The sequence below is a fragment of the Streptomyces sp. NBC_00490 genome, assembly GCF_036013645.1.
GTDB classification, from domain to species: Bacteria; Actinomycetota; Actinomycetes; order Streptomycetales; family Streptomycetaceae; genus Streptomyces; species Streptomyces canus_F.
Window position 1 is genome coordinate 1 of record NZ_CP107870.1, and the last position, 56988, is coordinate 56988.

Consider the following 56988-nt stretch of genomic DNA (forward strand, 5'->3'; position numbering starts at 1 on the left):
GACGCGCCGCCGCTACGCGGCGGATCCCGCGCTCCGCGCGGGAAGGCGCGGAACTCCGTTCCGCGCTGGATCACTCCGTGATCCAGGATTCTGACCTTCGGTCAGAATCGTTCGGTACAAGCCTGCTCCGCAGTCTCGTACCGAACCTGACGCACCCTCCGGGCGCGTCAGAGGCAGCAGCAAGAGGAGCGGCCTGGCGGGTGGGGTCAGTTGAGGTGTGTGACGAGCATCCATGTCGCCATGGCCAGGAAGAGCACTCCCACAATCCGGGACATGGTGTATCCCGCCTTGGTGGGTTCGGTGGCGTCGTAGTCCTTCACGAACGGACGCTGGAGCGGACGGTTGGCCTTCCACAGCAACTGCGGCCTGAACACCTGAACGAGCCCCATGACTATGAAAAAGCACAGCACTACGACGAGCACTTCGCCCTCCTCACCTGAACTGCCGGCAGGCATGCCTTCCGTCAGATCCGGTGCCCCCGTTCAGAGCACGCACGCCGCGTGTGCAGGGGCGGGCGGTGGCGAGGGTGGCCCCGGGCTGCTCCCCTGCGTCGGGATCGGTCCGGCGTAACGAGGTGTCGGACACTCTCGGCCGCTTGCTGTGTGTCACTCTTCTAGTCGGCTTGAGTCTGGGATAATAGTCGGGTGCCTCTTCGCTTGAGGCAGGCGCGTGCAGGGGTCATCATTTTGGAAATTGGATGGGATCTGGGTTGAGACGGGATTCCCTCTGAATACGTCCGAGAATGCGAGGCATTGTGGCTCAGATGGAATTGCGTCCACATCAGGCTGAGGCTGTCGATAGCGTCGCCCGTATTCTCGGAACACCGCCTGGCGGCCGTATTCCGCCGGAAGGGCTGCGGACGCAGGTTATCGCTGCTACCGGCTCCGGGAAAAGCCTGATTGGCGCGGAGTCCGCGCGCCGTCTGTCCGCCCGTCGTGTGCTGGTGGTGGTGCCCACGTTGGATCTGCTGACGCAGATGGCCGGCGCGTGGCGTCGGGCGGGTCGGTCGGGCGCGATGATCGGGGTGTGCTCGCTGCGGGCCGAGGAGAGCCAGGGCCTGCCCTGCACGACCGATCCCGACGAGCTGCTGGCGTGGATGGAAGGGCTGGAGACCGTGACGGTCTTCGCGACCTACGCGTCGGTGGGTCTGCGGATCCTCCAGCGTGCCCACGTGGCCGGGCTGGGGGTGTGGAGCCTGATGGTGGTGGATGAGGCCCACCGGACCAGTGGTGATGGTCTGCGGCCGTGGGCGGCCGTGCACGACCAGGCGCAGCTTCCTGCGGAGCGCCGCCTGTACATGACGGCGACGCCGCGGGTGTGGGAGGCCGACGGCGTGGGTGAGCGGCCGCGGTTGGTGGCGTCGATGGAGGACGGTTCGCCGGTGTTCGGGCCGGTGGCGTACAAGCTGTCGTTGTCGGAGGCGATCGGGCGGGGCATCGTCGCGCCCTATCAGGTGTTGTGCCTCGACATCCGCGACCCGGATCTGTACGCGGCCTTGAGCAGTGAGGACACCGGCTCGGACGCGGTCCGCGGCGCGCGGCTGGCAGCTATCCAGGCGGGCCTGATGCAGGCTGCGGTCAAGGAGCGGTTTCGTCGGGTGTTGTCGTTCCACAGTCGGGTGGGTGAGGCGGAGGCGATGGCGGCCGCCGTGCCGGTGACGGCCCGCCGGCTCGCTGAGGACGAACCGGATACGTATCCGCCGGCTCGGCAGGTGTGGGCGGACTGGCTGTATGGCGAGCATGCCCCCGGCCACCGCCGCCAGGTGCTGGATGAATTCGCCTCTGATTTCCTCGGAGGGCCTGCGTTCGAAGGTGAGGATGTGCGGGCTGAATTGCGGGTCCTTTCCTCAGTTCGTGTTCTCGGAGAAGGTGTCGATACCGCTGAGTGTGATGCCGTGCTTTTTGCGGATGCGCGGGGTTCGATGGTCGATATCGTGCAGATGGTCGGACGGGCGCTGAGGTTGCATCCGGGGCGTGGGAAACTCGCCACGTTGATCGTTCCGGTATTCCTCGGACCGGACGAAGATCCGAATGAGTTGCTCACCTCAGAGGCTTACGGCACCCTCAGTCGGCTCCTCGGAGCTCTCCGGGCGCACGATGCTGTCACGATCGAGGCGCTTGCCGATCCCCGTCTGCGCAGCGGTAGTTGGGTGTCCGAGGACGGCGACAGCGAGGACCTGGCGGAGGACGCTGGTGAGGACGGCCAGGAGCAGGATCTTGTTCCGGCGGTCGGGGCTGCGGCGGCGGGGGTGCTGCGGTTCAGCGAGGAGCGGGACCCGGCCGTGCTGACGCAGTTCGTGCGGCTGCGGGTGATCGACCCCGAGGGTGCCTACTGGCTGCGCGGCATCGAGGCGGCCACGAGGTGGCTGCGCGAGACCGGTAACAGCGAGCTGCGCGTGCCGTACACGTACGTCACGCCGGAGGACTGGCCCGGCATCGGCGGGCATCCACTGGGGGTCTGGGTCGCAGATCAGCGCCGCTACTACGCAGCCGGGACCCTGGAGGCCAAGCGGGTCACCACGCTGGAGAACCTCGGCATGGTCTGGTCCGTACACGCCTCCGCCTGGGACGCCGGCCTCGCCGTCGCCCGCGACTACGCGACCGTACACGGCCACTTCCTCCCACCGACCTCCGCCATCTGGCAAGACATGGCGATCGGGATTTGGGCGAAAAACCAGCGCGCGGCCGCGAAGACGGCTCGGGCGAACGCCGCACGGCGCGCCGCTGGAGAGACCGGCATCTCCAGTGCCGGGGAGCTGTCACCGTCCCGGCTGGAGGCCCTGGAGGAGATCGATCCGGGGTGGTGCCCGGAGTGGGAGATCGGATGGCAACGCTGCTATCGGCTGCTCCTCCGCCACATCCAGGCCGGCGGCACGCTGCCTACCAAGACGGGCGAGCTGGTGGTCCAGGGCGAGGACCTCGCCGTATGGATCGCCGGACTGACCGCCGCGTGGGACACGCTGACGCCGGCCCAGCACTACCTCCTCGAGAGCCTCGGCGTCGACCCCGAACAGGGACCAGAGCTCCGGCCGGTACGGAAGTCCCAGGAAGAGCTGTGGGAACGCAACATGACCGCCGCACGACAGTTCCACGCCCGCGAAGGACACCTCCGCGTACCCCGCCAACACCGCGAAGATGTTGATGGCGAGTTGCTCGGGCTGGGGTCATTCGTCGCCAACGCCCGCAGAAGGGCCACCAAACTCAGCCCCGAACGCCGTGAAGCCCTCAACGCGCTGGGGATGCGCTGGTAGACGGTACGGGAGCAGCTCGTGGCGGGGGCACTACCCGGCCTCAAGACTCTCCGGTTCTTCACCCAACGACGCCAACCACCTGGCTGTCCTCTGGGTATTGGGGTGGTCCTCGCCCAGCACCCGACGCCGACGCTCCAGCGTCTCCTCCCCCAGCACACGCGCCTGCCTCACCCGACCCACATCCGCGAGGTCGACGGCCAGGTTGGACGCCGTGCGCAGCGTGTCCGGATGCTCCAAGCCCAGCACCCGACGCTGCACCTCCAACGTCTCCTCCCCCAACACCACCGCATCCCCCACCCGACCCACATCCGCCAACCAGATCGCCAGGTTGTACGCCATGTCCAGCGTGTCCGGATGCTCCAAACCCAGCACCCGACGCAGAACCTCCAACGTCTCCTCCCCCAACACCACCGCATCCCCCACCCGCCCCACATCCGCCAACCAGATCGCCAGGTTGTACGCCATGCGCAGCGTGTCCGGACGCTCCAAACCCAGCACCCGACGCAGAACCTCCAACGTCTCCTCCCCCAACACCACCGCATCCCCCACCCGACCCACAGCCGCCAACGCGGCGGCCAGTCCGCCCGCCGTGAGCAGCGTCTCCTCATGCTCCGGCCCGAACACCCGACGCAGAACCTCCAGCGTCCCCTTGCTCAAGGTCAGAGCCTCCTCGTACCGTCCCAGCGCCTGCAGTCGAATAGCGAGATTGTGGGCGCTGGTCAGGGTGTCAGGGTGGTCGTCGCCCAGCAGGCGCCGACGGCGTTGGAGAGTGGCGTCGTCCAGGGCGCGGGCGCGTTCGTGGTCCTGGGTGCCGTCGTAGGCGCGGGCAAGATTTGTGGCAGTCCACAAGGTGCCCTCGTGGTCCGGACCGAGTTGCCGGGACCATGCGTCGTGCAAGTGCTCCAATCGGTCCCGCGCGGCGTGGGCCTGGCCGCGGTCCATCAGATACCAGCAGGCGTTGCGCACGATGTCCCGTCCTGCCTCAGTGGTGATCAGTGCTGGGTCGGCGGCGAGGAGATGGGGCAGGAGTGCCTGCCAGCCGGGCCATGTCGAGGGCTCGCGGACGTCGCCGGGGTCGGCAACGGTCAGGAGGGCTTCGGCGTTGCGGGCTGCCTGCTGCAGTTGGTCGGGGGTGAGTTGGTCGCGCAGCAGGGTCTGGATTAGGCGGTGCACCTGCACGGTGCCGTCCTGGATCCGGGCCAGGCTGTGCCGGGATATCGCACGCAGGGCTTTACCCGCGGGCAGGCGACCAGCCAGAGTCTTGCGCAGGGGTGGGGATGCCCCGTCGGGGAGGGTTCCGGTGCAGGCGGTGGCGGGGAAGGGCTCGGGGGCCAGCAGGGCCAGGGCGGCCAGCAGGGCGGCTGAGCCGGGGTGTTCGGCTGTCAGGCGGGCGGTGGTCAGACGGACCTGCGCGGCCAGCGCGACGGGGTAATCGTGCGGCGGGTCCTCCTCCAGCACCGCAGCCGTGCTGCGTGCCAGCTCGGCTCTCAGGTCCGCAGCGGACAGGCCATGCATCGTCAGCAGGGCGGCCGCCTGGGCCAGCGCCAAAGGAAGGTCCTCCAGGGTCGCGGCGATGTGATCGGCGTCCGCGTCGGTGAGCACGGCGCCCTGGGCGTGCAGCAATGCCACCGATTCGATGCGGGAGAGGGTGTCGACGTCGAGGGGGAGGGCGTGGGCGTGCCAGTGCGGGTTGCGGGAAGTGATCAGCACATGCCCGGGGCCGCCGGGCAGGAACGGGGCGAGGGCGTCGGGGTCTTCGGCGTTGTCGAACACCAGCAGCCAGCGCGGGCGGGTGCGCAGGTGTCCCAGCAGTGCCTCTACCGCCGCGGCCGGGGACGTACCGACGGGTGCGGCGCCGGTCCGGGCGGCTAGTTGGGCGAGCTGGTCGGGGATGAGGGCTGGGTCTTCGGCCGGGATCCACCAGGCCAGTTCGTACTCGCCAGCGAACCGGTGGGCGTATTCGATGGCAAGTTGAGTCTTGCCTACTCCGCCGCGGCCGTGCAGCGCTTGGACAGCTACCCGGGTGTTCGCAGACAGTGCCTGGCGCAGCTGGACGAGGAGGATGTCGCGGCCGGTGAAGGAGGCGTTGCGAGCTGGCACATTCCATGTCCTTGGCAGGGATCCCGGCAGCCGCGGGCCACTCCCGCCACCCGCCCGGGCTCGCATCCCCTGCGGCCGCGGCGGCGGTGTGCCAGGACGGTTCGGGCCGGCCACCGCGCGCAGCAGAGCTTCGCGCGCGTCATGGTCGTCCAGGCCGAACAGAGCGGGGGCGAGCAGTGGGCGCAGGATGGGGGGCGGGGTGGTGTCGGCGATACGAACCGGGACGATCTTCTCCTGCACGGCCATCTTCGCGGTCCACTCCGGGGTGGTGAACCGCTCGAGCTCAAAGTAGGCCGGGGAGAACAACGCCAGCATCCGGCCCCGCTCCAGAGCGGCGTTCATCTTCAGGACGAAGTTGTCGCCCGCACCCCAGTCCCAGTAGTCCAGCTCCACCCGATGCCCCGCATCGGTCAGCTGCCAGGCGATCCACTCCGCCCACGCCCGATCCGCCCCCGCGTGACTGATGAACCAGACTGTGTCCGACGTGCCGTCAGACGCCCCCGTACCACTCATCCATGCCCCCGCACCGTGCCGCCGTACGTCACCAACCACCTTATGACCAGCGGCCCTTGACCGGCCCCGCGTTCACCAGCATCCATCCCAGGCATCGGGAGGGTTCGGGTACACGGTGCACGCCGTCGACGCCAACCCACAGCGATTCCGGCGCTCGGCCGACGGGAACGCTGATCGGCAGCGCGATGCTCCTGGTCGGCTTCCTCGTCATGATGATGGGTCAGCTCGCTGGTGGTCACCGGAAGGGTGGCGGCACACCGTAAGTCCCGTCCGAGTGATCCGGTTCGGATCTGGATGACAAGGGCACTGCAGCGGTGCCGAGGAAGACGTAGCCGCGCTTGTCATAGTGATCGCGTCGCTCGCGCTTCGCGGTGAAACAATCGAGCGAACTGAGCACGGTGCGCGGCCGAACGGAAGCGCTCATGGCGAAGGAGTCCAGCGGCGCCCTGCTGCCCCATGCCCGGTCTGCTGCGCCGGCTGCGGTCGACGCGAGCGCGGAGGCCCCGCCGACGCGCAACACGAAAAGGACGGCGCCCCGATCCCCCGAGGCGCACCCTCACCCGTCCCCGCCCTTCCCTTTCCCTTCCTTCTTGTCTCGTCGGGGGCGTGGGGGTGCGCAGAGGGGGATGTCGGGCTGCAGACCATGCCTGGTCAGGGGTGGTGAGCTGCGGATACACCGTCAGACCCCGTAGAGGCACGGACCGTTGTCGGCGGGGATATGGGCGGGGTCTACGACGCGGATGCGAGCTGGGTCGGGGGCGGGGTTATCGCATCATGAGCGTCGTGCTGGGCTGAGGGCGCCGGCCAGTTGGGCCTCGCCCCGGTCGGAGGCGGGCGATCGTAGGCGCCTGGAGCCCAGGGCTGACGGGTTGTTCGTCCGCCTGGTCACAGGTGAGAGAAGTCGCCTGCGTGGGGGGATCGCGGTGGTGATGATCTGAAGATGGCAGGACTCGGGGGACGCCGCCAGCGGCGTAAGTGGCAGGTGATCGGGGCTCTGGGCGTCCTGGCGATCGTGGTGAGCGCCGTGTACGTGGTTTGGCAGCTAATGCACGGTGGTCTGGGGCCGTCCGACACGGCTGGGCTGGTAGGCCTGCTCTTGGGCGTGGCCGGGCTGGTGGTCGCGGTGGTGGCGCTGCGCAAGCCCATCGAGGGCAACGACGCTGAACTCGCCCGCGGCTGGGCCGCCACGCTGGCCCGGCAGGTCGAGGAGGGCGAGAGCGGGGTGTGGCGGCAGCTGCTGGGCGACGACACCCGGCGCATCAACCTCACCTACAACCTCCACCCTGCTGCCGCCCGCCCTGCCGTGGCGCCGGCCGCCGGGCGTCTGACCACCGAAGGCTCGGGCCCGGTAACGCTGCCCGACATCGTCACCTACTACCGCTCCACCCAGCCGCTGCGCCTGGTCGTCACCGGCGCTGCTGGCGCGGGCAAGACCGTCCTGGCCCTGGAGCTGATGCTGGCCCTCCTCGACGGCCGAGCCGAGGACGCCCCTGTTCCGGTCCGTATCCCGCTGTCCCGGTGGGACACCGAACGCCAGTCCCTGCCCAAGCTGCTGCAGCAGCGGTTGATCGAGGCTTACGACTGGCCCGCCGACCTGGCGGCCGGCCTGGTCCGGCACGGCATGGTGCTGCCGGTCCTGGACGGCCTGGACGAAATGGACCCGCCAGCCCCCGACGGCTCCCCCGACCCCGCCGCACCCCGCGCCACCACCGCCGTCCAAGCTCTCAACACCTACCAGCAGGGCCGTGATGCCGGGCCCCTCATCCTGACCTGCCGCACCCACCACTACGACGCCCTGGCCGCGCACACCGAAGTCCTGGACGCCGCCCGCATCACCATCGCCCCCGTCGGCAACGTCGATGCCCAGGCCTACCTCACCGACCGTGCTCTCGGCACGGCCCGCTGGCAGCCCCTGCTCAACCACCTGGCCGCCCATCCCAGCGCGCTCCTGGCGACCGTGCTGTCCACCCCCTGGCGGCTCTGCCTGACCGCCACGGTCTACCACCGTGACGGCGACCCCGGCGAACTCCTTACCCTGCCCAATGCCGACACCCTGGACCGTCACCTCCTGGCCCGGTACATCCCCGCCGCCACCCGCACCGCCCCCAACCCCCGCGGCTACACGCCACAAGACGTCCACCGCTGGCTCCACCACCTCACCACCCACCTCGACCCCACCGGCACCCTCCCCACCACGACCCCACAGGGCGCGGAGGCCACCGACCTCGTCCTGCACGAACTATGGCCCCTCGCCGGACGCACCCGCGTCCGCACCACCGACGCCCTCCTGACCACCCTCGCCGTCCTCACCACCCTCCCCCTCGCCTGGACCGCCCCTCAACAGCTGACAGGCCTGCTCGTCGCCCTGATCAGTGTGTTTGCCGTCCTGGCCGGAGTGTTTGATATCACAACCGACAGCCCCAGGAGTGCAGCGAACCCGCTCAGGACCCCTCAAGGACGCAGGAAGCTCGCGGCCGGCCTCCTGGTCGGGCTCGCGGCCGGGCTCGCGGCCGGGCTCCTGGTCGGGCTCGCGACTGGGCTCGCGGCCGGGCTCGCAGTCGGGCTCGCATTCGGGCTCGCGCTCGGGCTCTCGCTCGGGCTCACGCGCGAGCCGGGCGCAAATCTCGGAGCCCGGGCCGTCATCAGGAGTGACGCCCTGGCCGGGCTCACCTTCGGGCTCACGTTCGGGCTCGCGGCCGGGCTCCTGCTCGGGCTCGCGGCCGGGCTCGCAGTCGGGCTTGCATTCGGGCTCGCGACCGGGCCCGTATTCGGGCTCGCGACCGGGCTCGTAATCGGCGCGCAGGCTTCGCGGCGGTATGCGGTGTTCCTTCTCTGCTCACGCCGCCGCCTGCCGTTCCGGCTCGCCCTGTTCCTCGACTGGGCCGTCACCGCAGGACTCCTCCGCTACAGCGGACCCGCCTACCAGTACCGTCACCGCGAACTCCAGCACTGGCTACGCCAACACCCCCACCCCCCAACCCTGCCCTGAACACAGGGAGCGTCGCGCTGTTGGCTCTGTGCGTGAGTACAGGAAGCTGAGGCGAGGTTGATGGGAGGTTCGGCCGGACGCAGGCGACGGGCGGCGTTCTCCTGGCGCTCCTTGTCGTGCTGCGCGTGCTCGCTGAGCGGGGCATCGCCTGGCCCCCGCCCAAGGGCTGGAAGAACGAGCTGACCGCACGCCGGCGATCCGCTGAGCACAGCGGCTGCGCCCCCGCAGCATCTGGCCGCGGCCCCGCCCGCGGACATCCTCGCCTTCGTCTGACACCCACGCGCTGCTGCGCGACTCCGAGGCTGGCCACCGGGTAGGGGTGACCGCCATCGGAGTGCCCGGCTCAGCTGCCGCCCAGCGTGCAGCCGCCGCGGGTACAGACCACCCAGGCCAGCAATTCGTTGTATGCGCCTAGCATCTTGATGGTGACCTGCTGGACGCCGCCCGAGATCGGGATCCGCAGCGGTCCGCTGAGGGTCGCGTTCTCATCCTCGTCCACCCATGCACTGCAGAGGGGGTAGCCCGTCGACATGCTGCCGTTCATCCCCTGGGCGCAGAGCTGGCGGGGGGTGCTTGCGGCGTGGAGGACGCCGGACACGCTGGCGGTGTATCCGTCGGTGAAGTTGATCGTTCCGGTGGCGGTGCTGTTGCCGTAGGAAAAGCCGAAGGGCATGGGCACGGGGGCGGCTTGCGCCGGCGCGGCGAAACCAATGGACGCCATCAAGGCCACCACCATCACCATCACCATCAAGAGCTTGCGCATGGCTCTTCCTCTCCTCGGACGAACACGGGCGCCCGGACAACCGGGTGGAACACCCGGTTGTCCGTCGGACGAAGCCAATCAGCAGCCCACAGACCCTGCCAGAGCGTGAAGCAGCCACGCGTTCAACAAAAGACCGAAATCCTCTACTCGCCCTTAAACAACCGGAATCGGCCGCAGGTGGGACTACGAACGTTCAAGAGCTGGTCCGGGGCGAGAACGGCGCCCAATCTCCCGAGGCGCACCCCACCCGCCCCCACCCTTCCCCTTCCTTCCTCGTCTCGTGTCGGGGGCGTGGGGGTGTGCAGAGGGGGATGTCGGGCTGCAGGCCACGCCTGCACGCTCCGCTACTAACGACGTGGTGAGCGATTGAGGTCGGGGCGTGCTGGCCTGGCGGGTTGACTGATGAGCGGTCACCGCATGGCGGAGCGGTCGGAGACCAGGCTAGCGATTGCCAGATGGGTCTCGTCGTAGTACTCGCGGTGGCCGATGTATCGCTGGAGGGGCCGCCACTGCTTGTGTTCGGCGTTGGCGTGCTCGACGCAGATCCGCTCAGAGGATTGGGCATGGCGGGCCTCTTCCCAAGCGGCCGTCTCCTGGGCCGGCGTATCCGTCTCCGGTTTCTTCGGCGGCGCCTGGACCTGGTCGGGAAATTCCTTGGCCAGTCCGCGGTATCCGGCATCGACCTTGGCCCTGACCTTGGGATATTTCTCGAACAGGTCGCAGATGCCTTCGGTTTTCAACGCTGTCTGGTCATGCATGCGGCCGGGCCGGACCGCTCCGGTCCACAGCGTGCTTCCGCTCTCGTCGGTAATCACGGTGGCCTTCTTGGTGTTCTGCCTGCGCTTGCCCGAGACGAAGGCGCGGCGACCGGGCTTGTTCACCTTGGGGCGCGGACCTGGACCTCGGTGCCATCGATCCGAAGCTCAACACCCTCGGCGGCGTACGCGAAGACGTCCGCCAGAGTGCGCAGCCGCAGCTCGGGCCTCCCAGGAACGGCGAAGCCGCGAGCTGCCAGCAAGGGGCGGATCTCGTGGACGGCACGGGTGACCGTGGAGCGGTCCACGCCGTAGAACGCCGCCAGGGCGGCGTGCGGGAGTTGGAAGCGCAGGATCACCAGGGTGGCGATCACCCGATCGGCGAACACCAACTCGTGGTTCGGTCCGGCGCCGGGCGCGCGCAGACGCTCGTGGCCTCGGCGTTCGTGGAGCCGCCCTGCTTCGGAGGCCATCCCGGGGTTGGCCAACTCGCTGATCAGTGCGCCGAGCCGACGCCGGGACAGACCGGTACAGACATGATGGGACAGGGCCGTGCGGGCCAGGGCTTGCGTCACACCAACACCCAACCCGCGCGGCCCTTACCACGTCACGTCCCACTCCTGTCGGCTTGCGCGGAAGGGGTCGATACTGTGATCGCATGACGTCTGACTCCGCCTCACCACCCGCGAACCTCGCCTTGATGCCCAGTGCGGAGTTCGCCTTCCCTGGCCCACTGCGCGACCAACTCGTCGCAGCGATCCTCGACGGTTCCAAGACCTCTACGACAGGGCTCGTCGTCGACTACGAGCATGAGGGAGAGTCCCTTCCGGAAGTCGGGAGCCGTTCGGTGGTCATCGACTCGGACGACCGTCCGGTCGCGGTCATTGAGGTGACCGACGTGCGCGTCGTCCCTCTGGCACAGGTGGACCTCGCCCACGTGGTGGACGAGGGGGAGGGGGACACCAGCGTGGCCGAATGGCGGGCGGGCCACGAGCGGTTCTGGCACAGCGAAGAGATGCGTGCGGCGTTGGAGGACCCCGAGTTCACCGTGGACGACGCGACGCTGGCGGTTCTGGAACGCTTCCGTCTCATCACCGACCTTCGCCTCGCCGATTGACCATTCTCCTATCGCTCACTACGTCGTAAGAGCCGGTTTCCCGCAGGTCAGGACGGCCTTAGGTGGGGAAGGGGTGCGGACGCCGCGGACGCCGACCGCGTCGGGATAGCTCTAGAGGCCACCCTCGCGCGGGGAGGGTGGCCTCTTCCTGATGTGAGACCAGGAGCTACTTGCCGCCAGTCAACGCCTTCAGGACGAGCGGAGCCGCCTTCTTGGCCCCCTTCGCCACTAGGACGGCCACCCCTCGCGCAGCCTTGTTGGCGAGGTTGCCGTTCTGGTGGCCGTTGACCGTCTGTCCCATGACGTCACCGATGTACCCGTTGGGATCACCCACGACTTACCCCTCTCAGGTGGAAACCTGCCTCCAGATAATGCTGTGGCTGCACGCCGATTAGCCGGTCGGTACGGGGGCGTATCGGAGTGCTCAAGGGCGGGCGGAAGCCCGTGGCCGCGCGCAAGTGGAACGGCGCCCATCGCAGCGCGAGCGCACGAGCTGCCAAGGGAGGTGCGGCGCCCGATCCCCCGAGGCGCACCCTCACCCGTCCCCGCCCTTCCCTTTCCCTTCCTTCTTGTCTCGTCGGGGGCGTGGGGGTGTGCAGAGGGGGATGTCGGGCTGCAGACCACGCCTGGACAGGGGTGGTGAGCTGCGGATACACCGTCAGACCCGGTAACGGCGCAGACAGTTGTCGGCGGGGTTGTGGGCGGGGTGGGTGGTACGGGTTGTGGGCGTGGTCTGGGGCGGGGTTATCGCATCGTGATGCTGGTCGGGCCTTGGTGGTCGGGGTTTCGGTACGGGGTGGCTGGTGGCGTGGAGGTGCGAGCGGTGCCGGGAAGGCGGCACCGCGGCATGGACGCGGAGGGCGCGCTGATGCGGGATGTGGATGCGGGCGGTGGCGACCGGTTGGCTTTGGCGGTGTTGGCGCAGTACCGGATGGCGACGACCGAGCAGATGCACCTGTTGATCGCGCCGGATGTGCGGATCGAGCAGACCCGGCGCCGGCTGGCCAAGCTGCGGGCTGAGGGCCTGGTCGACCGGATCACGTTGCCGCAGGCGGGTCGGACGCGGGTGTGGTTCGCCACCCACTACGGCGCCGATGTGGCCGCTGAGTGGCCGGAGCTGCGGGAGTGGCAGCCCGCGAAGTTGGGTGCGGACCGTACCGCGGCCCGGCTGCGGGTCGGGCACGCGCTGACCGTCACCGAGACCGGATTGGCGTTCGTCCAGGACGCCCGTCGCCACGGAGATGTGTGCCCGCCGTTGGACTGGATCCCCGAGGTCTACCACTCCCTCGGCAGCGCCGAAGCCGTCATCCCCGACGCGCTGCTGTACTACCGGCGCAGCCTGCGCGACGGCGAAGGCTGGTCGCTGCTGCGGGCGTTCGTGGAGGTCGACCGGGCCACCATGGGCCCTGAGCGCCTGGCCGCGAAACTCCTCGCCTACGAACGGCTGTACCGGTACGTACCGGTGACCGTCGGCCGGCCTCGAGGAGCCGCGTACCAGGTGCCGTCGGAAGACTGGCGGCGACGGTATCCGATCTTCCCGCGGCTGCTGTTCGTCCTGGACGGCACCGGACCCACCGGCGTCACCAACCGCGTCAACACCCTGCGCTCCGGCGCGGAGCTCACCAAAGCCGACTTCCTGGCCACCGTACCCATCCTGGTCGCCCCCCTCACCGACATCCTCCACGACGGACCCTCCGCACCCATCTGGCGACCCGTCACCACCCCCGCGGAACAGGTCACCTGGACGTACCGGCGGGGTGACTGACCACCCCACCCACCGCCCCTTCCTTGCCGTCATCCCGGCGAGTGACAAGGAGCCGAAGGAGCCGCCGCTGAGGCCACGTCACCGCTACGGTGCGGAGCAGGAGCCGAGGCAGCCATCCCGCGGAACCGCTGCCCCGTGCCACCCCAACGCCGCGCGGAGGGTCATCAATATCCGCGGTACAGAACGGCCCCTGCCGACGACAGTTGGTGGGGGCCGTCCCGTGCATCGAAGGCTTCAGCTGACGCGACGGGGTCCGCGGCTGTGGGCCCCGTCGCGTCAGCAGCCGAAGAGGAGCAGCGTGGGTTCGGTGTGGTCAGGAGGTGAGGACCGGGGGCGTACCACGGCTCCCACCACCCCGACCATAGGCCAGACCACGACTCCTGCGACCCCGACCACAGGCCAGACCATGCAGGTCAGCGGCCTGCGCAATCACCGCGACCGAAACGCTGCGCAACCGGCACGCCTCAGGACCGGCCGCCCGTCACCCGCCTCCGGCCTGACCTCCACCACCCCGACCACGACCGTGCTCCACCCCGACCGAAACCCCGACCACAGACCAGACCATGCAGGTCAGCGCCCTGCGCAATCGCCGCGACCGAAAGGCTGCGCAACCGGCCGGGCCAATGCGCAGCGACCCAAGCCAGCCACCACTGCGCAGCCTGCCCACCACCCCCATCGTCACCCCGGCTGCGCAATGGGCCGGGACAGTCTGCGCAGTGGTCGCAGCCGCGGCTGCGCAGCCGTCACAGCCGATGCGCAGCCGCCGCGGTGTCGATTGCGCAGGTCCGGCCCGGCCGATTGCGCAGCCGGATGTGAGGCAGCTGCCCGGGCCGGGAGCATGCCGCACCGCCCTCCCCCGCGTCTGACGCAGTGCGCGGGCAAGAAGACGCTGGTCACCGCCGGTGTCGGGTTTTCGCCTGCTGGCTGTGAGCTGCGGATTCCCGGGCACGCCGGCCTTCGTCACCTCGAAGGGACGGCCGCCGCTGTGCGGTCAGTCCAGGATGCCGAGGTCGGTGTCGGGGCGGCAGTGCGGGCACGGGTCCACGCCGTCCGTGAGCGCCCGTACCGCCTGCTCGCGCGCGGTGCCTTTGGCCCCGACCAAGCCGTGAAGCCGACCTCCTAGTGCCGGTGCCACACCAGCGTGTAGCGCCAAAACAGTCGTCGGTGCAGCCGTGCACCGGGTAGCGCCTGGCGGGCGTCGCGAACGACGTCTGCAAAGGTCATGGTCGCCGGTCGGGTCGGGGCGGTCATTGAGGCTGGTCGCGGGGCCTTGCGGCCCTTGTTCTTGATCCAGGCCATGGCGACGTTCGCCGGAATGGCCACGGCGTCGATCAGGTAATCGCTGCGACGCGGGTGATAGACGCCGACGACGACCAGGGTTCCGCCGGACGCCAGGTGATGGCGGAAGCAGGTGAGGGCGTCGCTGAATGGCATGTGGTGGATGGTGGCGACACAGGTGATGACGTCGTAGGGGCCAGGCGGCACCTCCTTCAATGCGTCTCCGACAGTGAAGGTCACCGGGGCGGCGGGGTCTGTAAGCCCCCGCGCGCGATCGACGATCGTGGGATCGACGTCGATACCGTGCACTGCTGCGGCCCGTGAGGCCAGGAGTCTGGCGAGGTCACCGCTGCCTGATCCGACGTCCAGGGCCCTGTTGAAACGTCTGGGGAGCTGGCGCAGCATCCACCGGTGGTAGTGGGCGTTATGGTCCCAGGGGTGGGTGGCATGGAACTGCTCAAGTGCTCGCAGGATGCGACGCAGCAATGTCGTCATGGCGTGAGTCCATCAGCCCTTCGGTCGCCCGCGAAGCACCACCCGTTGCCGCAGGCCCCAAGGCGACCACCAGCACGGTACGCCCGGCCGGCAGCTCGCCTGCCTGCCCTCCCAGCGGGGCAACCGGACGTCCGGAGCCGCATGGTCTCGGTACCTCACGTGTTGGTCCACAGACCGACACGGCCGCCCCTCGCCTAGCGCACCTGTCGCGGAGGCCCGACCACGACCGTCTCACCCCCGACCAGGAACCCGACCACGCAGGTCAACGCCTGCGCAGCCGAGCGGAAGGCTGCGCAATCGGCCGGCCTCGACCTGCACGCAGGGCCCGACCACGACGTGTTCCACCCCGACCGAAACCCCGACCGCAGGCCCGACCGCAGGACAGACCACGACTCCTGCGACCCAGACCACAGAGCAGACCATGCAGGTCAGCGCCCTGCACAGTCGATGCGCTATAGCTGCGCAACCGACCGGCCATTGCGCACTATGAACCGCCCCGGGTTCGGTAGAGATCTCAGGGTGTGGTTGTTTGCCGGGGGACGAACCGTTCGGCCCCCGGCGCTTCCTGCGTTACTTCTTCGGCTGGCTCTGCTGGCGCCGCAGCTTACGGATGCGGTCCTGCTCTGCGAACAGTCGCCGGTTCTCCTCCACCAACGAGGACCACTTCGGCTTGGCCGCCCGTTCCTGCGGCTTCGCCGCCCGGCACTCCGCCGTGACGCCTGCGCCTTCTTCTCACAGTCCGGGTGCACCGGCTTGGTCCCTGCTCCCGGCTCACCCACACCTTGCCCTCGATCGGATCGGCGCACATCGCGCACACGGCCATGCCCCGTCGCTGCGGGGCCGTCGTCGTCTTCCGTGCCGCCGTCGCCGCCCGGGTCTCCGTCGATCCGTCGGCCTAGGTCACGTCACCGGCGACGCCGGCGACACGGTGTAGGAGCGCAGGTCGACCGGAGTCGCCCGGTGCTGCTGCCCTTTCCTGCCCCCGCGCACGGGGATTTTGCTGGTCATGAGCGGAAGCGTAGAGCGCTGGGCACCCGGTCTGGAGCAGGGGACGACATGCTGGTGGGCGGGGCCGGTTGGTCCTGCTCACCGGCATGAGAAAGCTCAGCGAAGCTGTGGAGGCTTCCGGGGCGGTGGAACAGCCGGAAGAATCTCCCACAACGGACGCCTGCCCCGGGCCCACTGCTCCAGCACCCGCCGGTCGACCAGGTGCAGGCGCTGCTGCCGGGCGAAGTCGCGGGCAGGCCCGGAGATCCTCCCGTTGGTCACCATCACGACTACGTCGCCGCCGTGCACCGGCCGACCGGTGCCGTTGAGTGTCTGCAGCTCCGGAGTCCCGACAGCCGAGCCGTCCAGCCCCCTCCTGCGGTGTTTGCACTGGATCACCCACAGCCGCCCGAGCGGATCGTGTCCCTTCACATCGGCACCGAGGTCGCCCCGGCCACCACAACGCAGCGCGTCGCGGGAACCGTCCCGAGCCAGCAGGTCACGTACGGCGTTTTCGAAGGCGCTGTGGTGCATGGCATCCAGCTGGCCGAGCGAGTAGGTCAGACCCTCGACCCGCAGCTGCGCGGACCGCATCTGGTCAAACTGCCGGTAGATCCAGCCCGCGAGGGCGAGAAGCGCCAGCAGGCCGAGTAGGACCAGGAGCCACCAGTGCGCCCACACCCACTGTCCGACCTTGACCAGCACCAACCCGACAACCACGAGCCCGCCTAAGGCGATGAGCAGATCGTCGTCGCTCTTGCGCCGCCGCCGACGAGGACTCACCGCAAGTCCTCCGCCGCCACGGTGGACAGCGCCCCGCGCACATCCCGGCCTGTGTGATCGACGTCTTCGTATCCCCTGTTCCCGAGCACGTTTCCCCCTCGTCTACAGCTCCCCGCCCCCTTCATGACAGCACCCGGCACTGACAGTCGGCCCGCCGTCGGGATCACCCGTCTGAAAATCGCTGGCTGCTGCCCAACGGCTGCGCACAGTCGAGGAGTTGGCCACCCTGGATTGTCAGTGCCGGTGGTTACCGTCGAATGTTGCGCCGAGGAATACCCGGCCCCGCCTGGGGGGCATTGCCCCCTTTCACCCCGAGGACCGCCCGTGACCTACGTACGCCCCCACCACCGCCGCGACGGTACCTACGTCAAAGGCCACAACCGCCGCACCCGACCGCGCACCGCACAGCCCCGTACGGCACCCCGACGCGCCACCCAACGGCCCCGCCCGGCCCCCGCGGGACCAACGACCTACATACGGCCCCACTACCGCCGCGACGGCACCCGCGTGCGCGGGCATCACCGGTCCATCAGCCCGCGCACCATCGCCGTGGCAGCAGGCACCGGGGGCGGAGGACTGCTGCTGCTCCTGTTGCTGCTGGCCTTGGTCGGCGGACCGGGAACCAACAGCAAAGCCCCGGCCGGCACCACGCCGTCGCAGTCGGCATCGGTCCCGGCCACGCACCATCGGTAGGACTCGCCCTGCACAGAGAGCAGCCATAGCCAGGACGGCGGGCAGCACACCGCCCGGGGACCTGTGCTGTTTGCAGGTCAGCTCGCGCGTTCGTAGCGGACGATGGCTTGCGCCCCGTCCTTCTCCAGATGCTTGACCCACTCGGTACCCAGCCAGACCAGCACATCCTGCTCCGAGTAGTGGCCCGGCCCGGCAAGCTCCGGGGTCATCGTCGTCAGGTACTGCTCTTCCTTCGGGCTGCGCTGGTCGAGGGTCGCCACGGCGAGGCAGTGGTGGTTTTGTCCGAGTCCAGGACGAGCAGCAACACCTTGCACCACCGGCCAATTGAGCCCGGGTCCAGTTCCTTGATCAGCCAGCACCGCCACGACGCCACCCGGTACGTGCGGATGTCCTGCGGCCCAGGGGCCGCGCGCAGTACATGGAGGGACTCTTCCAGGTGGAGGCGGGGCCGCTTGAATGGCAGGTTCAGGGCTACCTCAACCGGGCCGACAGCCGCTCCCTCACAGTGGTGACGCAGTGCGGGGGCGGGACGCCACGACGCTCACAAAGGGCGTCCGCAGCCATTCGAGCTGGCTGCGGGTACTTTTGCCGACTCCAGCCCGCCCGCTCCCCGGCATCTGAGGGCCCCTTCGTCATCCGCCACGCCTATTGGCTGCGGTCCCACGGGATCGGGTACGACACGGTCGGCGTCGGCCGCGGGGCGGGCTTGTCCCAGCCCGGGAAGTGCACCGGGTACACCCCGGTCTGCTGCGGCCGGGGTAACCGGTCCCCCGGCCCGGCGTCGCCGGCCGCGCCGCTGCTATTGCCGTAGCCGACGGCCACCAGGGCGATCACCGCAAAGATGGTCAACTCTCGCCGCGCTCCAGGGTGCCAGCGCGAGTGCGCTCGTACCTTCGTGCCGTCCGCCCGCTCGTACTCCCTTACCTGTACCACGGCGTGCTTCCCCTCCACTGGACATCGCGCCGCACCGGCGCAACGGCCATGAAAGCAACCGCCACTGACAACGGGTGACCTTTTGATCACGTTCGGGGATCACGCATGCGGTCGGGCCGGTGCAACGGATGGCGTCCCTTGAAGTGGTGTAGCCGGGCTTGGCCGCGGAACGCGCGGGTGTCTGCCCGGGGCGTGCATCCGCTGGCGGTGCATGCTCCCTGAACAAGGGCAGGCCATCGCGTAAGTCTCCCTGGTGAACGGGCAGTTCAACCGGAGGAGCATGCGATGGCCTTGTCCCAGTCTGAGCTGATGCGGCTGCTGGAGTCACTACGTCGGGCAGATGGAGTTGAAGCAATCAGGGTGGTGTGCGAGCGCATCCTGCAGGAGCTCATCGAGGCCGAGGCCACCGAGGTGATCGGTGCCGCCCCGCACGAACACACCGACAAGCGCACGACCTGGCGCAACGGACACCGCGACCGCCTGCTGACCACGCACGTCGGCGACCTCGATCTGAAGATTCCCAAGGTGCGGACCGGGTCGTTCTTCCCCTCCCTGCTGGAGCGGCGCCGGCGCATCGACCGGGCGTTGTTCGCCGTGGTGATGGAGGCATACGTGCACGGAGTCTCGACCCGCTCGGTCGACGACCTGGTCAAAGCACTCGGTGCGGACTCCGGGATCTCCAAGTCCGAGGTCTCGCGGATCTGCGGCGAACTCGACGAGGAACTGACCGCGTTCAAGGAACGGCCGCTGGACCACACCGTCTTCCCCTACGTCTTCCTCGACGCCACCTACTGCAAGGCCAGGGTCAATCACCGGCTCGCCTCGCAGGCCGTGGTCATCGCCACCGGGATCTCCGCCACCGGACACCGCGAGATCCTCGGCGTGATGGTCGGCGACAGCGAATCGAAGCCGTTCTGGACGAAGTTCCTGCGCTCGCTTCGGGCCCGCGGCCTGGAGAACGTCCAGCTGGTGATCTCCGACAGCCACAGCGGGCTGGTGGCCGCGATCCGCACCGTCTTCCTCGGCGGCCTGGCAACGCTGCCGCGTCCACTTCGTCCGGGACGTCTTCGCAGTGATCGAAAAGGGCTCGGGAGAGATGGTCACGGCCACCATCCGCACCATCTTCGCGCAGACCACCGCCGAACAGGTCCGCACCCAGCTGGACGTGGTCGCCGACATGCTCGGACGGCAGTACCCCGACAGCAGTTCCCGCAGGTCAAGAAGATGCTGCTGGATGCCGCAACAGACATCACGGCGTTCGCGGACTTCCCGTCGGCGCACTGGAAGAAGATCTGGTCGACCAACCCGCTGGAACGGCTGAACCGGGAGATCAAACGACGGGCCGACGTCGTCCAGGTCTTCCCCAACCCCGCAGCCCTGGACCGGCTCGCCGCTGCGGTCCTGGCCGAACTCCACGACGAATGGCAGGTCTTCGACCGCCGCTACCTCTCCGAAGCCCCCATGGCCGAGCTCTTCACCACCCAACGGGACATGACCCCGCGCTGTTGAGCCCTGGGCAAGCTTTCCGGAGCGGCGGCTCCATGAGGAGGTAAGGCTGCGTCGGTGTTTCTGCCGTTGTGGTCGGCTCCTCAGTTTCCAGCAGAGCTATGGCGGTCCCGGGGTGGTCCGCCAACTGCTCGGTTCCACAACCACACGCTCCCGTCGCTGCAGCCGACCGCCAGCAGCAGCCCATCCGGGGAGAACGCAACCGACTCGACGGCTCGGCCAGGGCCCGTGGGCAACTCCCCCATCAGCTGCTGAGTGGCCAGGTCCCACAGCCACACGCGTCCGTCGCTATCGGTGCCGGGTAGCAGCTGGCCTTTACCGCCAGCTAGAAGCTGCCCGACCGCGCCTCCGCTGGCCAGCAGGCCGCTGGAGGGAGAGAACGCTACTGCGCAGACAGATCCGCTGCTATGGGTGAGCGGATCACCGATCGGCACCTGGTCCACCGGATCCCACAACCAGACTCGGCTGCTTCCGTCACTGGTGGCCAGCAGACTGCCGTCCGGAGCGAAGGCCAACGCTCCCACGGCCATATGACGGCCCGTGGACAACTGGCCCACCTGCTCTTGGGTAGCCGGATCCCACAACCACACCCGCCCAGCGCCGTCGTTGCTGTGCCCGCCGCCGGCCAGCAATTGCCCATCCGGGCGGAACGCCAGCACTTGTACGAAGTTACTTTCGCTCGAGAGGGGTTCGCCAACCGGCTCGCCGGTCACCGGGTCCCAGAGCCGTACGTGTCCGAAGCCCTCGCTGGCAGCGAGCAGCTGACTGTCCGGAGAGAAGGTCGCGCCCCAGCTCAGGTTGATAGTGCCGGTGGGGGGGGCACCGACCGGTTTACCAGTAATCGGGTCCCACAGCCGCACCCGTCGATCCTCGTCGCTGGCGGCCAGTACCCGGCCATCCGGAGAGAACCCCACGCAGCGATCAGTGTCACTGGTCAGAGGTCCGCCGTTCGACCGCCCTGTAGCCGGGTCCCACAACCGCACCCATCCATAGCGATCACAGGCAGCCAGCAGCCGGGCATCCGAGGAGAACGCCACCCATTGGATCCCGGCATGGCCCGTCTGAGGGGTACTGATCTGCAGGAAACGGCGGACCTTCCCCTGCTTTTGTGCCTGGTCGACGAACCAGTGGGCGTAACCCTTCGCCGTCTCGTACTCCTCCAGCCGGGCCCGCCACTCCTGCTCGGCCTCGGCCACAATCGCCGCAGCTTGCAGGCGTGCCTGGAGCAGCACCTGCTCGGCCTCAAAGGCGAGTTCGGCCTGCCGATCGGCTTTCGCCTGGGCTTGCTCGACGAGCCGGAGCGCGTCAGCGCGCGCGTCCCAGTAGGCATTCTGACGGGCCGCCTCCACCTCCTGCTCAGCATGAGCTGCGATCGCAGCGGCCTCGGCCCATGCCCGTTTCAGAATGTTTCTGGCCTGCTCCTCGTCAGGAGGGTGTTGGCCTTGAGCGTGACCAGCGTGCTCTTGTTGCTCGGTGTCGATGATGGCGGCCAGAAGCCGGTCACGGCGCTCCCACTCGGCCTCCTGGCGGGTCTCGTGCAGGACATCGTCCGCGGTGTATGTCGCTTCGGCGCGCAGCAGGTCGGCCGTTCGTTCGGCGCGGGCAAGAAGCAATCGGGCGTCATTCTCGGTCTGCTGGCGCTGCGTGGTGGCTTCGTCAGCCAGCTGTGCCTGGAGCCGATCGTGTGCTTGCCGAGCCGCTTGGTGGGCCTGGGCCCGTATGGCCTGGGCATCTGCCTCGGCTGCGGCAAGGACCTGTTCGCTGCGCTCTTTCGCATCGCGCAGCAAGTCCTCCCCCAGCACCGTTGCCCGGGCCTTGGCTAGCGCCTCCCTTATCTCGCCGGGTACTGCGGTAGAGGCGTCATCGGTGGGCTGAAGCCTCTGCTGTCCGGTTTGAGCCTGCAGCTGTTTGCGGAACTCGGTGTCCATCCCCTGCAGGCGCATCAGGTCCTGCCAGCGTCTTTCCCACTGCCCCCAGAGCTGCTTGTAGTCGCCCACCGCAGGCCAGGCCAGGACGAGTTGCTTGATCAGCGCGGACAGGAACTCGTGCTTGGGGACCCTCTTGCCGTTGAGGATTTCGGACAACGTGGCCGCGTTCAGACGCCACTTGCCGTTCTTCTGCTCCGCAGCGAACTTGGCCGCCGCAGCGACCAACGCACTCTGCTTCGGCTTCCCACACTGAATGTGCAAGTCACGAAGATCCCGCGCGAACTCGTCGCGGGCGGTCTTGAAGCGGGTGGCCGGGTCATCCGGTCCGGCCGCTAGCGATTCCTGCGGCACTTATCCCCCGGACGGTCGCGCGCTGGAACACGAAGTGTAGCGATGCCCCGCGAAGAAATACGAAGGAATCACAGCATCGGGATTCTTCAACCACATTCCATGATCATCACAATCTGATCTGCAGTTTTCCGCTCCTACGAGTTCGCCCCCGACTCCTGGAAGACGCCCTGCAGATGCGGTGCGATGAACACAGAACGCATCCCTGCCCCGGCCGCCCGGGACACACCAGGGAGCTAAGCAAGAGGGGCACCACGCCATGAGCAAGCAGAAGACCACCACTACAGCCGCAACCGCAGCACCCTGGCAGCTGCACTTGGGCCGCAAGGGACTCGACGTCCGCGCCGGACACCACCTCAGCCTGAGTGTCTCGCTGCCAATCCTCGCCTGGGGCACCAGCGTCAGCGGCCTGCTCAGCACCGCCGGCCACTGGATCCAGTTCCTGCCGTAATGCCCCACCAACACCAGCCAGCCCCACAGCGGGTGACGACCACTAGGTCGGCACCCGCCTCCTCTGTACACCCAGTCCCCACCGCACCCCGCCGCCCACCCAAACCGCCGCGCCCATCCACCAGACCGCAACCGTGTCGGAATCCGGTGCAGGTTCACGAGCAGCCCGATCTGACGCTGAGTCTGACATGCACTCGAAGTACGCGAGCACCTCCGGCGGATGGAATTGGCCTCGGCAGGAAGGTGGCTTGTCGGGCGCGGCTACGGCGCGTCCCAGTGCGTGAGCGACTCTCGAATGCTGATCTGGTTCAGCGCGTTTGAGTGAAGGAAAGCAGCACCAGTGTGACGACCACGAGCGCGGCAAAGAGCAACAGTCGGGCTCGTGGCTCGAACTGCGGTGAGGGCGGCCCGGACGGCCCCGGGAAATGAGGCGTTTTGGGCCGCGGCGGAGGCGCAGTGGCAGCAACACGCCTGCGACCCGTCGCGGTCGGTGAAAGCAGTACCCGGTCGGCTGCCCGTCCCGACGCTTCGACTGCGGCTTCCAAAGGCGCCAACCACTCGCTAATCCGCGGTCGCGCTTCGAGGCGGTCCCTCGCGGTCGCTGTGGCCAGGCGCCCCAGTTTTGGCGATACCTCAGACAGAGCCTGAGGATCGCGGGTGTTCTGGTCTCCGGCGAACAACCGCATGGCGAGGAGCGTGAACTTGTACGAGTCAGAGGCCCGGGTGAGCGGGTCTTCACCGCTGGGGACCTCCCAGCCCGGCGTCTCAAGCGGAGGCAGGAGATGAGCCCCTTGGACACCCATCGAGTCGCAGTCGATCAGGAAGCAGCTAATCGGGCCAGCCAGCGAGAAGAGAACGTTCTTGGGCGACAGGTCCCCGACGACGACGCCGAGCTCGTGGAGGCGCACAAGGAGTCGACCCAGGTCGAGCAAGAGACAAAGTCGGGCTGTGCGATCCACGGTAATTCCGAGGCGCCGCTCATACACGGGACCATTCAGCAGGAATTCCACGCCTGCCGGGGCTGCCTTGGGCCCACGGATGTCCAAGGTGTAGTGCGAGGGGATCTCCGACATGAGGAATCCGGAGACGACCCCGGGCGTCTGGTACACGGCTGCCAGTGGCCAAGCTAGGCGCTCACGCATGAGTTCGGTGTCTGCCGTGCTCAGAGTGTCAGGGAACGCGATGAAGCGACGCAGAATCGCCTCGTCGACCTGCTCCCGGGCTCCTGGGAGGTAGCGCTTGAAGACGAGCTTTCCAGTGAATCCAACAGGCGGCTGACGTAGCCGCGAGACCGTTCCTACGGCGCCCCTGCCCAGATCGACTCCGATGTCGAGGGCGCCCAGCTGGACAACGGGCAGTACGACACTCACGGTTGGTCCCGCCCCCGCCCTTGGGCCCAGATCGCGAGCATCGTGCGGTCGTCGTCGTACAACTCCCGGGAGAAGTCAAGGAGATAGGCGAAGTCATGCGCGTTCGGCGGGGTGGCGAGGTGTTCGGCAAAGAAATCGCCCACAAGATTTCTGCTGTCCGCGAGGGCATCGGCGAATCCGTCGGTGGCTACTACGAGAGCCGCCTCCCAGGGAATGAGCACCCTCAAGGTGGCCACCTCGGCCGGGACCCGCGGAAGCGCAACCACCTCAGTGCGGACGAGTTCGTGCGGCCCGTCACTGTTGAAAAGTTTCGTGAAACGACCCTTCTCGAGCATCCACGCCGAGGAGTCACCGACCTGGGCGAGCGTGATTTCCAGACCGCCTGACGCCGGGCACGCGGTTCCCGCGATCAGGGTAGCGGCCAGCATCTGCTCTGCCGCCGCAGGATCCGGCTCCGAGACGCCCAGCATCTTCGCCGCGTGCTCCACCAACTGCCAGGAGACGATGCGTGCCAGGTGGCCCCAGTCGACAACGGTTCCCTCAAATGCAATCTGCCGCAGCGCTTCGTCGACCGCGCTGCGGCAGGCCAACGCGGCCCCCACGTGCGCATCGGAGGCCTCGGAGACTCCATCGGCAACCGCGAAGGCCAGGGTGTCGTGGTCTGCGTCGTAGAAGGCGGCGACGTCGTCCTCACGTGGCCGCCCTTGGTGGCGGTGGGCGGGGCCGCGTGTCGAGGCCAGACGCAGCGTCATCCGATCGGTCGACCAGCCGTCGTAAATGGTGTCCGGGCGGTACGAACTCCTGGTCGGCGGTCGTGGCTCGAAGTCCATGCCGGGCTGGCCCAGCACTAGAGGCCGACGCGGTACAAGTGAGGGCTCCTCGATGTGTTCACTGGATTCGGGCCGCATCAGATCACATCAATTGCCACAGTGAAGCCTTCAGGCTTCTCGACGACCAGTTGCGGTGCATCTGCCGACAGCGAGAGCCCCGAGGCGATCACGCTGCGGGTAAGGGCCGCACTGAATCTAGCCACAGCCTCGCCGACGTCCACCCCACGATCCACGATGAAGGCGAAGTTCGGTGATGTCGCCACCACACCGAGGACATGTGGATCGGCGTCCCCTATACCGCAGGCGATGATGTTCGGAGCAGCCGGCGTGATAGTGCGATCGACGAGGCGTCGATGGGCTGAAACCCAGTCGTCGGTTCCGTTCGGTAGGCCGTCTGTCAGCATGAAGACGGCTGGCCGGTGAATCAAATAGCCGTCCGATTTGAGCTCTATCACGTCTCTGGGAATACGCTGGGCGAGGTCGTCGAAGAGCATGGCGAAGTTGGTACTGCCCCGAGCTTCCAATCGAGCCGAGAGATCTGACGTGCGTAGGTCCTCCAGGTGGCTCCGTTCGACAACGTCGTCCGAGAACCCGAGCAGTGAAAAGCGAATTTTGGCAGCCGCCATCGGCTCACTCAGCAAAATTTCCGTAAGACGCCGGATCCCGTCGTTCAGCTCTTCCAGGTGCGGCGCCATCGACCCTGACTCGTCTACAACGAGGTAAATGGGCAACACGCTGCCGCGTGTCTCGATCATGACTGTGCTTTCCCTTCCACTGACTTCCGAGGCCTCGATGGTTCCGAGTTGGACCCCTGCTCCTCTGACCGTAGTATCCCGTCCACAGGAAGGCTTCCACTCAACGCCCGCCCCGCTAGAAACACACTTCCCATTAATCCGCCCATCCCGATTCCACTCGCGCAGCCGAGCAACAGACCGTCCACAAGATGCGTTGCGCTAGCGCCCACGACGATGGTTCCCGCGGCTAGACCGACCAGTCCGCCGAGCCCCGTCAGTCCTGGAGTACGGTGCCAGAAAGGTTCCGGGCCGTGATGCCGGGCAATGCCAGCCATGACCTCCCCAGTGAAGAGCCCTACGGTGATTCCCGCGACAGCTCCCCCCAGAACCGAATTCCCCAGCGCATGGTTGGCCACGAGAGCGCCTACTACGCCTCCGGCTAGCAGACCGCATGTTGAATAGAGGAAAAGAACTAGACTCAGCTGCACCCGGAATGACAATCTGGCGGAAGTGAGCCCATTAAACTGGCCGTCTGCAGAATCAGCTGCCTCAGGTCTCTGCTCGATTTCCTCCTCGAGACTCGATCCTTCGACCTCTTGCTCAGCCGCCGCTATCGATCTGGCAAAAGCGATCTCGTCCTGGGCCGCTCGCCACGCGGCTGCCACAGCCTGTTCTGACTCGGCGTCGCGAACTGCTGTGGAAGTGGCCGCTCGTGCTTTTTCTGCTTCCCTCGCCTCTTCGGACAGTTTATTTCCAGGGACACTGTTCCCCTGATAGAGGGCGTACAGCCGCTTAATCAGGAAATCGACGTCATGATCGATGGATATCGACTGCTTTGCCAAGCAGCGGATAAGAATGTCCCACCGACTCCACCGTGGATTATCCTTGCCATTGAGCATTCGCCCAATAGTGGATCGGCTCAATGCCTTGTCATTGCGTTCGATGAACTCTTCCAGCTGGCGATAAGACGGGCTACCCGCCTCTTGGTAAAGACGGTTGACCTCCCCGACGAGGTCCGGAACCGGAGCTCGCGGTGACGCAAGCGGACGCCCCGCGGCACTCGTCTGCTCCACCGCGCCCCCTCAGGCAATGGATCCACCTGACGCTTTGAGACACTGTCTCACTCTGTCTCAACTGGGCTTGATCCGCTTTGACGGACATCCGAGATCAGGGGTTCTGCCCCGGGAGGATGTCCATCATGGAGAGCATGGGGAAGAAGAAGCCACGCCCTCGCCGCTCGTTCACGCCGGAGTTCAAGGCCGAGATCGTCGAGCTGTGCCGGCGCGGTGACCGCTCGGTCGGTCAGATCGCCAGGGACTTCGACCTGACCGAGACGGCGGTGCGGCTGTGGGTCAGCCAGGCCGAGGTCGACGCGGGCGAGCGCGACGGTCTGACCAGCAGCGAACGCGAGGAACTGGCCGCGCTGCGGCGGGAGAACCGCCGACTGCGCGAGGACGTCGAGGTCCTCAAGCGTGCGACGGCTTTCTTCGCGAAGGAGACCCGGTGACGGTGCACCCGTTCATCGAGGCGGAAAAGCATGGTGGTCACAGCGTCAAGCGTGCGTGTGAACTGCTGCAGGTCTCCCGAACCGCCTTCTACGCCCGCCGCACCGCCAAGCCGGGACCGCGGGCGGTCCGGGACGCCGAGCTGACCGAGAAGATCACGGAAGTCCATGAGCGGTCCCGTGGAACCTACGGTGTCCCGCGGGTCCATGCCGCCCTGCAACGACAGGGCGAGGACTGCGGACGGCGCCGCGTCGCGAGACTGATGCGCGATGCCGGGCTTGTGGGCCGCCACCGCAGACGACGACGGCTGACGACGATCCCCGACCCGCGGGCCGCCTCCAGGCCCGACCTCATCGTCCGCAACTTCGCTCCCGACCCGGACGGCCTCGACACCCGCTGGTGCGGTGACATCACCTACGTCGCCACTGACGAGGGCTGGCTGTATCTGGCCACCGTCATCGACATCGCCTCCCGTCGCGTGGTCGGCTGGTCCACCGCCGACCACCTGCGGACCGAGCTGGTCGCCGACGCCCTCACGGCGGCCTGCCGCGAGCGTCGCCCCGCCCGGCCGGTGATCTTTCACTCGGATCGCGGCTGTCAGTACACCAGTCAGCAATTCGCCACGCTGGCACGAGAGTTCGGCATCCGCCTGTCCGTCGGCCGCACGGGTCAGTGCTGGGACAACGCGCTCGCCGAGTCGTTCTTCGCCACCATCAAACGGGAGTTGCTCGACACGAGCCCCTGGCCCAGCCGGGCTGCCGCCCGCACCGCCATCTTCGACTTCATCGAAGGCTGGTACAACTTGCACCGACTGCACAGCAGCCTCGGTTACCGCAGTCCCGCCGAATACGAGACCGCGCTCGCAGCCTGACCACCACACCGATGGTGTCCGTCAAAGCGGAACAAGCTCAAACTTAGTGTCAAGTCGTGCCGTCACGTGGCTGTACGTCAATTCCCGTCTGGTTCCGCCCCGTTGCGTCAAGCACTTCGAGAACGCCACAGGCTGGTGAGGAGGAAGTGACCACCTCCCGGACCAGATAGGACCTTGCCATCATGAGTACCCAGACCTTGCTCCTCCTCGCGATCATCGCCGTAATGACCGGCTACGCCGCGTTCGCCAGCCCGGCCCTGGGCGGTGCCATCACAGTGGCGATCGCCGTTGTTGGCGTCCTGTACATGATCCTCAAGGACGATCAGGATGGGAAAAACTGAGGCAGTCACCTTGCTGTCCAGGCTTGTTGGCCACTCCGTGCCTGTACACAGCCCCGGTGAAGTTGACCCGTCGGCACCCACCGCGGACGTCGACACCCCACCCCTAGCACTCAGTTTTCGCATCCCGACCGAACGCCCGCTCCCGGCCCACCGTAGAAACCACCACCGCCACACCCCAGAACGCGGTCGGCCTCGCCACCCACACCGACACGCCGACCACACCTACTGCGGCCCCCGCTGCCGCTCCCTCCGCTCAACTGAACCTGCATGCCCTGCACCGACCCGGACCACACTTCGACGCCCGCAAAGCCGGCGCCCCGTACCGAAACCCAGCTGGCCACCCGCGTCCGCATCAACATCCCCGGCAGCCCCATCCCACCCGTCGTCATCCGCAAACCCGCACCCGGCCGTTCCGTGGGCACCGGCAAATCCCTTGCTCCTCCTTATAGACACCTCCACTCACGAAACAGCCGAAACCACTGCACAACCTCACCCTCGCCGGGTGACGGAGAAACGGCAGTTCATCCAGCACGTCAAAGATCATTTACGGGACAACGCTTACTGGCTCTAACAAAAGCGGTTTGATCAAGTGACTGTCTGCTTGATCGCTCGTTGAAGTGAGCATGGGGAAGCGTCAGTCGCGACCGTGGATCGTGTCGGATGAACTGTGGGCGCTCGTCGAGCCGTTGCTGCCCGAGCCGCCCCCGAAGCAGGTCGAGGGCAGACCTCGAGTGCCCGACCGGCAAGCCCTGTGCGGGATCCTGTTCGTCCTGCACACCGGCATCCAATGGGAGTACCTGCCCCAAGAGCTGGGCTTCGGCTCGGGTATGACGTGCTGGAGGCGCCTGGCGGCCCGGAACGAGGCCGGCGTCTGGGACCAGCTGCACCAAGTGCTGCTGAACAAGCTGCGCTCGAAGAACCAGCTGGACTGGTCGCGGGCGGTGATCGATTCCTCCCACGTTCGGGCCGCACGCAGGGGCCCAAAAGCGGGCCCAGCCCGGTCGACCGCGCACGTCCGGGCAGCAAGCACCACATCATCACCGACGGCCAGGGGATCCCGCTCGCGGTGTCTTTAACCGGCGGAAACCGCAACGATGTCACCCAACTGCTGCCCCTGTTGGACAAGATCCCGGCAGTGGCCGGCGTCGTCGGGCGGCCGCGCAGACGGCCGGACATGCTCTTCGCCGACCGCGGCTACGACCACGACAAGTACCGACGGCTCCTGCGGCAGCGCGGCATCAGGCCCGCGATCGCCGAGCGTGGCCAGCCGCACGGGACGGGACTGGGCACCTTCCGCTGGGTCGTTGAGCGGACGATCTCCTGGCTGCATGGCTTCCGCCGCTTACGGATCCGCTGGGAACGACGCGACGATATCCACGAGGCCTTCCTCGAACTTGCCGTCTGCCTGATCACCCACCGGCACGTCCAGAGGCTTTGTTAGGGCCAGTTAGCCAGGAAAGGCATGACTGATTCCTCCTCTCACCCGAACGAGCTGACCTTCTCCTACCGAGGGGGACATTTCACCCTTCTTGATCTCCGCGATGAGCCGAGGGTGGGCTTCCCGGGCGGTGGCGATGAACTGCACGTTCTCGTCCGGGCATTCGTCAGCGGGGTCGACGTAGCGAGGGCGCTGGACCAGAATCGCGGCCACGGTCTCGCGATGGCCGAGCTTCCAGAGGGGCCGGGTCCGTCATGCTCCTGCCGCGCGTCATGAGTACCTCGAGTGTCTCGTTGAGATATTCGCGGAACACCCCGCCTTCCTCCGGGGGCAGCATCGAGGGCACCGCGTGAGCGAGTTGGGCGTGGCCCAGGTAGACGGTGTATGCGAGCAGTCCGCGGCGGCGGGCTTCCGGTTCGGGGAAGCCGAGGTCGGTGAAGAGCTGGGCGAGGTATGCCACCCTGCGCTCGGTCACCCGGCGCAGGGCCGCTGCGACCTGGGGTTGCGTCGCGGTGGCGAGCAGCGCGACCTCGAGCGGGTTGGTCGTGGCCGACGTGATGGCTTCGGCGAAGAGCAGACGGATCCGCTTCCTGGGGTCTGGTTCCGCCTCGACCTCGCTGATGGTGCCCTCGGTGTTGATCTGTGCCCAGCGGTCGAGAGCGGCCTCGATGAGCGCGTCACGGTTGGCGAAGTGCCAGTAGAAGCTGCCCTTGGTGGTGCCGAGCCGGGCCGCCAGGGGCTCCACGGCGACGGCCGCGATACCGCCCTCACCGATCGCGGTGAGCGCGGCGTCCGCCCAGTCCTGGGCGGTCAACCGGGGCTTCCTGTCCTGTCGTTGCTGCCGTGGCGCCATGACCGTACGCTACCGTATGGTCAACCATACGGTAGCGTACGGAGGTAGGGAATGACTGCGGTACGCAATGTCCACGAGCGGGTGATCGACGCCCCCGCGGCGGCCGTCGGCGCCCTGCTCGACCGCCTCTCCGCCGCCGACGACCCGATCTTCCCGACACCGGCCTGGCCGCGTATGTGCCTCGACGGACCGCTCGCCGTGGGCGCGGACGGCGGGCACGGCCGGATCCGCTACCACGTCACGGCGTACGAACCCGGGCGTCGCGTCCACTTCGACACCCCGTCGGGCGGCGGCCTCGACGGATACCACGAGCTGACGGTCGCGCCGCTCGGCGCCGAACGCTGCCGCGTACGCCATGTCCTCGAGTGCGAAGCGCGCGGCCTCCTCCGGCTCCAGTGGGCCTGCGTCATACGGCACATACACGACACAATGATCGAGGAGATCTTCGACAACATCGAGCGCGCGGCGGCCCACGGTGTTGCCCGCCCCATGCGCTGGTCACCGTGGGTGCGGCTGCTCCACCGGCTCGGCTGGGCCCGGCCCCAAGCCACCGCCACACCGGCGGCAGCCCAGCTGATCCGCACCTCTCTCAACCGCACCGACTACGAGGACGCGTACCGGATGGAACTCCTGCCGGGCCTGCCGCGTGACCCAGCGGCCTGGACGGGCATTCTGCGCGACGCATTCCCGGTCCTCGCCCAAGCGGACGGAGAGCTGCTCCTGAACGTGAACACGGCGGGTCTGACGGCCCGCGCCTCGATCCTCATCGATGAGCGTTACGTCACCCTCAGCACGGCCGTGAAGGTCGACGGCCTGCGCGCGCGCCTTTACTGGGGTGCGGTCAAGCGCGTACACCCCTTCATGGCCCGCACCATGCTCCGGCGTACACACCGCAGGTTGGCCCTCGCAGCGCCGAGCGCCGGAGAACGGAGCCGGGCCGTCTCGCTCAGAGCGTCTGCCACTGGATCATCGGATGCGGGGTGAGCGGCTGCGAACGTACCAAGGGCCTGGGTGGCTGCTTGCGCTCGACGGGTACGACGGCCTACCGCCAGTCGTTCATCTTCGACTGGCTCGGCAACCGCGCCACGATGACCGAGCACGACACAGCGGACGCCGCAAAGAAACGTCACGTTCACATACGGCTACGGCAAGACAGCGAGTCGTATCGCTGCCGAGCGCTACCTGTGCCAGGCCGCCCGGCTTCCGCTGTTCTGGCAGTTCGTGGGTTTCGGTGATCCCGACGACAACGAGTTCGCGTTCCTGCGCAGGCTCGACGCCCTGGCCGTCCCGGGTGCCCGCGTCGTCGACAACGCGGGGTTCTTCCTGCCGCCCGCGATCCTCAAGCCGTTGACGATCAACTGCTGTACGACCGGCTGCTGAACGAGTTCCCCACGTGGCTGACCGATGCCCGCGCTGCCGGAGTCATTCCTTGACGCTCCTCGGATGAAGGCCTTCAGAACTCCGGCGGGTCAGCCGTAGTTGAGGGACCGGAGGGACTGGCATCTCGGATGGGTGTAGCCCCGCGACCGTGTTGGAGGACGCGACGGAGTGGGCGACGAGGATGAGGGCTGTCCACGGTGCTCGCGGCCTAATCAACTCTCCGCGGTGTGGCAGCCGTCAGCAGAGCTGCGGTCGCTTCCGCTGTCTCGGCGAGGACGTAGCGTCGGACGCCCCTCAGGTGCGGCGGCGGGCAGGGCAACCCTGTGGGTGGGTGGTGAGTCTACTGAGCGGTCACGTTGTGATCGGAGCCACGAGGAGAGACATCATCAACGCCATACGCAAGACCCTGACCGCCACCGCCGTCGTCGGTGCCGTCCTCGCGGGTTCCGCCGCCTGTGGAACGGTGGAGCAGCTGTCTGCCGGCAGGAAACTCGAGCAGGCCTTCGAGAAGCTCGGCAAGAAGAACACGCTCTCCTTCGAGATCGACCTGAACACCAACGCCGCGTCCTTGAAGGCGCTGGACGCCGCGTCCGACCCCGAACCCGGTGAGGAGATCCCGGACGAGGTTGCCGAGTTGCTCAGCGACGCGAAGATCACCGTGACCGTGCAGTCGAGGAAGGCGCTCGACAAGTCCGGCGAGAAGGACCTCGTCGGCACGGCCATGAAGGTCGGCACCGCGGACGGCAACCTTGTCGAGTACCGGGTGATCGGCGACTACACCTACCTCCGTGCCGACACGGATGTCCTGGGCAAGACGATGGGCAGCCCCTTGCCGGACGCCGACGAACTGCCCCCGGAGGCCGGGGCGATGAAGGACGTCCTTGAGGGCAAGTGGGTCAAGTTCAACACCCAGGAGATGAACAAGGCCGCCGCCGAGGGTCAGGAAGCCGAGGGTGGTCCCGCGCCGTCCCTCAGCGCCAAGACGCAGAAGAAGCTCGTCAAGGCCCTCCGTGAAGTCGTCGCCCGTGAGGTGGAGTTCAAGACGACCGGTGACGGGGGCGATACCGAGCACGTCACCGCCACGGCCCCCTTCCGCACGCTGGTCACCGAACTGTTCGGCGAGATCCGGCCCCTGGTGAAGGACCTGCCGACGGGCATGGAACTGCCGACGGACAAGGACCTGAAGGACGCTCCCAACGCCAAGGTGACAGCCGACTTCACACTCAAGAACGGCGAGCTGGCCCAGGTGGACCTCGACCTCGCCAAGCTGGCCGAGAACGCCAAGGTGAAGAAGCTCGGCCTGACATTGCGGATGCGCGAGGGCACCAAGCCCACCGCTCCGGCCGGAGCCACAACGCTCGACCTCGCCGACCTCATGAACGGCTTCTTCGGCGGTCCGGCGATGACCGATGCCGAGTTCGAAACGAGCGATCTCGCCTACGAGGGCGCCCTGTAAAGCCGGGTTCCGATCACGCGTGAGACGCGGCGGGCCGTCCTTTTCCGTCCCCCGTGACGGAAAAGGACGGCCCCCGTCTCTTGCGCCGGACGCCCCGTCAGTACAGCTTGTTGACCGCCGTGGTCGTGGTCTTCTTGAAGGCGGTCACGGGAGCGCCCTTGAAGTCGCCCATCTGTCCCCACTGCAGGACGGTGACGGTCCTGCCGTCCCGCCCGACGGACAGCAGGTCGACGTCGTTCGCGCCCCAGGATGTCTCGGTGTGCAGGCCACGGACGTGGGCGCCCTCCTCGACCTTCAGCTTGCCGTAGTCCCGGCTCTCGGCCTCGATGTCGGGCGAGGCCTTCTCGATGCGGTCGGCGCAGGTGCGGATCAGGTCGTCGTAGTGCTTCGCCAGGGCCTTGGCCTGGGCGGCCGTGCCCGTCACCACGGTCAACTGCACGGCACCGGTGTCCAGATCGGTCCTGAACGTGCGGTGCCGGTAGTCGTAGTCGAGCACGCCTTCCGTGCTCACGCACGTGCCGAGTTCCTCCGGGAACCCTTCGGTGACCGGCCCGGCCGTCCACGACGACGTCGGGTGCGGCGGCAGCTGGGACGCCGACAGGAACTTCGGGACGGTCGCCTTCGGCGCGGCACCAGCCGGTGCCGCAAGGACCGTGCCCGCCGCGACAGCGGCAATGGCGAGTGCGGTCAGAGCGCTCGTGCGGATACGCATGGACATGAGTGTTCCCCCGTGAATGAGTTGCGTGGACGTGGATACCGCGGCAAGTCCGGCTGGTCGGTCCGGACCCGGTCGGCGCGACACCAAGAGCATCACCGGTCACAGCCGCCGGCCGCAACAACCGACAGCCGATCGCACACCATGGAACCATCCCAGCCCCTCTGACCTGCACAGACATGCAGTACCTGGGACACCTTCCCCGGCCGGGCGAGGGTCGTACGAGGGGGGGCGGAAGCCTGCGCCGGCACACGCCGACACCAACGACACCGCTCGGGACGGCAGAGCGGCCGTTCTTCACGCTTCGAGGTGTCGGACAACGTCGCGCGAAGAAGCGGCCGCTGGTGATGAAACAAGATCAGCGGGTTGGCTGTACGGCCGAGGCTGAACAGCAGGGCTAGTTGTAGTGCGGCCTGAGGTGCAGCGAGTTGATGGGACCCAGGTCGAGGTACTCGCCGTGACCGGCAGCGATCGACGACGTGCAGTCGTTCGCGTTGTAACTGAGGCACAGCTCGACCACCGCGCCGTCGTACTGGTTGTTCAGCACCCAGTGGTCGCCCACCTGGTTGCTGAGGTTGTGGGCGCCGTAGGTCCAGTAGATGTGGCTCGGAGACACGGCCGGATTCTGGTTCTGCGGGTAGATGCAGACTGCGCCGTACGGGCAACCTGCCCAGACGGCGGCCGGCTTGGCCTGTGCGGTGCCCGTCGCGACGACGACGGCGGTCACGCCGGCGAAGGCCAATGCGGCGGCGCGCCTCAGCTTGGTGCGCATGGAAGGTGAGTCCTCAGCTGTGAGATTGGGGTGATCACCGCAGACCCTACGGAGCGGGTGGCGGGGCAGGTCCTGACACATGTCAGGGCCCGGTGGGCAGCGCGACTGCGTACGTTCGCGGGGCACCACCGAGACCACCGAGACCAGGGGGAATGCCGTGGACAGAGTGCGAAGATCTTGGGGCACGGGGAGAACGGGGCGGGGTGAGCGGCCATGGGGGCGCCGGGTGCGGCTGCTGCTGGCCGCACTCGTGACGGTGGTGAGTCTCGGCCTGCCCGTCGCCTCGGCCACTCCGGCGGCCGCCGCCACGGGGTGCGCGCCGCTCCAGTCCGGTGCGAGCCAGGCAGCACAGGCAGCCGTCCAGGTCGCGTGCCGTTACGTCGGGCGGCAGTACGCCTGGGGTGGCGGTCACGCGCAGGGCATGCCCGGTCCCAGCCAGGGCATCTACGACCGCTGGTACCCGGAAACCGCCGCGGATCCGACGTACTGGAGCTTCGACTGCATCGGCCTGGTGCGCTGGGCCTGGTACAAGGCGACCGGCCGGGACCTCATCACCGAGCGCACGACGCAGGCGACCTTCGCCGCGCCCGGGTACGCGCACACGAAGCTCCTCAAGTCCCAGGGGTCCGCCGTCCTGCTTCCCGGGGACATCATGTACTTCGGCGCCGAGGGCGCCGGGCCCACGCACGTCGCGCTCTACCTCGGCAACGGAATGATGGTCGAGGCGCCCGAATCCGGCGCGAAGATCCAGGTCAACACCATCGACGCCCGCTGGGACCGCTACCAGGGCGCGTTCCGTCCGCACGCCGACGCCGTGCAGATGGTCTGGACGTGGGACGGTCGCGGTTCGTACCACAAGACGTGGGGCCAGCCCAATCTGCGGCAGGATTCGAACACCGGCAGCCAGATCAACTTCACCAACGGCAACGGCATCTCCGTGGAGGTGCGGGTGCTGTGCCAGCGGGTGGGCGAGCGGGCCACGGTCGACGGCATGGTGAACAACGTCTGGTCGTATCTGCCGGACTACCACAGCTGGATCAGCAATCTCTTCGTCCAGGGGCCGGCGCTGCTCAAGGACGTACCGTCCTGCGGCGACTTCCCACCGATTGGCGGAACTCTGGCCGGCGCGGAGAACAACACGTCCTGCGGCGACGGTACGCAGCCCGACTCCGCGGGTGCCTGGACGGCCAAGTCGACCACCGTCTTCGGCCGTACCGTGGAGCTCCGCTACAACGGCACCACCGAGTGCGCCTGGGGCCGCATCACCGGGGGCACGGTCGGCGACGAGATCTGGGTGGACCGCAGTGCCGACGGAGGAAACACCTGGCAGCCGATGCTGGGCTACACCACCGTCACCTCGGGCAACGACGCGTACACCACCCAGTGGAACGACTCCGGGCTCCTGATGCGCGCCTGCGGCACCAACGGCCGGGGCGGCAGCATCGAATGCACCGGCTGGTTCTGACCGACAGCACTTACCGTACGGCCGGATGATCACGGCGTTGCCGCCCTGGTCATCCGCCGTACCGGCTCCCGTCACGTGGGAGGTGCACATCTCTGTTCCCGACCCGGGCGAACACGGTGGCGATGATCCCTTCGCGGACGGTCACGGTGGCTACATGTTCTCGTTCCCGAGTGCGCGCAGCAGCACCCCGTCGAGATCGACAGCCACCGTCCGTCCGTATCGGGTGCTTTACCGTCGGCCAACTGCCAGACACGCTCGCGTGCTTCAGCCTGCGCGGCGCGGCCCCCAGCGCCTTCTCCGCGGAGTCGGCGAAGATGTCGATCGGGCGGGAGACCGTCGGGTCGAAGGCGACCGGTCCAACCGTGATCCACCCTGCGTCGTCGCCGCCTGCCGCTCACCCCGAACGAAGCAGCGAATCGGACTTCAGGCCTCATACCGACCGCTCAGCGCAGTTGCTCGGCCAGTCCGACGATGATGCCCTCCGGGCCGCGGATGTAGCAGAGCAGATAGCTGTCCTCGAACCGGGCCATCTCGCCGACGAGTTCGGCGCCATGAGGGCTCAGGCGGGCCACGGTGTCCTCGATGTCGTCGACGGCGAACATGACGCGGTGCGTGCCCAGAATGTTGTGCGGCCGGTTGCGCGGCCCGGCGCTGATCACCGCGGGGCTGCGGTACTTCGCCAGCTCGAGCCGACTGTGACCGTCCGGGGTCCGGACCATCGCGATGTCACAGCGGACGCCGTCGAGGCCGGTGCACTGGTCGGCGACAAGGCCCTTGACCTCCGCCCTGCCCTCCAGCTCCATACCGAGTTCCACGAAGAACGCGATGGCCGCTTCCATGTCCTCGACGACAATGCCGACGTTGTCCATCCGCTGGATCGCCATGCTGATCACTCCTCCTTCCTCAAGCGGCCGCCGGTGGCCGCTGATGTCCCTGGGACGGAGCCGATAGCGCGTTCTCGACATGGCAGACCGCCGAACTCCGAAGTATCTGGATCCCGCCTCGGCACCGCCACGACAGACCCGCGAGCCAGGCGCCACCGCCAAGGGCGAGTGCGGCGCAGGTGGCTGCTCCCATGAAGACGATCAGCCACAGCGTGCCGTCCCCGGCTAGGCTCGCTTATGTGGGGCTCCGCCTTGTCACCGGTCTGCCCCATGAATTCGGCAGGAAGACGAAGACATGAGCGGAGAGGCGTTGGGCGCCACCGGAGCGTCTCGCTGGGCGCCGGCCCCGGAACAGTTGCCCGACGACTTGGCTGAACTCGGCGGCCCCACCGAGGGCACTGCCTCCCTCCCGCTCCACCTGGCGTGGTCGGGGCTGCACACATTTGATCTCAGTGATGAGAAACTGCTGCTCGCCATGTACCGGATCGTCCTCCTGAATGGCAAACATGAGGATTACGTCCGCTACCTCGACGCCGCGCAGCTGATCGCGCACTGGCCAGTGCTGCGCAAAATGCTGGGCCGCGGTGCACGCACCGTGTGGGAGGCCCGCTTCGCGCCCCTGCGGTTGGCGGCCGCCGCGTGAAACTGCCCAACCTGCCTGACCATCACCGCCGTCTGCTGGCAGACGCGCTGACCGCTGGGCAGCCTTTCAGGCTTGCGCTGAGGGAGGCTACGCCGTCCAGGCTCACGGCATCGTTCACCGGCCAAGCCGGGACCTCGACGACAACGAGTTCGCGTTCCTACGCAAGCTCGACACCCTGGCCGTCCCGGCTACCCGCGTCGTCGACAACGCGGGCTTCTTCCACGTCGGCCGCGATCCTCAGGCCGTTGACGATCAACTGCTGTACGACCGGCTGCTGAACGAGTTCCCCACGTGGCTGACCGGCACTCGCGCTGTCGGCGTCATTCCATGACGCTCCTCGGCTCAAGACCTCCAGACCCCGGCCGACCAGCCGTAGTTGAGGGACTGAAGGGACTGCCATCTCGGATGTTTGGCGCATAGCCATGGTCGTCGTCCCCGCGGCGACGGCGGCTCTTCCTCACCCTCGGCCGTCTCCGCACGGACGGGTCAAGCGAAACCGGGATCTCCGGGTCCACCGCTTGAGGAGATGCGCCGGGCATACCGACGACATCGCCAGGTTCCCGGATGGGAGGGCGAATTCTGCCATGTGGCATGTCATGTTGTGGACGGCCGCCATAGCATGGTGGGCATGCTGTCATAAAGCAGGGTGTCGGTCCGCTACCGCTGGTTCGAGCAGGTGGGTGCGAGCCGCGCCGTGGCCCGGAGGAACGACGGATTGGGGGCGTTTCTGTGGCGCGTCAGGACAACCCGATGTTTCTTCGGCAGAGGTTGCGAGAGCGACTGAAGAAGGCGCGTGAGACAGCAGGAATGACCCAGATAGAGGTGGCCCGATACTTCGACTGGTCGCCATCGAAAGTCATTCGCATCGAGAACGGAAAGATCGCGGTCAGCGTGGCGGACACACGGGGCTTGGTAGCGCGCTACGGGTTGGACACGGAGGAGAGCCAGGAGCTGGTCGAACTGGCCAAGGCAGCCCGACGGCCGTCGTGGTACGCCGCCTATAAGGAGATCATGACGCCTGCGCTCGAGACGTTTGTCGCATACGAGGAAGTCGCCCGGGTCGTGCGAAATTACGAACGCAACGTGATACCCGGCCTGCTACAGACCGAAGAATACGCCCGCGCTCTCCTCAAGGGACTGCAGAACGACGGAGACCTCAGAGCGCTGGAGTTACGGGTGGACTTACGTATGCAACGCCAAAGGGTCCTCGTCGATGATGAAGCAGAATTCTTCTTCATCATCGACGAGGCAGTACTGCGGCGCATGATCGGCGGCGAGGCCATTATGCGCCAACAGTTCGAAGCGCTACTCAGCGTGAACGAGAAGCCCAACGTGACGATCCTCTACGTGCCATTCTCGGTCGGGGTCTACCCATCCTTCCGCAGGCCCTATCAGCTCTTCGAGATCGAGCCGGGTGGTGGCGACCTCATCGTCTACCTGGAAAGCCCGGCCGGCGAGACGCTGATCAGCGAGCGGGCCGCTTCACCCAAGGCCGTAGAGCCGGCAGACTATCTGGACGCATTCAGCAATATAGAAGAAAGCGACGATTCCAAGCCGATAAACGAAGAGGTTCTCTTCGGTCCCATATCGGCCGGATCTGCGAACAGTTAAGTACGCGGCACAGGACGATTTCGCACGCTGCCAACGAACTGGATCCACGCGGAACCGCTGAACGTCAAAAATCCCAGTCCGGGGTCTTTCGAGTCCCGCACCATCGATCTATGACCCATGACCACTTCGATGCAGGCACCGGACTCACTGTGTGAGCTCTTGCGCCATGGGTTTTCGGGCTCGACCACGTATTCCTCCGTGCTCAGTCATGACTGGGGGGGGAATTATGATCCATCCCTGCTGCCCCGGGCAAACTCCGCGCTTAGGAGCGTGCCGTAGCGCAGACGCTACCGCCTCGGGGCCTCGCGTGACCGAGGGCCGGACGGACGTGTCGCGCCGGGCGGGGCGGGGCCCGACGCGACATCGGCTGCCCCTATCCAGCAGCAAGTACGTCCAGACCCGCCAGAACGGGCACAGCACAAATAGGCGTAGACCATAACGCCAACGGCAGCGTGAGACCACGCGGTAGACACCACGATGTAATGCGATCAGCGAATACTCCATCAGCCGGTTTGCCACGTGGCATTCTCGGGGAAGCTAGCGAGTGAAGGTGGCCGCCGGCGTGGCGAGGTGAAGCCGCTGGCGGACGAGAGAAGCATAGGTGGGTACTCCTGTGGCAGCAGGGCACCTTTGTTACATGTACAGCAAATGACCCCGGATGTTGCCTCCGGGGTCATTTGTGTTGTGCAGCGAATCAATTTCCTCACTGCAGTTCATGAATCACCAAGACGCTCTTTCGGGGAGCGAACAAGTGTCCCGAAATGCGCCCCCCAGTGCTTCTGCACGCAGGGTTGAAGAGATTTACGCACCGCACAAATGGAAAAGAAAAGAATATGCCGGCTGCCACCGGTGCTTCTCTCTCCACCGGGAGGACTTGATTCCTCCCTCACCCTCACGGAGGCGCCATGAGCGCTCACCCATCATCTCTGCCACCACCGCGAGAAACCGAACCTGACGAGGCCGCCCGCACGGGACAACTGACCTGGCCTGTAGCGGTTGTCGCGCTTCTCATCGCCGTCAGCTCACTCACCTGCGCCGTGCTGATCATCGCGCTGGCACCCCACCAGCCTGAAGCCAGCGCGGCGGCAGCAGGCGTCATCGCCAGCACGGGCATCACCGCCACCGTCAGCGTGATGCACAAGCCCTGATGTGACGGATCTGCGGGGGCAGGTCAACCCTGTCACCCAAAGCTGCACCAGAGCCGTATGCCGTTGTCGCCGGTCTCGACAGCCGGTCACGCGAAACGCTCGGCTGGGGGGTCCCGGCCGAGCGTTTGTGCGAGGTGCTCGCGTTCTGGTCAGCTCATCGCGATGTGGCAGGCGTTAGCAGGATCGGGTGTCCGGGAGCACGTTGTCCGGGTAGTCGATGTAGTAACTGGCCATCCAGCCGTCGAAGTTGGGCGTGATGATGTAGACCCAGTACGGGTTGCCGCCCACTGTCTGGCTGCCGACCATCTGGCACCAGACCTCGAAGGAGTCGCCCGGGTTCACCTGGCCGCGGATGTTCGGGCAGTTGGTGGTGGACGGTGACATGCCGCAGGTGGTGAGGCTGGCGTTGTTGTGGCGCACGTTCACGTTCGTGGCCCAGGTAGTGAAGGTGCGCTGGATGGAGACGTCGCCTTCGCTCTTGGCTGCGATCGCGGGCCGGGGGCCGGACGGCGCGGAGGCGTTGGCAGACGGTGCTGTCGCGAGCACTGCCGTCAGCGCCAGGAACAAGCCGAGTACGGCTTTACGCATCAAGAACTCCTTGTCGAGGGGGGAACAGGGCCACCTGATGAAGCCCTTCCGCTGCCGATCAGTGCCGGTCAGTGCGGGTCAGCGCTGGTCACGGGGACCGGATGCGGATGAAGGCGTGGCGCAGCAGGCGGTGGTCGGTCGGCAGTCCGGGAGGTTGTCGATCGAGTGGGGGTGTGGCGTGCCGTCGTCGTGCGTGGTGGCCATCCTCGGGCCCGTGCAGGTGCCGTCCACGCTGTCTTGCGCCGTTGGGGTGCGCGGATGCATGGCGCTCCTTGCGGCCGGGATGACAGGGGCGTTTGTGCGAAACGGTAGGAGGGTGCGGGCGGGAAGGGTCCTGACAGATGTCAGGGGTCTCGGGCATGGGCACGCGCAGTTGCTCGAGGTCGGCGCGGCGTAGCTGTTCGGGAACGCAAAAAGGCTCCCGCTTCGCCGGGAGATCCGGCGCAGCGGGAGCCTTGGACGCAGGTGGGGTCAGGCGGCCTGCACGCCTTCGAAGATCAGGATCCTGCCCTTGGTGTTGCGGACGCGCAGGGGGACGATCTCCTGGTAGGCGGGAGAGTCGTACCAGCGCTGGGCCGCTTCGGCGTCCGGGAACTCGATGACGCCGGTGAAGGCCTTGCTCTCGCCCTCCAGGATCTGCCAGGGGGCGCCGCGGACCAGGTAGCGGCCGCCGTGGGGCTCGATGGTGGAGACCAGTTTGGCGCTGTAGGTGGCGACCATCTGTGGGTCGCCGTCGCCGTTGAGTTCGGCTTCGGCTATGACGTAGGCAGTCATTCGTGTCCTTCTTCGTCTGTCGTCAGTGTGGTGGCCTACGCGAACGCGCCCGGCCCACCAGCTGCTGCTGGTGGGCCGGGCGCGTTCGGCTGTGTGGGAGCGGAGAGGGTTAGGAGCGGGTGGAGAGCGGGGCCGGGGCGGGTGCGGCGGAGGCCGTGCCGGTGACCCGGTGCGTGATCGCGGAGACGGACAGGAGGGCGAAGGCGACCAGTGCGGCGACCGTGCGTACCGCGTGGGACGTCTGCCACTTGTCCCTCACGTCGGCCCAGTCGGACGGCGGGGACGTGACCGTCCAGTCCTTCTGGTCCGCGTTGATCGGGAGGTTCACCGCGATCGTCAGGATCAGGATCAGGAGGAGCAGGGCCAGGGCTGCCAGGGGGAGGTAGAGGTCTTTCCCCTTTGCCTTCCAGGCGCCGAAGACCAGGATCGCTGTGGCGATGATCGTGGGGATCAGGGTGGCGGAGGCCAGGGTGTCCAGGTTGTCGAGTTCTACCTGGCGGACCTGGGCGTAGACCTTGGCGTCGTAGTCGCGCAGGGAGGTCTCCAGGACCATGACGCAGACCAGGAAGCCCGTGAAGACTCCGCCGAAGATCAGGCCGATCCAGCGGGCGATCGAGAACAGCGGACCTTGCTTCATTCACAACTCCAGGGCGGCTGCGGGGTGGTGGGGCGCTCAGTCACTCACTCCGCCAGCCTTCCACAGACGTGGTCGAGTCCTGGTCGAGTTTTCAGGCGGCTTCCGCCTTGGCTTGCGGGGCCTCGCCCGACTGCCAGACCAGGTCGAAGACGAAGCGGTGGATGCGCCAGCCGTGCGGGGTGCGGCGGGCTTCGGCCTCGTAGTGGCCGCCGATGGTGAAGTCCGCCGCCGGCTCGTCGGCCCGGCGGACGTGGACCGCCATCAGGTGGGCGGCCACGCGGGCCTCGTCGCCGTCCAGCTCGACGGTGTGGTTGGCGCTGATGTGGTGGGTGCGGGCGAAGGTCGTACGGGCCATCTGCTGGAAGCCGACCAGGCCTTCCAGGCCCTTGAACTCGCCGAAGGGGAACGACAGATGGACGTCCTCGGTGAAGATCTTGTCGAGCCAGGCGTCGCTGCCGCGGTCCTTGTCGAGGTGGTGGACGTAGCGGTCGCAGAGCTGGGTGAGCTCCAGGCGGTCGTTGAGGAGCCGCAGTTGGCCGTAGAGGGTTTCCAAGCCGGCCTCGTCCTGCGTTATAGACATCTTCGAGCCCTTCTCTAGTGAGGCGTGCGGGTCAGGCCGCTCGCTGGAACTGGATGCTGCGCCAGGCTCGGGGCTGGAACGGGGTGGGCTGCTGGCGGTGCCAGCGGGCCGCGGTGGGTGGTCGGCGGCCCTCCGTGGTGGCATGGGGCGGGGCGCTCATCAGGCGCTGGTGCAGGACGGCTATCACTGCGGCCAGCTCTTCCGGGGTCGGGTTGCCTCGCTCGATCTTCAGCTCGAGAGGTGACATCGGTGGCCTTTCACTGGGGTGGCGTGCCGTGCTTACGGCGGGGCAGGGACGCGTCCTTCGCAGCGAGCATCCTCAGGGCACTGATGAGTGACAAGCGGGTGTCCGCCGGGTCGATGACGTCGTCCACCAAGCCGCGCTCCGCCGCGTAATAGGGGTGGACCAGGTTCCGCTTGTACTCGTCGATCTTCTGGGCGCGCGTCTCCTCCGGGTTGTCGGACTCCGCTATCTCCCGGCGGAAGACCACGTTCGCGGCGCCTTCCGCACCCATCACCGCTATCTCGTTCGTCGGCCAGGCCAACGCCACGTCGGCGCCGATCGAGCGGGAGTCCATGACGATGTACGCGCCGCCGTACGCCTTGCGGAGCACCACCGAGACGCGGGGGACGGTGGCGTTGCAGTAGGCGTACAGGAGTTTGGCGCCGCGGCGGATGATGCCCTCGTGTTCCTGGTCGACGCCGGGCAGGAAGCCGGGGACGTCGACGAGGGTGACCAGGGGGATGTTGAAGGCGTCGCAGAACTGGACGAAGCGTGCGCCCTTCTCGCTGGCCTTGATGTCCAGGACGCCGGCCATGGCGGCGGGCTGGTTGGCGACGATGCCGACCGTGCGGCCGTCCAGGCGGGCGAAGGCGCACACGATGTTGGGGGCCCAGGCCGCGTGGACCTCCATGTACTCGCCGTCGTCGACCAGTTCCTCGATGACGGTGCGGATGTCGTAGGAGCGGTTGCCGTCCGCGGGGACCGTGTCCAGGAGGGCGGGGCAGCTGCGGTCGGCGGGGTCCTCGGTGAGGGTCTCCGGGGGGAGTTCCCGGTTGTTGGACGGCAGCATCGAGACCAGGTAGCGGACCTCGGCGATGCAGGTCTCCTCGTCGTCGTAGACGAAGTGCGCCACGCCGGAGGTGGCGGCGTGGACGTCTGCGCCGCCCAGGCCGTTCTGGGAGATCTCCTCGCCCGTCACCGCCTTGACGACGTCGGGGCCCGTGATGAACATCTGGGAGATCTCGCGGACCGTGAAGACGAAGTCCGTCAGGGCGGGTGAGTAGGCGGCGCCGCCCGCGCACGGGCCGAGCATCACGGAGATCTGCGGGATGACGCCGGACGCCAGGGTGTTGCGGCGGAAGATGCCGCCGTAGCCGGCCAGCGCCGAGACGCCTTCCTGGATGCGGGCGCCCGCGCCGTCGTTCAGGGAGATCAGGGGGGCGCCGGCCGCGATGGCCATGTCCATGATCTTGTGGATCTTGGTGGCGTGGGCCTCGCCCAGCGCGCCGCCGAAGATCCGGAAGTCATGGGCGTAGACGAAGACCGTGCGGCCGTCGACCGTGCCCCAGCCGGTGATGACTCCGTCGGTGTAGGGCCGCTTGTCCTCCAGGCCGAAACCGGTGGCCCGGTGCCGGCGCAGGGCCTCGATCTCGGTGAAACTGCCCTTGTCGAGGAGGAGCGCGATGCGTTCGTGGGCCGTCAGCTTGCCCTTGGCGTGCTGACGTTCGGTGGCGGCGGGATCGGGGCCCGCGAGGATACGGTCCTTGATCTCCTTCAGTTCCAGCGTCGCCGCGGTGGACGGTGTGGTGTGCATGGCCATCACTCCCAGGTGGGGCAGACCTGCCGCTCGGCGGCGATCCGTTCGGTGGCGTCGTCGGTGTAGAGGCACTCGGTCGGCAGCCGGCGGGCGAGGATGTCGGGCCCGGCAGTGCCGGCGGGGGCCGCGATGGCGACGGCGGCCACGTGCGCGGGACAGCTCGGCATGTTCTCGACGCGCCAGCCCCTCGGGCGGGCGGGAGCGTCCGGGCCGGTGCGCTCGCCCAGGTAGTCCGAGTTCAGTTCGCGGCCCAGACCGGTGCCCAGGCCCTTGAAGTAGGCCTCCTTGCGGGTCCACAACCGGCCGAAGGCCAGGGGCTGTTCGGCGTCGGGCAACGCCCGCAGTTCCCGCTGTTCCTCCGGGTGCAGTTCCGGCAGACACAGTTCGACCGTCTCCAGCGTCGGCACCCGCTGGACATCCACCCCCAAAGGCGCGCCCGCGATGCTGATCAGGGCGATGCCGTGACTGTGGGAGAGGGAGAAGTGCAGCCCCGTGCCGTGCAGGACGGGGCGGCCGTGCGGGCCGCCGCAGCACGGGCAGGTGTCCCGGCCCAGCGGGAGTTCGGCGGGCGGGATGCCGGTGTAGGCGGACAGCAGGCGGCGCAGCGCGATGTGCGCCATCAGGTAGGTGAGACGGTCCAGGGGGCGGACGAACGCCGCCGCCCGTTCTCGTTCACGGTCGTCCAGTTCACTGGTGACCATGTGCTCGGGGTGGTCGCCCGCCCATTCGGTGCCGATCACCCACAGGTGGATCTGGTGTGTGTCGACACTCAGCCGGGGGGCGGTGCGCAGGAGTGGGGCGGTGGAGCGCACTGGGCTCATCGCGCCGTCCCGTAGGCGGGCACGGCCACCGATACGGCCAGCAGGGCGGCGATCTCGCCGACCGTGTCGTCACGCAGCAGGTCGTGCGTCTTGATCCGGACGTCGAGCTCGTCCTCCAGGCGGCGCTTGAGGCACAGCGCCGTCAGGGAGTCCACGCCGAGGGCGCGCAACGGCCGGTCGGGGCCCACCCGGTGGGCCGGCGGCACGTCGAGGACGTGGGCCAGTTCCCGGCAGAGCCAGGACACGATCGTCCGGGTGCGGGCGTCGAGGTCCATGGCGCGCAGCGCGGACGGTGCGGGTGGCCGTACGAACAGCGGGGTGCTGGTGTGGTTCATGGACGTGTCGCTTCCGTCGAGGGGGGCGCGGGGCGGGGTGGTGGTGCGTGTGGGTGGGGGGTTGGGCTGTCAGGCGGCCGCGGGCAGCGGCACGGTGGTGCCGGTGACCGCGTGTCCGGCGAGGCACTCCTCGAGGAAGGCGAGGGCGCGCAGGTGGTAGGTGTGGGCGGTCCAGCCGAGGCTGATGTTGTGGCCGGCCTGCGGCAGGCGTTCCACCAGGACGCGGGGTGCGCGCGGCAGCAGTCCGGCCAGTTCGGCCAGCGCGTGCTCGTCGTGGCGCCACCACTTCTCGTACTCGGCGAACGTGAACCGGACGGGCACCCGGACCCGGGCGGCAACGGACGCGAACCGGGCGGGCCAGGACCGTACTTCGGCGCGTTCCCGCTCGGGCATGGGCGCGACGGGGCAGGTGCGGAACGTGTCGGGCGGATACAGGCGCAGGGCGCCCCAGTTGTGTTTCCAGTGGCCCTGGCCGCCGGCCGAGGGCAGATCGTGGGCCGGCACGGCCAGCCGGTGGCCCAGCCCTGAGACGTCCACGCCCAGCAGGGGTGCCGGGAGGCCGTCCGCGGCGCAGGTCAGGGCGAGTTTGCCGCCGTAGGAGTGGCCGACGACGAACACACCCGCGCCCAGGTCGTGCGTGGCCGCGTACTGGGCGAGGGCCGTGCGGACCGTGGCCGACTGCTCGGCGAGGGTCTGGCCCGTCGGCAGGTCGGGGGTGGAGGCGCCGTAGCCCGGGCGGTCCAGGGCGAGGACCGTGTAGCCCAGTCGGGCGCCGAGCGTGAGCAGCGACTGGCCGGGGTGGGCCCGGCCGTCGAAGTAGCCGGCGGTCATGCCGCCGCCGTGCAGGGCGAGGACGGTGGCCCGGGGCGCGCCGCCGGGCGGGGTGGCGAGCAGCGCCGAGAGGCGCAGGCCCGCCGCGTCCAGCGTGACGCGGCGGGGCCCGGCGGCGGGCGGGGCGTCAACTGCCGTGCACGCCCCGCCCGTTGGTGGAAGGTCCACGCTCACGCCGTGCTCCCCGATGTGCTGTCCTCCGCTTCGCCGAACCAGCGGTGCAGTGCGGCGCGCAGTGCGGCCGGGTCCGCCGTGGTGCCGGTGGCCCAGGCGATGTAGCCGTCGGGGCGGACCAGGAGGGCGGTGGTGGCCGTCAGGACGGGTTCGGTGTCCTGCGGGCGGGCCGTCACCGTCGTCACCCGGTCCCGCCAGGGGGCCGCCGCCTCCCGCAGGGCCGGGTCGTCGGCGAGGTCGAGCAGGACGCCGCGGCCCGGGTGCAGGAGTTCCATCGTGGTGACGGGGCCCTCGGCGCCGGTCAGGGTGCGCGGGGGCAGGCGCCGGCCCAGCAGGGGGTGGGTGCCCTCGCCGACGTCGTAGCGGACGTCCAGGCCGGAGACCAGACCGGACAGGTGCCGTTTGACGTCGTCGTACTGGATGAGCTCGCCCATCAGCTCGCGCAGCGGGCTCATCTCGGGGCCGCCGACGAAGAGCATGCCCTGCGCGTGGGTGTTCATCAGCAGCCGGGCACCGGCCGCGTGGCGCTCGCTGTGGTAGGTGTCGAGCAGCCCGATGGGCGCGCGGCCGCGGACCTCGGCGGCCAGCTTCCAGCCGAGGTTGGCGGCGTCCTGGACGCCGGTGCTCAACCCCTGCCCGCCCGCCGGGAGATGGACGTGCGCCGCGTCCCCGGCGAGCAGGATGCGGCCGCGCCGGTACTCGGTGACCTGCCGGGTGGCATCCGTGAACGAGCTGACCCAGTGGGCGGTGCCGGCGCTGATGTCCTCGCCGGTGATGTCCTGCCAGGCGTCGGCGACCTCCGTGAAGCTCACCGACCGCTCCCGTTCACGGCCGGGCTCGACGTCGGGGACGACGATGATGCGGTCCACACCGTCACCGAGCGGGGCCGCCATCACCATGCCGCCCGGCAGGCGCTCGCCGAGGAAGCGCGGGCGCAGGTCGCAGCCGGCGACGTCGGCGAGGTACATGGTGCGGGTGGCGTCCGTGCCGGGGAAGGAGAACCCGGCCGCCCGCCGCACGGGGCTGCTGCCGCCGCCGCAGCCCACCAGGTAGGCGGCGGTGAGGCGCTGGACGCCCTGCGGGGTGGCGACGGTGATCTCGACGTGGTCGCCCTTCTCGTCGAGCTCGAGGAACTCCCAGCCGCGCCGGATGTCCGCGTCCAGCGAGATCGCCCACCGCTCCAGCACGTCCTCGGTGTGCGACTGCGGCACACCACGCGCACCGAAGTGGGCGTCCTGAAGGACGGTGTAGTCGAACTGCACGCCGCCGAAGTGACCCATGGGGGCCTTCTCCAGGTCCCCGAACCGCGGCAGCAGGCCGCGCTGTTCGAAGACCTCCATGGCGCGTGCGGTGAAGCCGAGCCCGCGGGACTGGCCGGTGGGCTGCTCCAGGCGTTCCACCACGACGACGTGGGCGCCGCCCAGGCGCAGTTCCCCGGCGAGCATCAGACCGGTCGGGCCGGCCCCGACGATGATGACGTCGGCGTCCATGGTCTCTCCTCTCCCCTACTCGTGAGTGGTGGTCAGCCGAACAGTCCGGCGATGTGCTCCGGCGCCTTCGTACGGCCCCAGTCCAGGGCCTGGCCGAGCAGTTCCGGCGTCGCCTCGAAGCACTTGTTGTCCGGGTCGCCGAGCGCGAACGGCTCCGGCAGGAACTTCGACTCCCGCAACTGCTCGAAGAGCAGCTCGGCGGCCTCCCCCGGCTCCAGCCCCCCGGCCTCGACGGCCTGGCAGGTGCTGCGGGTCAAGGTGAGCAGGGAACTGATGTCCTCACCGACCGGCGCCGGCAGACCGGGGGTCGTGGTCTGCTCCAGGTCCTTGAGGATCTGCTCGTCGCGGTTCTCCATGAAGCGGCGGTACGCCCGCTCGACGGTCATCGTCGGCATGATGCTCGTCGACTCCCACACCCGCGTGACCGCGTTCCACAGGTCGTAGTGCTTGAAGCCGACGAACGAGCTGTAGACGAGGTCGTCGTGGACGTCGTACAGGCCCTGCTGGAGCCGGTCGATGTACTCGAAGCGCTCGGTGGACCAGTCGCCGTCCCGGGAGGCCTCGATCAGCCGCCACGCCAGGGAGTTGACGACCTCCAGCGTGTTGGTCAGGCCACGCGAGTACAGCGCGTCGATGAAGCCGGCGGCGTGCGCGGTCAGGCAGTACCGCTCGCCGACCGTGCTGGAGGAGGAGTACTGCAGACGGCCCGTGGCGACCCAGGGGCGCACCGCGCGGGCGTCGGTGAACTGCTCGGCGATCTGCGGGAAGCGGGCCAGGAACTCGTCGAACTCCTGCTGCGGGGTGAGGTCCTGGGACTTGGGGAACTTCCGCTCGTCGAACGTGAGTCCCACGCTGCACAGCGGGCTGATCGCGCCGTCGTGGTTGTCGAAGGGGATGACCCACAGCCAGCCGCCGTCGAAGACGTGGTGCAGGGTGCCGTGGTGCCAGGGGCTGGGCTGCTGGTGCCCGGCGGCGGACGGGGCGTCGTCGTAGGGGGTGACGCCGACCATGTGCGTGAACAGGGTGCGGGAGTGGTGGCGGGCGCGGGTGGGCTCCTCGCGCAGACCGAACGCCTCGGCGACCGGGGAACGGAAACCGCTGCCGTCGACCAGGTACTCGGCCCGGTACTCCACGCCGCGGTCCGAGCGCAGCACCGCGCCGTCGGGGCCCGTCTCGATGTCGGTGATCCGGGTGCCGAGCAGCGGGGTCGCGCCGTAGCGGACGGCCAGGTGGAACAGGTAGGCGTCGGTGTCCTGCCGGAACAGGTGGCTCTCGGTGCGCTGCCACTCCGGGACGACCAGCTGGTTGATCTCGTCGGGGTTCTGGTCCTGCCCCTCGCGGTGGTAGACGAAGCCGAAGTTCTGCTTGCGGCCGCTCATCGGGGAGACGTGGTCCTGGATGCCGCGGAAGCTCGCCATGTGCACGATCTCGGGGACCTCGTAGCGTTCGCCGACGATACGGGTCATGGCGGAGGTGTACGGGATCGTGGACTCGCCGACGGCGAAGCGGGGGTGGGTGCCGGCGTCGATGAGGAGCACCTTCACGCCGTTGCGGGCGAGGACCGCGCCGAGCATGCCGCCGGCCATGCCCGCGCCGAGGATGGCCACGTCGTAGCGCTCGTGCGCGTGGTCTTTCGTGTTCATGGGGTCACCCTTCGGGGAGTCATTGGCGGCCTCGGCTTCGCCGTCGGCCTTGGGGGTCCCACCCGCACCGCCCGTGCGGCTTGTTGATTCGGGTGCGGGTGGCCCCTGTGGGGCGGAATCGCCGTCGGCGGCTGCCGGTTCGGGGGCGGGGGGTGGGGCGGCTACGGATTCGGGTGCGGGCACGGTCGTCGGCGCCCGATCGCCGTGGGCGGCTGCCGGTTCGGAGGTGGAGAGCGGGGTGGCTACTGCCAATTCGCTGGTGGCGAGTGCGGCGGCTTTGGACTCGGGCGCTGGTACGGGACGCGGCGTCCGTACGTCGTCGGCTGTGGGGCGTTCCGTCGTGGGCGGGCCGAACCAGTGGGTCAGGGCCTCCGGCAAGGGCGTGTCGCTCGGGGACGTCCAGGCGATGTGGCCGTCGGGGCGGAGCAGGAGGGCGTCCGTGCCGGGGAGGTCGGCTGTGGCGGTGAGTGTGGTGACGTAGTCCGACCAGGCGGTCGCCTGCTCTCCGAAGGGCGTCGCCTTCGGGGTCAGGAGGAGGAGCAGGGGGCGGGCCTGCTGCAGCAACTCCGTTGTCGTGCACTGGCGGTCGCCCGTCGTCAGGGTGGTGCGTGGCAGGCGTACGCCCTGGTCGCCGTAGCTGATATCCAGGCCCGCGATCATCGACGCCAGGTGGGTGCGGACCTTCTCGGAGGGCAGGAGTTCGGCGAACAGGGCCCTGGTGGAGTTGGATTCCGGGCCGCCCAGGAGAAGCTGGGACTGGACCTTGATGTTGGCGAGGACTCTGCGGCCCACCTCGTGGCGTTCGGCGTGGTAGGTGTCGAGCAAGTCCGCCGGGGTCCTGCCGGTGGCCACCGCGGCCAGTTTCCAGCCGAGGTTCACCGCGTCCTGGAGGCCCAGGTTGAGGGCTTGGCCGCCGATCGGCATCTGGCGGTGGGCGGCGTCGCCGGCGAACAGGACACGGTCGTGTCGGTAGGCGGACAGTTGGCGGTTCGCGTCACCGAAGGAGTTCACCCACAGCGGCGTTCCGGACGTGATGTCCTCCCCCGTCACTCGCTGCCAGACCTCGCACACCTCCGCGAAGTCCGGTTCTCCGGTGCGTGGTTGGGCCTCGCGGCCGAACTCGTGCACCATCACGCGGGTGACGCCGTCGCCGCGCCGTGCGGCCACCGCCATGCCACGTTCCAGGCGCTGGAAACGCCGGTTGGGTACGTCGATGCCGGCGACGTCGGCGCGCAGCAGCTCGCGGTGCGCGTCCTCGCCGGGGAAGTCGGCGCCCAGCAGACGGCGTACGGTCGAGTTCTCGCCGTCGCAGCCCACCAGGTACGCCGCCCGGATCCGTACCGGCCCGCCGGGACCGGCGGCCACCGCCTCCACGCCCTCGCCGGTGGTGCGCAGGGCGCGCAGGGTGTGGCGCCGCTCGATACGCGCGCCCAGACCTACCGCCCAGTCCTGCAGCAGGCGTTCCGTCTCGGTCTGCGGGACCTTCCACTGCCCGGGGTGGGTGCTGGGCAGGGTGAGGTCCAGCGGGATGCCGCCGAAGTGCCCGCGCACCTCGCACGGCGGGGTGCCGAAGGCCTCGAGCAGGCCCCGGCTGTCGAGGATCTCCATGGTGCGGGCGTGCAGGGTCGAGGCCCGCGACTCGGTCGTCGGGGCCTCGCGGGTCTCCAGTACGACGACGTCGGCGCGGCCGAGGCGGAGTTCACCGGCGAGCATCAGCCCGACCGGTCCCCCGCCCACGACGACGACGTCGGCCTCCAGCCGCTGGTACGCCATGGTCAGCGCTGGTTCTCGGCGTGGTCCTTGGCGTACCCCAGGGTGGCGCGGCTGTTGGTGCTCAGCGCGCCGTGGACGTACGCGCGGGCGTCCGCGACCGTGGCGTCCTCGCCGAGGATCCTCGCGATGTTCGCGGTGTTGAGGACCACGGTGTGCTGGGAGGAGGCGGTGGTGGTGCCGTCGGCGGCCTCGGTGAACGTCCAGTAGCCGGTGTGGAGGGTCATCAGCGCGGGCAGCGTGACCTGCTTGTAGGCGATCTTGTGGTGCGGGAACGTCACCCGGTACGACTTGGTGGTGTGCGTGGAGCCGTCCTTGGCGCGGGTGTCCATCTCCAGGCTCTGCAGACCGGGTGACGGTTCCTCGAAGCGGACGGTGGCCACGTGCGGCAGCCGCTCGGGCCACAGGCCGGCCTCGTTGACGAAGTCGTAGGCGTCCTTGGCGGCGCCGGCGATCGTCACGGAGTCCTCGAAGGAGAACGTGACGTCCTCGGTGGCGTGGGCGAGTTCGACGTTGGTCTTCAGTGCCGCGAGCTCCGAGCGGGAGTTGCGGTCGACGGCCTCGTCGATCCAGGCCAGTCCCTCGGGGTCGTCGTCGATGGCCCGGTAGTCGTGCAGGAGCCGCACCCGGGAGGTGGACTCGGTGAGCGGCTCGATGATCCAGGTGCCGCCCATCGCGGCGACCGGCGGGGTGGAGACCTCCTGGCGGAAGGTGATGACCAGGCCCTCGGCGTCCAGGGTGCGGCGCGAGGTCCAGTTCTTCGGCTCGCCGTTGGCGGTGGCCCAGATGCGGATCCGCTCGCTGTCACCGTCGGCCTCGACACGGTCGACGAAGATGGTGGGCGGGAAGATCCGCGGCCAGTTCTCCACCTCGGCGATCAGGCGGTAGACGGCCGTTGCGGGGGCGTCGACGTCGACGGTGTGCTCGACCTCGCGGAGCGTCATGGCTGAACTCCCTTCAGGGCAGGGGGATTAGAAGTTGCCGAGGCCGCCGCAGACGTTGAGCGCCTGTGCGGTGATGGAGGCTGCGGTGTCGGAGGCGAGGTAGCCGACCAGGCCGGCGACCTCTTCGGGGGTCGAGTAGCGGCCGAGCGGGATCTTCGACTGGAACTTGGTGAGGATGGCGTCCTCGGTGGTGTCGTAGGCGGCCGCGTAGCCCTGGCGCACGCGCTGCGCCATCGGGGTCTCCACATAGCCGGGGCAGACCGCGTTGACGGTGATGCCGGTCGGCGCGAGCTCGTTGCCGAGCGCCTTGGTGAAGCCGACGACGCCGTGCTTGGACGCGGAGTAGGGGGCGCCGAGGACCACGCCCTGCTTGCCGGCGGTGGAGGCGATGTTGATGATCCGGCCGCGGTCCTTGTGGCGCATGCCGCCGGCGTTGAGGACCGCGCGGGTCATGCGGAAGACGCTGTTGAGGTTGGTGTCGATGACGTCGTCCCACAGCTCGTCGTCGATGTCGGCGGTGACGCCGCCGCCGCTGCGGCCCGCGTTGTTGACGAGCACGTCGACGGTGCCGAACCGCTCGACGGCGGCGGTGACGAACGCGGTGACGCTGTCGGAGTCGCGCACGTCGACGGCGGCTCCGTCGACGTCGAGACCTTCCTCGCGCAGCTGCTTGACGGTGCTGGTGACGTTCTCGGCGGTGCGGGCGCCGATGAAGACGCGGTGGCCGCCGGCGGCCAGGATCCGGGCGACCGCGAGGCCGATTCCGCTGGTGGCGCCGGTGACGAGAGCGACGCGCTGGTCCTGCTGCATGGTGGCTTCTCCCTGGGTCCGGTCGGGTCAGGCGGCGGTGGCGGCCGGCGACAGCAGTTCGTTGACGGCGGCGATGAGGGTGCGGGGGGTGCGGTTGTCGGTGAAGACGTCGTCGTCGAGGGCGATGCCGTACTCGCGCTCGATGCGGCCGCCGGTCTCCAGCAGGGCCAGCGACTCGTAGCCGAGCGACTCGAAGTCGAGGTCGAGGATGTCGCCGTCCAGGTCGATGCCGTCGTCGGCGCCGGCGCCCTCCAGGAGGATGCGCTTGAGGTCGGCGAGGGCGAACGCGGAGGTGCTCATGGGTGGGGGTCCCTTCGGGGATTGGCTGTGGTGAATGGGTGGGTGGGCATGGCGATGCCCCTGCCGGTGGGGCTTGGCAGGGGCATCGGGTTGAACAGGAGGAGCGCCTAGGAGCTCGGGAGGGTCTGTCGGGTTGCGGCTGCGGGCTCGTTGTGGCTGGTCGCGCAGTTCCCCGCGCCCCTACGGGGCACAGCCCCGCCCGGGCATGGAAACGCCCCTGCCGGGGCGGGGGATGTCGCCGGCAGGGGCGTGCTCCAGGGGGCCCGTCTAGCGGGGCCTTGGGGTCAGATGCCCCACAGGTGGCGCTTCTTGTAGCTCGACTCCCAGAACAGTTTGTTGAGGACCTTCACCGGGGCCGGCATGGTGTCCAGGAAGGCCTTGCGGTCGGTCTCGTTCTGTTCGTCGGTGATCCAGGGGAAGTAGACGGCCGCGCCCTTGGGGCCCTGCTTGCGGGCCATCGCGCCGCGGAAGGCGTCCCAGTCCTTGGTGGTGCAGGCGTCCTGGATGAGCGGCAGCGCCTCGCTCTCCTCGTGCTTCATGTGGTCGCCGAGGACCCGGATGAGTTCGGCGACGCGGTCGGCGAGGTCGGGGGTGTTGCGGGCCAGGCCGTCGTCGACGGAGGCGAGTACCGGGTCCAGCTGGGCGTGCTCGGCCTCCATCTCGTCGAGCAGTTTCTGGTCGGCGGGCCGGCCGGCGACGGCGGCCGCGACGCGCGGCCACAGGTCGGAGTCCTCGACGGTGTGGTGCACATGCAGCTGGTGCTTGAAGTTCGCCCAGCCGTCGCGCACCTCCGGGGACTGGGAGCGGCCCGCGGCGACCGCCGCGGCGAGCCGCCTCATGTCGCGCCGGAACGCGTCGTGCGTGGCGTACATGACGGCGAAGTTGATCGGGGCCTGCTGTGCGACTGCCATGGTGTGCGTGCCTTTCTTGAGTGACCGGTCGCGGCCGGTCGGCGGATGGGGTAACTCGCTGTCGCGAGTGGGGAGTTCGGCCTCTTCGGCCGAGCTCCCCACGCCCCGCGGCCCGGGATGCCCTCGTGAATGAGAGGGATCGGTCATGGCCGGATGTGACACGAACCGCCACCTTTGTGATCTGAATCACATTCGTGGGGGTGATGTCACATTTCCCGGACCAAAGCCGTCTCGGGTGTGAGCTCGTCCCAGGGAGGTGCACCATGTCCGACAGCCAGCCAGGCGACCACACGGCCGGTTCCGTCGAAGCCTCGACGGAGGTCTTCGTCGGCTACCGCGAGTTGCTGTTCTCGATCGTCTACAACCTGCTCGGAACCGTCGCCGACACCGACGACGTGCTCCAGGAGACCTGGTTGTCGTGGTCGGCGAAGAAGAGCCGCTCCCCGCACGAGGAGATCGACAACCCGCGTGCCTATCTCGTACGGATCGCGGTCAACCACGCGCTCGCCCGCAAGGCCGCCGTCAAGCGACGCCGTGAGACGTACGTGGGTCCCTGGCTGCCGGAACCGCTGGTGACCCGGGGCGCCGCCGAGGAGGAGCCGGCCGCCGAGCCCGCGCACCGGGCGCTGCAGAGCGAGTCGGTGTCGATGGCGCTGATGGTGGTTCTGGAGACGCTGTCCCCGCTGGAGCGGGCGGTGTTCGTGCTGCACGACGTGTTCGGCTACGCGCACGCCGAGATCGCGGGCATCCTCGACCGCAACCCCTCCTCGGTGCGCCAGCTCGCCCACCGGGCCCGCGCCCACGTACAGGCGCGGCGCCCCCGCTACCAGGCCGATCCGCACGTCCAGCAGAAGGTCACCGAGCGGTTCATCGACGCAGCCCTCGGCGGCGACCTCGGTCTGCTGATGGAGATGCTGGCACCGGACGTGACCATGTGGACCGACGGCGGCGGCAAGGTCCGCACCGCGGGCCTGCGTCCGGTCATCGGCCGGGAGAAGGTCTGCCGGCTGCTCGCGGGCTACGCCGGGCGCACCCCCAAGGACCTCGACATCCACTACCGGCACGTCAACGGCGACCCGTCGGCGGTGGTGTTCTCCGAGGACTCCCCGTACGCGGTGCTGGTCATGGACCTCACTCCCGACAGCGACCAGGTGCGCGGCATCTACGCCGTGGTCAACCCGGACAAGCTGGCCCGGGTGCGGTCCGCCGAGCCCGCCGAAACCACCGGATCCCCCGAGTCCTCCGAGAACGAGGTCTGAGGGCCGTGGGTGTCAGCGCGCGCCGCGCCCGCGGCCGGCAGCCGCTTCGGCGACACCGGCACGCGGTGCGGCGGCTGCCTCGGCGACGTCCGGAGTGCCGACTGCGCTCCCCACCAGGGGCAAGCGGTCGTCGTCCCGCAGCAGCCGGTTGAGGACGGGCGCCGCGATCCCGGTGGTGACCAGGGCCATGAGCACCATCGCGGAGAACAGCTGCACGGTCAGCAGCCCGAGGCTCAACCCCACGTTCAGCAGCACCAGTTCGGTCAGACCACGGGTGTTCATCAGCACCCCGAGCACGGTGGCGTCGCGCCACTCCATGCCCGTCAGCCGCGCGGACAGGGCGACGCCACCGAGCTTGCCGAGGCAGGCCACCACGATGATGGCCACCGTCTGCAGGACACCGCCCGCGCTGAGCGTGGTGAGGTCCACGGACAGGCCGGTGACGACGAAGAACACCGGAAGCAGCAGCTTGCCGACGGTCTCCAGGGGCGGCATCGCCACCCGGTGCAGCAGGCTGTCGTGACGCCGGGGCATCACCAGACCGAACATGAACGCCCCGAAGATGGCGTGGATGCCGATGTGGGAGGTGACGAACGCCGAGGTGAACACACCGGAGGCGACGAGCACCGGCA

General features: G+C 68.2%; 51 protein-coding genes and 4 pseudogenes (1 of these 55 only partly in view). 20 read left to right on the forward strand and 35 right to left on the reverse strand.

The window, feature by feature from the left end:
- Positions 1–206 precede the first annotated feature (206 nt).
- A complete protein-coding gene (locus OG381_RS48405; protein ID WP_327722792.1) occupies positions 207–455 on the reverse strand; it encodes a DUF6199 family natural product biosynthesis protein in 249 nt (82 codons plus the stop codon).
- Between the two features lie 308 nt (positions 456–763).
- On the opposite strand from OG381_RS48405, the gene OG381_RS48410 reads away from it, so the two are divergent.
- Positions 764–3250 carry a DEAD/DEAH box helicase gene (locus tag OG381_RS48410; RefSeq protein ID WP_327722793.1) on the forward strand — a complete coding sequence of 829 codons (2487 nt, stop codon included), beginning with the start codon at positions 764–766 and terminating at the stop codon, positions 3248–3250.
- Between the two features lie 30 nt (positions 3251–3280).
- On the opposite strand, the gene fxsT is transcribed toward OG381_RS48410, so the two are convergent.
- Positions 3281–5863 (reverse strand): FxSxx-COOH system tetratricopeptide repeat protein, encoded by a 2583-nt coding sequence (gene fxsT, locus OG381_RS48415; protein ID WP_327722794.1) that lies wholly within the window; start codon positions 5861–5863, stop codon positions 3281–3283.
- A gap of 940 nt (positions 5864–6803) precedes the next feature.
- On the opposite strand from fxsT, the gene OG381_RS48420 reads away from it, so the two are divergent.
- Positions 6804–8852 (forward strand): NACHT domain-containing protein, encoded by a 2049-nt coding sequence (locus OG381_RS48420; RefSeq protein ID WP_327722795.1) that lies wholly within the window; start codon positions 6804–6806, stop codon positions 8850–8852.
- Between the two features lie 343 nt (positions 8853–9195).
- Here OG381_RS48420 and OG381_RS48425 read toward each other — a convergent pair whose 3' ends face one another.
- A complete protein-coding gene (locus OG381_RS48425; RefSeq protein ID WP_327722796.1) occupies positions 9196–9615 on the reverse strand; it encodes a hypothetical protein in 420 nt (139 codons plus the stop codon).
- Between the two features lie 410 nt (positions 9616–10025).
- A pseudogene (locus tag OG381_RS48430) lies at positions 10026–10945 on the reverse strand (transposase family protein).
- Between the two features lie 83 nt (positions 10946–11028).
- On the opposite strand from OG381_RS48430, the gene OG381_RS48435 reads away from it, so the two are divergent.
- On the forward strand, positions 11029–11487 hold the full coding sequence (locus OG381_RS48435; protein WP_327722797.1) for an ASCH domain-containing protein: 459 nt from the start codon (positions 11029–11031) through the stop codon (positions 11485–11487).
- Between the two features lie 166 nt (positions 11488–11653).
- On the opposite strand, the gene OG381_RS48440 is transcribed toward OG381_RS48435, so the two are convergent.
- Entirely contained in the window at positions 11654–11821 is a 168-nt protein-coding gene (locus tag OG381_RS48440) for a hypothetical protein (RefSeq protein WP_327722798.1), read from the reverse strand.
- A 489-nt stretch (positions 11822–12310) separates the two neighbouring features.
- On the opposite strand from OG381_RS48440, the gene OG381_RS48445 reads away from it, so the two are divergent.
- A complete protein-coding gene (locus OG381_RS48445) occupies positions 12311–13252 on the forward strand; it encodes a replication-relaxation family protein (protein WP_327722799.1) in 942 nt (313 codons plus the stop codon).
- 991 nt (positions 13253–14243) lie between these two features.
- On the opposite strand, the gene OG381_RS48450 is transcribed toward OG381_RS48445, so the two are convergent.
- From OG381_RS48450 to OG381_RS48460, 3 genes are all read right to left on the reverse strand, one after another.
- Positions 14244–14354 carry a DUF6233 domain-containing protein gene (locus OG381_RS48450; RefSeq protein ID WP_327722800.1) on the reverse strand — a complete coding sequence of 37 codons (111 nt, stop codon included), beginning with the start codon at positions 14352–14354 and terminating at the stop codon, positions 14244–14246.
- 17 nt (positions 14355–14371) lie between these two features.
- Entirely contained in the window at positions 14372–15025 is a 654-nt protein-coding gene (locus OG381_RS48455; RefSeq protein ID WP_327722801.1) for a class I SAM-dependent methyltransferase, read from the reverse strand.
- 1104 nt (positions 15026–16129) lie between these two features.
- Positions 16130–16795: a restriction endonuclease gene (locus tag OG381_RS48460; protein ID WP_327722802.1), complete on the reverse strand. Its 666-nt coding sequence runs from the start codon at positions 16793–16795 to the stop codon at positions 16130–16132.
- 324 nt (positions 16796–17119) lie between these two features.
- Between OG381_RS48460 and OG381_RS48465 the strand changes: the two genes are divergently transcribed.
- Positions 17120–17488: a hypothetical protein gene (locus OG381_RS48465; protein ID WP_327722803.1), complete on the forward strand. Its 369-nt coding sequence runs from the start codon at positions 17120–17122 to the stop codon at positions 17486–17488.
- A 77-nt stretch (positions 17489–17565) separates the two neighbouring features.
- Here the strand turns inward: OG381_RS48465 and OG381_RS48470 are convergent, their stop codons facing one another.
- Together OG381_RS48470 and OG381_RS48475 are read right to left on the reverse strand one after the other, a co-directional pair.
- Positions 17566–17748, reverse strand: coding sequence for a hypothetical protein (locus OG381_RS48470; RefSeq protein ID WP_327722804.1), 183 nt, complete (start codon positions 17746–17748; stop codon positions 17566–17568).
- Between the two features lie 385 nt (positions 17749–18133).
- Positions 18134–18337 (reverse strand): hypothetical protein, encoded by a 204-nt coding sequence (locus tag OG381_RS48475; RefSeq protein WP_327722805.1) that lies wholly within the window; start codon positions 18335–18337, stop codon positions 18134–18136.
- A 369-nt stretch (positions 18338–18706) separates the two neighbouring features.
- Between OG381_RS48475 and OG381_RS48480 the strand changes: the two are divergent.
- Positions 18707–19930, forward strand: a pseudogene (locus OG381_RS48480) (IS256 family transposase).
- An 80-nt stretch (positions 19931–20010) separates the two neighbouring features.
- Here OG381_RS48480 and OG381_RS48485 read toward each other — a convergent pair.
- Complete coding sequence (locus OG381_RS48485) at positions 20011–22206, reverse strand: WD40 repeat domain-containing protein (protein WP_327722806.1); 2196 nt, start codon at positions 22204–22206, stop codon at positions 20011–20013.
- A 256-nt stretch (positions 22207–22462) separates the two neighbouring features.
- Here OG381_RS48485 and OG381_RS48490 point away from each other — a divergent pair, with 256 nt between their 5' ends.
- Positions 22463–22654 (forward strand): hypothetical protein, encoded by a 192-nt coding sequence (locus OG381_RS48490; RefSeq protein ID WP_327722807.1) that lies wholly within the window; start codon positions 22463–22465, stop codon positions 22652–22654.
- Positions 22655–22961: 307 nt separating this feature from the next.
- Here OG381_RS48490 and OG381_RS48495 read toward each other — a convergent pair whose 3' ends face one another.
- The 3 genes from OG381_RS48495 to OG381_RS48505 form a co-directional block, all read right to left on the reverse strand.
- Positions 22962–24023: a hypothetical protein gene (locus OG381_RS48495; protein ID WP_327722808.1), complete on the reverse strand. Its 1062-nt coding sequence runs from the start codon at positions 24021–24023 to the stop codon at positions 22962–22964.
- The gene (locus OG381_RS48500) at positions 24020–24853 is read right to left on the reverse strand and encodes a protein phosphatase 2C domain-containing protein (RefSeq protein ID WP_327722809.1); all 834 of its coding nucleotides are present in this window, start codon (positions 24851–24853) and stop codon (positions 24020–24022) included. The genes OG381_RS48495 and OG381_RS48500 overlap by 4 nt, the downstream gene beginning before the upstream one ends.
- Before the next feature lie 77 nt (positions 24854–24930).
- Complete coding sequence (locus tag OG381_RS48505) at positions 24931–25608, reverse strand: vWA domain-containing protein (protein WP_327722810.1); 678 nt, start codon at positions 25606–25608, stop codon at positions 24931–24933.
- A 1186-nt stretch (positions 25609–26794) separates the two neighbouring features.
- On the opposite strand from OG381_RS48505, the gene OG381_RS48510 reads away from it, so the two are divergent.
- The 4 genes from OG381_RS48510 (at position 26795) to OG381_RS48525 (ending at position 29745) form a co-directional block, all read left to right on the forward strand.
- On the forward strand, positions 26795–27094 hold the full coding sequence (locus OG381_RS48510; RefSeq protein ID WP_443062003.1) for a transposase: 300 nt from the start codon (positions 26795–26797) through the stop codon (positions 27092–27094).
- On the forward strand, positions 27091–27963 hold the full coding sequence (locus OG381_RS48515; RefSeq protein WP_327721991.1) for an IS3 family transposase: 873 nt from the start codon (positions 27091–27093) through the stop codon (positions 27961–27963). The genes OG381_RS48510 and OG381_RS48515 overlap by 4 nt, the downstream gene beginning before the upstream one ends.
- Positions 27964–28145: 182 nt before the next feature.
- Positions 28146–28304, forward strand: a complete 159-nt coding sequence (locus OG381_RS48520; RefSeq protein ID WP_327722811.1) for a hypothetical protein — start codon at positions 28146–28148, stop codon at positions 28302–28304.
- Between the two features lie 623 nt (positions 28305–28927).
- Positions 28928–29745, forward strand: a protein-coding gene (locus tag OG381_RS48525; protein WP_327722812.1) for an IS5 family transposase whose coding sequence is annotated in 2 segments (ribosomal slippage) — positions 28928–29279 and positions 29279–29745 — 819 coding nt in all. Because the reading frame shifts where the segments join, the coding sequence is not laid out codon by codon here.
- Positions 29746–29908: 163 nt separating this feature from the next.
- On the opposite strand, the gene OG381_RS48530 is transcribed toward OG381_RS48525, so the two are convergent.
- Positions 29909–30595 (reverse strand): TetR/AcrR family transcriptional regulator, encoded by a 687-nt coding sequence (locus tag OG381_RS48530; protein WP_327722813.1) that lies wholly within the window; start codon positions 30593–30595, stop codon positions 29909–29911.
- Positions 30596–30646: 51 nt separating this feature from the next.
- Between OG381_RS48530 and OG381_RS48535 the strand changes: the two genes are divergently transcribed.
- The 3 genes and pseudogenes from OG381_RS48535 (at position 30647) to OG381_RS48545 (ending at position 33431) form a co-directional block, all read left to right on the forward strand.
- Positions 30647–31579: a DUF2867 domain-containing protein gene (locus tag OG381_RS48535; protein WP_327722815.1), complete on the forward strand. Its 933-nt coding sequence runs from the start codon at positions 30647–30649 to the stop codon at positions 31577–31579.
- A gap of 162 nt (positions 31580–31741) precedes the next feature.
- Positions 31742–32028: pseudogene (locus OG381_RS48540) on the forward strand (VWA domain-containing protein); the annotation flags it as partial.
- Between the two features lie 410 nt (positions 32029–32438).
- Positions 32439–33431, forward strand: coding sequence for a hypothetical protein (locus OG381_RS48545; protein ID WP_327722986.1), 993 nt, complete (start codon positions 32439–32441; stop codon positions 33429–33431).
- A gap of 97 nt (positions 33432–33528) precedes the next feature.
- On the opposite strand, the gene OG381_RS48550 is transcribed toward OG381_RS48545, so the two are convergent.
- Together OG381_RS48550 and OG381_RS48555 are read right to left on the reverse strand one after the other, a co-directional pair.
- Positions 33529–34149 (reverse strand): hypothetical protein, encoded by a 621-nt coding sequence (locus tag OG381_RS48550; protein ID WP_327722816.1) that lies wholly within the window; start codon positions 34147–34149, stop codon positions 33529–33531.
- Between the two features lie 394 nt (positions 34150–34543).
- Positions 34544–34918: a hypothetical protein gene (locus OG381_RS48555; RefSeq protein WP_327722817.1), complete on the reverse strand. Its 375-nt coding sequence runs from the start codon at positions 34916–34918 to the stop codon at positions 34544–34546.
- A 226-nt stretch (positions 34919–35144) separates the two neighbouring features.
- Between OG381_RS48555 and OG381_RS48560 the strand changes: the two genes are divergently transcribed.
- Positions 35145–36383, forward strand: a complete 1239-nt coding sequence (locus OG381_RS48560; RefSeq protein ID WP_327722818.1) for an NlpC/P60 family protein — start codon at positions 35145–35147, stop codon at positions 36381–36383.
- A 443-nt stretch (positions 36384–36826) separates the two neighbouring features.
- Here OG381_RS48560 and OG381_RS48570 read toward each other — a convergent pair whose 3' ends face one another.
- Positions 36827–37267 (reverse strand): VOC family protein, encoded by a 441-nt coding sequence (locus tag OG381_RS48570; protein ID WP_327722819.1) that lies wholly within the window; start codon positions 37265–37267, stop codon positions 36827–36829.
- Positions 37268–37562: 295 nt separating this feature from the next.
- Between OG381_RS48570 and OG381_RS48575 the strand changes: the two genes are divergently transcribed.
- The 3 genes and pseudogenes from OG381_RS48575 to OG381_RS48585 all read left to right on the forward strand — a co-directional run bounded on the left by OG381_RS48575 (position 37563) and on the right by OG381_RS48585 (position 39521).
- Positions 37563–37910, forward strand: a complete 348-nt coding sequence (locus OG381_RS48575) for a hypothetical protein (RefSeq protein WP_327722820.1) — start codon at positions 37563–37565, stop codon at positions 37908–37910.
- 130 nt (positions 37911–38040) lie between these two features.
- Positions 38041–38241 (forward strand): annotated as a pseudogene (locus OG381_RS48580) (VWA domain-containing protein); the annotation flags it as partial.
- Between the two features lie 419 nt (positions 38242–38660).
- Positions 38661–39521, forward strand: coding sequence for a helix-turn-helix domain-containing protein (locus OG381_RS48585; RefSeq protein WP_327722987.1), 861 nt, complete (start codon positions 38661–38663; stop codon positions 39519–39521).
- Here OG381_RS48585 and OG381_RS48590 read toward each other — a convergent pair.
- On the reverse strand, positions 39518–39709 hold the full coding sequence (locus OG381_RS48590; RefSeq protein ID WP_327722821.1) for a DUF397 domain-containing protein: 192 nt from the start codon (positions 39707–39709) through the stop codon (positions 39518–39520). The two genes, OG381_RS48585 and OG381_RS48590, sit on opposite strands and share 4 nt — an antisense overlap.
- Positions 39710–40426: 717 nt before the next feature.
- On the opposite strand from OG381_RS48590, the gene OG381_RS48595 reads away from it, so the two are divergent.
- Complete coding sequence (locus OG381_RS48595; protein WP_327722822.1) at positions 40427–40669, forward strand: hypothetical protein; 243 nt, start codon at positions 40427–40429, stop codon at positions 40667–40669.
- A 174-nt stretch (positions 40670–40843) separates the two neighbouring features.
- Here OG381_RS48595 and OG381_RS48600 read toward each other — a convergent pair whose 3' ends face one another.
- From OG381_RS48600 to OG381_RS48670, 15 genes are all read right to left on the reverse strand, one after another.
- Complete coding sequence (locus OG381_RS48600; protein WP_327722823.1) at positions 40844–41257, reverse strand: hypothetical protein; 414 nt, start codon at positions 41255–41257, stop codon at positions 40844–40846.
- A gap of 471 nt (positions 41258–41728) precedes the next feature.
- The gene (locus OG381_RS48605) at positions 41729–42031 is read right to left on the reverse strand and encodes a DUF1330 domain-containing protein (RefSeq protein WP_327722824.1); all 303 of its coding nucleotides are present in this window, start codon (positions 42029–42031) and stop codon (positions 41729–41731) included.
- Positions 42032–42140: 109 nt separating this feature from the next.
- Entirely contained in the window at positions 42141–42668 is a 528-nt protein-coding gene (locus OG381_RS48610) for a DUF1772 domain-containing protein (protein WP_327722825.1), read from the reverse strand.
- Between the two features lie 91 nt (positions 42669–42759).
- Positions 42760–43248 carry a nuclear transport factor 2 family protein gene (locus OG381_RS48615; RefSeq protein WP_327722826.1) on the reverse strand — a complete coding sequence of 163 codons (489 nt, stop codon included), beginning with the start codon at positions 43246–43248 and terminating at the stop codon, positions 42760–42762.
- A 31-nt stretch (positions 43249–43279) separates the two neighbouring features.
- Positions 43280–43495, reverse strand: coding sequence for an acyl-CoA carboxylase subunit epsilon (locus tag OG381_RS48620; protein ID WP_327722828.1), 216 nt, complete (start codon positions 43493–43495; stop codon positions 43280–43282).
- 10 nt (positions 43496–43505) lie between these two features.
- Positions 43506–45065, reverse strand: coding sequence for an acyl-CoA carboxylase subunit beta (locus OG381_RS48625; protein WP_443062078.1), 1560 nt, complete (start codon positions 45063–45065; stop codon positions 43506–43508).
- Between the two features lie 5 nt (positions 45066–45070).
- The gene (locus OG381_RS48630) at positions 45071–45889 is read right to left on the reverse strand and encodes a 4'-phosphopantetheinyl transferase family protein (RefSeq protein ID WP_327722831.1); all 819 of its coding nucleotides are present in this window, start codon (positions 45887–45889) and stop codon (positions 45071–45073) included.
- Positions 45886–46224 (reverse strand): acyl carrier protein, encoded by a 339-nt coding sequence (locus tag OG381_RS48635; RefSeq protein WP_327722832.1) that lies wholly within the window; start codon positions 46222–46224, stop codon positions 45886–45888. Before OG381_RS48635 ends, OG381_RS48630 begins: the two co-directional genes overlap by 4 nt.
- 69 nt (positions 46225–46293) lie before the next feature.
- A complete protein-coding gene (locus OG381_RS48640; RefSeq protein WP_443062083.1) occupies positions 46294–47223 on the reverse strand; it encodes an alpha/beta hydrolase in 930 nt (309 codons plus the stop codon).
- A 2-nt stretch (positions 47224–47225) separates the two neighbouring features.
- On the reverse strand, positions 47226–48719 hold the full coding sequence (locus OG381_RS48645; RefSeq protein ID WP_327722833.1) for an FAD-dependent monooxygenase: 1494 nt from the start codon (positions 48717–48719) through the stop codon (positions 47226–47228).
- A 32-nt stretch (positions 48720–48751) separates the two neighbouring features.
- The gene (locus OG381_RS48650) at positions 48752–52135 is read right to left on the reverse strand and encodes an FAD-dependent monooxygenase (protein WP_327722834.1); all 3384 of its coding nucleotides are present in this window, start codon (positions 52133–52135) and stop codon (positions 48752–48754) included.
- Between the two features lie 2 nt (positions 52136–52137).
- Positions 52138–53076 (reverse strand): aromatase/cyclase, encoded by a 939-nt coding sequence (locus OG381_RS48655; protein WP_327722835.1) that lies wholly within the window; start codon positions 53074–53076, stop codon positions 52138–52140.
- Positions 53077–53103: 27 nt separating this feature from the next.
- The gene (gene fabG, locus OG381_RS48660) at positions 53104–53886 is read right to left on the reverse strand and encodes a 3-oxoacyl-ACP reductase FabG (RefSeq protein WP_327722836.1); all 783 of its coding nucleotides are present in this window, start codon (positions 53884–53886) and stop codon (positions 53104–53106) included.
- A gap of 27 nt (positions 53887–53913) precedes the next feature.
- Positions 53914–54186 (reverse strand): acyl carrier protein, encoded by a 273-nt coding sequence (locus OG381_RS48665; RefSeq protein ID WP_327722837.1) that lies wholly within the window; start codon positions 54184–54186, stop codon positions 53914–53916.
- Between the two features lie 284 nt (positions 54187–54470).
- Positions 54471–55097 (reverse strand): hemerythrin domain-containing protein, encoded by a 627-nt coding sequence (locus tag OG381_RS48670; protein WP_327722838.1) that lies wholly within the window; start codon positions 55095–55097, stop codon positions 54471–54473.
- A gap of 263 nt (positions 55098–55360) precedes the next feature.
- On the opposite strand from OG381_RS48670, the gene sigJ reads away from it, so the two are divergent.
- Positions 55361–56356 carry an RNA polymerase sigma factor SigJ gene (gene sigJ / locus OG381_RS48675; protein ID WP_327722839.1) on the forward strand — a complete coding sequence of 332 codons (996 nt, stop codon included), beginning with the start codon at positions 55361–55363 and terminating at the stop codon, positions 56354–56356.
- A 12-nt stretch (positions 56357–56368) separates the two neighbouring features.
- Here the strand turns inward: sigJ and OG381_RS48680 are convergent, their stop codons facing one another.
- Positions 56369–56988: the end of a cation:proton antiporter gene (locus OG381_RS48680; protein ID WP_327722840.1), read on the reverse strand. The gene runs 727 nt beyond the window's last position; only the last 620 of its 1347 coding nucleotides appear in the window; its start codon lies beyond the right edge, outside the window; its stop codon occupies positions 56369–56371.

Excerpts from the sequence above, each read along its gene's own strand:
- fabG (WP_327722836.1), bottom strand. The coding sequence starts at position 53,886 with ATGCAGCAGGACCAGCGCGTCGCTCTCGTCACCGGCGCCACCAGCGGA.
- OG381_RS48520 (WP_327722811.1), top strand. The coding sequence starts at position 28,146 with ATGAGTACCCAGACCTTGCTCCTCCTCGCGATCATCGCCGTAATGACC.
- OG381_RS48600 (WP_327722823.1), bottom strand. The coding sequence starts at position 41,257 with ATGCGTAAAGCCGTACTCGGCTTGTTCCTGGCGCTGACGGCAGTGCTC.
- OG381_RS48645 (WP_327722833.1), bottom strand. The coding sequence starts at position 48,719 with ATGGACGCCGACGTCATCATCGTCGGGGCCGGCCCGACCGGTCTGATG.
- OG381_RS48585 (WP_327722987.1), top strand. The coding sequence starts at position 38,661 with ATGTTTCTTCGGCAGAGGTTGCGAGAGCGACTGAAGAAGGCGCGTGAG.
- OG381_RS48605 (WP_327722824.1), bottom strand. The coding sequence starts at position 42,031 with ATGACTGCCTACGTCATAGCCGAAGCCGAACTCAACGGCGACGGCGAC.
- fxsT (WP_327722794.1), bottom strand. The coding sequence starts at position 5,863 with ATGAGTGGTACGGGGGCGTCTGACGGCACGTCGGACACAGTCTGGTTC.
- OG381_RS48610 (WP_327722825.1), bottom strand. The coding sequence starts at position 42,668 with ATGAAGCAAGGTCCGCTGTTCTCGATCGCCCGCTGGATCGGCCTGATC.
- OG381_RS48505 (WP_327722810.1), bottom strand. The coding sequence starts at position 25,608 with ATGATCGAGACACGCGGCAGCGTGTTGCCCATTTACCTCGTTGTAGAC.
- OG381_RS48455 (WP_327722801.1), bottom strand. The coding sequence starts at position 15,025 with ATGACGACATTGCTGCGTCGCATCCTGCGAGCACTTGAGCAGTTCCAT.
- OG381_RS48630 (WP_327722831.1), bottom strand. The coding sequence starts at position 45,889 with ATGAGCCCAGTGCGCTCCACCGCCCCACTCCTGCGCACCGCCCCCCGG.
- OG381_RS48575 (WP_327722820.1), top strand. The coding sequence starts at position 37,563 with ATGAGCGGAGAGGCGTTGGGCGCCACCGGAGCGTCTCGCTGGGCGCCG.
- OG381_RS48620 (WP_327722828.1), bottom strand. The coding sequence starts at position 43,495 with ATGTCACCTCTCGAGCTGAAGATCGAGCGAGGCAACCCGACCCCGGAA.
- OG381_RS48670 (WP_327722838.1), bottom strand. The coding sequence starts at position 55,097 with ATGGCAGTCGCACAGCAGGCCCCGATCAACTTCGCCGTCATGTACGCC.
- OG381_RS48655 (WP_327722835.1), bottom strand. The coding sequence starts at position 53,076 with ATGACGCTCCGCGAGGTCGAGCACACCGTCGACGTCGACGCCCCCGCA.
- OG381_RS48625 (WP_443062078.1), bottom strand. The coding sequence starts at position 45,065 with ATGCACACCACACCGTCCACCGCGGCGACGCTGGAACTGAAGGAGATC.
- OG381_RS48405 (WP_327722792.1), bottom strand. The coding sequence starts at position 455 with ATGCCTGCCGGCAGTTCAGGTGAGGAGGGCGAAGTGCTCGTCGTAGTG.
- sigJ (WP_327722839.1), top strand. The coding sequence starts at position 55,361 with ATGTCCGACAGCCAGCCAGGCGACCACACGGCCGGTTCCGTCGAAGCC.
- OG381_RS48555 (WP_327722817.1), bottom strand. The coding sequence starts at position 34,918 with ATGCGCACCAAGCTGAGGCGCGCCGCCGCATTGGCCTTCGCCGGCGTG.
- OG381_RS48425 (WP_327722796.1), bottom strand. The coding sequence starts at position 9,615 with ATGCGCAAGCTCTTGATGGTGATGGTGATGGTGGTGGCCTTGATGGCG.
- OG381_RS48615 (WP_327722826.1), bottom strand. The coding sequence starts at position 43,248 with ATGTCTATAACGCAGGACGAGGCCGGCTTGGAAACCCTCTACGGCCAA.
- OG381_RS48535 (WP_327722815.1), top strand. The coding sequence starts at position 30,647 with ATGACTGCGGTACGCAATGTCCACGAGCGGGTGATCGACGCCCCCGCG.
- OG381_RS48570 (WP_327722819.1), bottom strand. The coding sequence starts at position 37,267 with ATGGCGATCCAGCGGATGGACAACGTCGGCATTGTCGTCGAGGACATG.
- OG381_RS48665 (WP_327722837.1), bottom strand. The coding sequence starts at position 54,186 with ATGAGCACCTCCGCGTTCGCCCTCGCCGACCTCAAGCGCATCCTCCTG.
- OG381_RS48410 (WP_327722793.1), top strand. The coding sequence starts at position 764 with ATGGAATTGCGTCCACATCAGGCTGAGGCTGTCGATAGCGTCGCCCGT.
- OG381_RS48435 (WP_327722797.1), top strand. The coding sequence starts at position 11,029 with ATGACGTCTGACTCCGCCTCACCACCCGCGAACCTCGCCTTGATGCCC.
- OG381_RS48530 (WP_327722813.1), bottom strand. The coding sequence starts at position 30,595 with ATGGCGCCACGGCAGCAACGACAGGACAGGAAGCCCCGGTTGACCGCC.
- OG381_RS48635 (WP_327722832.1), bottom strand. The coding sequence starts at position 46,224 with ATGAACCACACCAGCACCCCGCTGTTCGTACGGCCACCCGCACCGTCC.
- OG381_RS48490 (WP_327722807.1), top strand. The coding sequence starts at position 22,463 with ATGAGCAAGCAGAAGACCACCACTACAGCCGCAACCGCAGCACCCTGG.
- OG381_RS48420 (WP_327722795.1), top strand. The coding sequence starts at position 6,804 with ATGGCAGGACTCGGGGGACGCCGCCAGCGGCGTAAGTGGCAGGTGATC.
- OG381_RS48510 (WP_443062003.1), top strand. The coding sequence starts at position 26,795 with ATGGGGAAGAAGAAGCCACGCCCTCGCCGCTCGTTCACGCCGGAGTTC.
- OG381_RS48500 (WP_327722809.1), bottom strand. The coding sequence starts at position 24,853 with ATGGACTTCGAGCCACGACCGCCGACCAGGAGTTCGTACCGCCCGGAC.
- OG381_RS48595 (WP_327722822.1), top strand. The coding sequence starts at position 40,427 with ATGAGCGCTCACCCATCATCTCTGCCACCACCGCGAGAAACCGAACCT.
- OG381_RS48550 (WP_327722816.1), bottom strand. The coding sequence starts at position 34,149 with ATGTCCATGCGTATCCGCACGAGCGCTCTGACCGCACTCGCCATTGCC.
- OG381_RS48650 (WP_327722834.1), bottom strand. The coding sequence starts at position 52,135 with ATGGCGTACCAGCGGCTGGAGGCCGACGTCGTCGTCGTGGGCGGGGGA.